Genomic DNA, 55,483 nt, shown 5'->3' on the forward strand with positions numbered 1-55,483 from the left:
TGCCCCGGCCAAGGCGGGCATTCCTCGGCCGCCGCGGTGTCGCAAACGGTGAAGACGAAATCCATCACCGGAGCGCCGGGCTCCTGAAACTCGGAAATATGCTTTGATCGCAGCCGCGAGATGTCGTGACCGTTGCGGGTCAGCACCTCCAAGGCGAAGGGATTGAGCTGGCTTCCCGGCCGCGTTCCGGCCGAACAGGCGTTAAACCTGCTCTTGCCGAGATCGCGCAAGAGCGCCTCGGCAAAGATCGAGCGGGCGGAGTTGCCCGAACAGATGAACAACACGTTGTAGCCGGTATCGCGCATGGGCGGGGTCTCCTTGCGGGCAGGAAGAAGCGGCGGCATGAGGTCCGGCCGGGCGCGCCCCACGTGGAGGGCCAGGTAGCCGATCAGCCCCTCGGTCGCGTCGAGATCCACATAATAGAACAGCGATCGTCCTTGCCGCTCGACCTGCACCAGCCCCGAGGCCACAAGGTCAGAGAGATGGTGAGAGAGCGTGTTCGGCTTCAGCTTCAGTGCCTGCGCGATCTCGGTCGGACGCACGCCGCGCGGGGCGAAGCGCATCAGCAGCCGAAAGACGGCTAGGCGCCCGGGATGGCCGAGGGTAGAAAAGGCGAGCGTGGCGCGATTAGATTCCATTATTCCTATATCTAGGAATCATAATTCTCTGTCCAGTGTTTTCCTGTTATTCGTTGGCGATAATCCTGTTGATTTCCACCCGGAACTGACCCGGGTAGGGGCGTAATTTCCACTGAGAACTGACCCATGTGAACCTTCCCCAAAGCGGAGCGCGGCGGGGGTAATGGAGTGATCCACATGGGACTTTTGAACATCATCCGACGCATGGCGTTGCGGGAGAAGCTGCCGATCCGGGAGATCGCACGGCGGACCGGCCTGTCGCGCAACACCATCAGGAAGTATCTGAGCGCTGGGACCATCGAGCCGAGGTTCGCGACGCCTGATCGGCCGAGCAAGCTCGATCCGTTTTCCGAGAAGCTGGCGGCGTGGCTGAAGACGGAAGCCGGCAAGTCACGCAAGCAGCGCCGGACGCTGAAGCAACTCCATGCCGACCTCGTGGCGCTCGGCTTCACCGGCTCCTACGGCCGGGTCGCGGCCTTGTCGCGGCCTTCGCCCGGCAATGGCGGATGGACCGGCAGCGCGAGCAGCAGACGACGGGCCGCGGCACCTTCGTCCCCTTGGTCTTTCGTCCGGGCGAGGCGTTCCAGTTCGATTGGAGCGAGGACTACGCGGTTCTGGGCGGGGAGCGCACGAAGCTTCAGGTCGCCCACATCAAGCTGGCACACAGCCGGGCCTTCCTGGTTCGGGCCTATCTGCTGCAAACCCACGAGATGCTGTTCGATGCCCATTGGCACGGGTTCCGCGTCTTTGGCGGCGTGCCGGGTCGCGGCATCTACGATAACATGAAGACAGCGGTTGACCGCGTTGGCCGCGGCAAGGAACGGCAGGTCAACATCCGCTTCCTCGCCATGACCAACCACTATGTCTTCGAGCCGGAGTTCTGCAATCCTGCCGCGGGATGGGAGAAGGGACAGGTCGAGAAGAACGTTCAGGATGCCCGGCCTCGTTTGTGGCAGCCGATGCCGAACTTTCCTGACCTGGCGGCGCTGAACGCCTGGCTGGAACGGCGCTGCCTGGAGTTGTGGCGCGAGATCCCGCACGGGGTTCTGCCCGGAACCGTCGCCGACGCCTGGGCCGAAGAACAGGCCGCGCTGATGCCGCTGCCGCCTGCCTTCGACGGCTTCGTCGAGCGGAGCAAGCGTGTCTCACCCACCTGCCTGATCAGCTTCGAGCGCAACCGCTACAGCGTGCCGGCGTCCTTTGCCAACCGTCCTGTCAGCCTCAGGGTCTACCCGGATCGGCTGGTGGTTGCCGCCGAGGGACAGATCCTGTGCGAACATGGGCGGGTGATCCAGCGGTCCCATCACCTGCCGCCTCGCACGATCTATGACTGGCGGCATTATCTGGCCGTCATCCAGCGCAAGCCGGGTGCCCTCAGGAACGGTGCGCCCTTCGCGGAACTGCCCGCGGCCTTCCGACAGTTGCAGGACCAGATGCTGCGACGACCCGGTGGCGATCGCGAGATGGTCGATATCCTGGCGCTGGTCCTGCAGCATGATGAACAGGCTGTGCTGGTTGCTGTGGAAATGGCCCTGGCCGAAGGCGTCGCGACCAAGACCCATGTGTTGAATCTCCTGCACAGGCTGATCGATGGCAAGACGACCGGCGGCCCGAACATCGACACACCGGAGGCGCTGATCCTGCGCCATGAGCCGAAGGCCAATGTCGAACGCTATGACGACCTGCGGGCGCAGATCGGAGACCGCCATGCGTCATGATCCCGCCAGCGGCGCCATCGTCATCATGCTCCGCAGCCTGAAGATGCACGGCATGGCCCAGGCCGTCACCGACCTGATCGAACAGGGGGCGCCGGCATTCGAGACAGCCGTGCCGATCCTGTCCCAGCTGCTGAAGGCCGAACTGGCGGAACGCGAAGTGCGCTCCATTGCCTATCACATGAAGGCCGCGCGCTTCCCGGCCTACAAGGATCTCTCGGGCTTCGACTTCGCTGCCAGCGAGATCAACGAGGTCACGGTGCGCCAGCTCCACCGCTGCGAGTTCATCGACGGCGCGCAGAATGTCGTGCTGATCGGCGGGCCGGGCACCGGCAAGACCCATGTCGCAACCGCCCTGGGCATCCAGGCCATCGAACACCACCGCCGGAAGGTCCGCTTCTTCTCCACCATCGAACTCGTCAATGCCCTCGAGCAGGAGAAAACCAAGGGCAAGGCGGGCCAGATCGCGGAGGGATTGACCCGGCTCGATCTCGTGATCCTGGACGAACTGGGCTACTTGCCGTTCAGCGCTTCAGGCGGTGCGCTGCTCTTCCACCTTCTGAGCAAGCTCTATGAGCGCACCAGCGTTGTCATCACCACCAACCTGAGCTTCAGCGAATGGGCCACCGTCTTCGGCGATGCCAAAATGACCACCGCGCTGCTCGATCGCCTCACCCACCGCTGCCACATCCTGGAGACCGGAAACGACAGCTTCCGCTTCAAGGCAAGCTCAGCCGCAGCAGCCAGGAAAACCAAGGAGGCCGGCCATGCCTTGACCCAAGCCTAACCCACGAAACATAACCTGAGGGTGGGTCAGTTCTCGATGGAAAACCCGGGTCAGTTCCGAGTGGAAATCAACATCTCAGCGACAAAGAAGGTCCGCATCACCCGGCGTCCAGCGCGTCGAGGCACCGACGCGCCCTGTCTGTCTGAGCGGAAAGGAAGGGCGGCCGGTGCCGCCCCCCAAAGAGCCTCACAGCCCCATACAGTTCGCGTAATAGGTCACGGTCGCCGGCCAGTCCGAGAAGATGCCCTTGACGCCCACTTCCTGCGCCAGCGTGTCCACCATCTCGTAGATCGCGCCGTCGTCCTGCGCCACCGAGGCGACCGAGCCGTAATACCAACCGCCGCCGTTCTCCGGGGTGATCGGGCCGGACCGTTCCAGCGACCAGCCGATCAGGTCCATGCCGGCGGCCTTGACCGCCTTGGCGAACTCGGAGGCGACCATGTCGCCGTTCGGGCCCGGCACGATCATCATCGTCAATGCGGGTGCGATTGTCCTGATGCCCTTGTCGGCCAGCGGCTGCGGCGCATACATGCCCCAGGTCTCGGGGTTCTGGTTATCGAAGCCCTCGACCAGATCGGGATCCACCAGATAGGCGGCAGTCGCGGCGAACTCCGGCTCGTTGGCCAACCAGTAATCGATGTGCCCGATCTCGAAGCTTTGCAGGATCACGTCCTCGGGCGGGATGCCGGCGGCCTTGTATTCATCGACGATGGCCTGCGCGTAGTCGTCGTTGCCATAGCCCTCGAAGGGCATCTCTTCCACCGCCGCCTTCAGTTCAGGCGTGAACTTCGCACCGAGTGCCTTGAACAGCTGAATCGACTCGGCATGCGTCATCAGATGCGCACCGTTCGTGTAGAGGTCGGTGCGCCAGGTGGCGTTGCCGCCCATGTAGTCCTCAACGGTGGTGGCGGTTGGGTCCGACGAATCCATCTTGGGCTTCAGCGTGCGGAACTCGGCCAAGGTGATGTCCGAGGTGCGGCACTCTGCATTGGCCGGTTGGCCGTTCGCGGCGGGGGTGAAGGGCACGGTGCATTTGTCGGCCAAGGGCGTCGCGAGGATGTTCGTCGTGGTGTGCAGATCGTTCTGCGCGTGACGGCAGACCAACTGCTTGTCGCCGGTGAAGGCCACGTCGCATTCCAGCACGCCCGCACCCATCACGGCGGCGGCGAGGTTGGATTCCACCGTGTGTTCGGGAAACTGCAGTGGCGCCCCCCGGTGGCCGATCGAGAACTCGGACACCGTGGGCGTCTGGCCCACGCAGGACATCAGCTTGTCCTTCAGCGCGCCCGCTGGAAGCTTGTCGATCAGGTAGAAGGGACGGGGCCCGTAGGTGACGGCCGGCCGGGTCGCGCCCGCGAAGTCATAGGCGGCCGCCCCGGCGGCCGCTGGGGCGGGCGCGGCCTGTGCCGCCGCCATGGCCGGAGCCAGTGCGACCAGCGCGACGCTGCGAAGAAGGGAAAGGGACATCGGATGCTCCGTCATGAGGTGGACCGGCGGCTGTCAGGCGAGGCGCATGATGAACCTTTCACGGGTCCGCGAAAGGCTGATGACATCGCATGTGTTCGGGAAGTGGTTCGAAGGCGGGTTGCTTTCCGCATGACTCCTCCGTGTCGCCCAGCCGATCGGACGGTGACATCCTGGGCATCGAATGTCCGCTTCCTGTCGCTATGCCGGCGCGGTCTGACTGGTGAGATCGGGGCCAACCCGCCGCTGAGCGGCAGCGGCAGGTCCGTGATCTCTTGAGCGTCTCTATCGCACGCCCTGATGGAGTCGGCTCCTGACCGTTTGGAACCGGCGCCGGCAGGGGCACCGCGGCGGCACGCGCTGGATGGCGAAGCCGGGCAAATCCCGGCTACGCCCTCTGTCTCCGGCGTCATGCGTCGCCGATGCGGCCGCCGCCTCGGCGGGTGATTGCGACGACGGCCGGACGAACCGGCATCGCGTCGTCGAAGTCGGGCCAGCGGGTCGAGAGATCCTCGTAGTAGGATGGGCGCCCGTGGCCCTTCCAGTCCTCGCCGCCGTCGCCCGGATGCTGGACCGCGACGAAGAAAGTCGTCATGTCCTCGGTCGGGCAAGGCCCGCAAAGCTCGGCCCCGACCGGGACGCGGTAGAACAGCCGCGAGGTGCCGCGGGCGTCGCCTTCGGTGTCCACGGCCCACAGCCCGTCCGTGCGACCGGTGTCGGAGGGCGAGTTCCCGTCGGTCGAGACCCACAGGCGGCCCTGAGCGTCGATCGCGGCGTTGTCGGGCATGCCGAACCACCCGTTCTCGGTTGTTTCGGTCGAGAACGTCGCACCGACCTCGGCGATCGAGGGGTCGCCGCACTGTAGCAGGACCTCCCACCGGCCAGTGGTGGCGGTGAAGTCCTGCCCCTCCTCGATGATCTCGATGATATGGCCGAAGGCGTTCTTCACGCGCGGGTTGGCGGCGTTCGGCTCCTCGCGCTTCGTGTTGTTGGTCAGCATCACATAAGCGCGGCCATTGGCGGGGTTCGGCTGGATGTCCTCGGGACGGTCCATCGGCGTCGCTTCCAGCAGGTCGGCGGCGCGGCGGGTCTCGATCAGCACGTCGGCCTGGGACTCGAAACCGTTCGCGGCCGTCAGCGGGCCCTGGCCGTGGACCAGCGGCAGCCATTCCATCGAGCCGTCTTCGGTAAAGCGCGCGACATAGAGCGTGCCCTCGTCCAGCAGGTCCATGTTGGCGGCGCGGTCGTCGGGGTTGTATTGGCCCGCGGTCACGAACTTGTAGACGTAGTCGAAACGCTCGTCGTCGCCCAGGTAGAAGACTACGCGGCCATCCTCGGCCACGACGCTCTCGGCGCCCTCGTGCTTGAAGCGGCCCAGAGCGGTGCGCTTCTTCGGCACCGAGTTCGGGTCCATCACATCGACCTCGACGATCCAGCCGAAGCGGTTGGGCTCGCTCGGCTGCTTCGAGACGTCGAAGCGGTCGTGGAACCTGCCCCAGGCATAGGTGGCCTCGGGGATGCCCAGGCGCTCGTAGTTGGCGGCCTCGCGGTGGCCTTCGGGCAGTTCGCCCAGGAAATAGCCGTGGATGTTCTCCTCGGCCATGATGTAGGTGCCCCAGGGCGTGATGCCGCCGGCGCAGTTGTTGATGGTGCCGAGGACCTTGGTGCCGGTCGGATCGTCCGGCGTCTGCATGCGGGCATGGCCGGCTGCTGGGCCGCGGATCTCCATCGGCGTCTCGGCGGTGATGCGGCGGTTCATCGCGCCGTCCAGGACAACCTCCCACTTGCCGGCGTCGTTCCTGCGGATCTCGACGATGGTGCCTCCATGGGCAGCCATGTCGATGTCGACGCGCGCCTCGTCCGCCTCGGAGACGGTGATCTCGCCCTCCTTCACCGTGACGATGCCGGGGAACATCAGGTGTTCGTTGGTGTACTCGTGGTTGACGCAGAGCAGGCCATGGTCGGTGCTGCCTTCCAGCGGCACGAAGCCCACGAAGTCGTTGTTGTAGCCAAACTGCCGGCGCTGCGCCTCGGCCGTCTGGGCCTTGGGGTCGAATTCCGGCGCATCGGCGAACAGCCTGTCGCCCCAGCGCAGCAGGACGTCGGCATTGTAGCCCTCGGCCACGTGGTGGTTCGCGTCTACACCAGCCTCGACCTCGGGGAAGGCGAAGGCCGACGCGCTCTGCGCCTTCGCTTCCGACGCAGCCATCATCGCCATCGGGCTGACGGTGGCGGCGATTGCTGCCGTCGCCAGCGAGCCCTTCAGGAACCCGCGCCGGGAAAAGCGGGCGGCGATGATCTCGCCCATGGTGCGGTTCGCGGTCGGGTTGGTGCCCGGGCCGTCGGCGTCCTCAAGCTGTGTGGTGCGGAAGGGGGTCTGGTTCGTCATCGCTGTCTCCTGCGTGAGCGCCTGCGGGCGCACTCCGTGGCATCATGCGGGGCTCCGCGTGCGGACGGCTTAGGAGCCGATCCTGACGATTACGTGACAGGTCCTGCGGAGAGCGGCATCAAATCGTGGGATCAAACACCTTGTGTGTCTCGACCCTGCTATAGATGCCCCATCACCGGTCCCGGCCAGGACCGGTGATGGGGTGGGATACAGCGCCAAACACCTTGTGGCATGACCACGCTCTCTAGCGGGCTGATCTCGCCTCTCTTCACCGTCTCGAACAGTTGACGGCGGCCCGTTCCCCCGGGACCGCGAAGCATAAGGAAGAGAGAGCGAGATGACAGCAGCGGCGACGCTGGTCGGGATGGCTGTCTCCCGCGACTGGCTCGATGGCTTCTGTCTGCCGTGTGGCCGCCGGTTCAGGCTCCCGAACTCGCCGGAAGGCCATACGCACTTGGCCGAGATCATCCAGGATCTGCCCGCGCCTTCAAGGATCGGCTTCGAGGGCTGTGAGAATCGGAAATCGATCCAGTGAGTCGATTTCCCGAACAGCGGTGGTCAGGAATGGGCACTCTGGACGCGGCTTGTCACGGCCGGGAAAGACGCCGTGCAGTCGTCCCCGGCCCAGATCAAGGCTTTCGCTTTTTCCAGAGGGAAGCGTGCAAAAACCGACCCGATCGATGCCGAGCTCATTGCCCGGTTCATGGCCTTCCGCCCCGAGGCCGGGCGAAGCCTGCCAGGCGAGAAGCTGCGGGTTCTCAGAGCCTTGACGACACGCAGGGCCCAGATCGGCGCACGAGCAAGACAGGGTATCGCCGCAGACCTGGAGGCCATGGACGCCGATCTCAGGACCATGCTCGAGGCCCAGATCCGTGAGCTTGAGCTGCGGATCGCCGGCATCCTCGCGCAGGAGAAGGATCTTGCGGCCAAGGCGGATCTGCTCCGCCCCATTCCCGGAATCGGACCGGTTTCCGCGGCCATGCTGCTGGCCGAGATGCCGGAACTCGGTCGCATGACGGCAGGCGAGGCGGCCTCGATGACCGGCCTAGCCCCCGTGCCCCATGACAGCGGCGCAATGCGTGGCCGCCGCATGATCGCGGGAGGGCGGCGCGCCTTGCGGCACGTGCTGTTCCAGGCCGCACTCGCGGCCGCATGCCACAACCCGCTTCTGAAGTCCGCCGCCAAACGCCTCAAGGAAAAGGGCAAGCCGCACAAGCTGGTCATCATCGCGATCGCCCGGCGGCTGGTCACCTGGTCTTGCCCCCGTTTCGCCGGACACTCAGGCGGTTGCGGTTTGAGCTGCGATGAACTCGCGTGGCGAGCGCATCTTCAACCCTGAGTGCGGGTGGTTGTTGTTGTAGTCCTCGATCCAGCCTCCGATCAATCCGAGGACGGTCTGGGCATCGGGCAGCGGCGTCACCTGGACGTAGTCGCGCTTCAGCGTCTTTACGAAAGCCTCCGAGATGCCGTTGCTTTGCGGGCTCTGGATTGGGGTGAAGCAGGGTTTCAGCCCGAGCTGGCGGGCGAATACCTGCGTGTCCCTGGCGATGTAAGGGGAGCCGTTGTCGGACAGCATCTCAATCACCGAGGGCGCGCGGTATGTGCCGAAGCGGCGTTCGACGGCTTCGAGCATGATGTCACGGATGTCGGACCCGCTGATCCCGGCATTCACGACGGCGCGCCAGGCGATGACCTCACGGTCGTGGGCGTCGATGATGAAGGCGCCGCGGAGGATGTCGCCGTTCCAGCAGGTGAACTCGAACCCGTCCGAGCACCAGCGCAGGTTCGAGCGCATCACGATGACCTTGCCGTCGTGAACATGTTCGGGCCGCTCGGAATACTTCCGCGCCAGCAGCAGCTTGTGAGCCTTCATGATCCGGTAGATCCGCTTGTGATTGGCTGGTGCCAGCCCCTCCGATCGAAGCTGCCGGTTCAGGATCGCGGTGATCCGCCGGTAGCCATAGGTCGGCCGCGCCGCAACCAGCGCCGTGATCTTCGGCACCACCGCCGCGTCCTGCGCCTTGTGATAGCGCCGACGCGGCTTCGTCCTGCCTTGCAGCCGGTCGACCAGGTTGGAACGGGCCACATCCAGGGTGTCGGCCACGACCTTCACTGGAAATCGTCCCTGAGCGGCGACCGCGCCAGCAAGGTCGGTTTTTTTGAGCGTGCCTTGTCCAGGGCCTCGCGCAGGATCTCGGCCTCCAGGGTCTTGCGGCCAAGCTGGCGTTCAAGCTCCCGGATACGGTCCTCCAACTGCCGGACGACCCTGTTGCTGGTGACGTCATCATCCTCGGCCACAGCGACACTCCCTCCTTCGAGCATCAGGCGACGCCAACGATAGAGCAGGTTCGGCGCAACGCCATTGCGGCGGGCCACCACCGAGATGCTGGCTCTTTCGTCCAGCGTCTCCTCGACAATGCGGAGCTTCTCGGCCGCGCTCCAGCGGCGACGGCGACCGCCGTCGGTGATGATCTCGATCTCAGACATAAGCACGTGCTCAGGCATATGCCTAAGCCTCCATGGTCATGCCTGAGTGTCCGGTCGAAACGGGGGCCAGTTCATCACCATCGCGAATGCAGTCCTGAAAAGCGGCACGCCATGGCAGCATCAGCCCTGCGCATAGACACAGTTGCTAGCGGGCGACGAGTTCCTCTTGGCCGTCACTGCTCAAAACCTGCGACGGCTCCACTCGCAGCCTGGCTGCGCCGCCCCCGACGAGTGCTCCAGCCCCAGCCTGACCGAGCCGGAAGCCTTGGAACGGCAGCCTGACCCGCCAGCGGCGGGGCTGCGGGCAACCCCACCCCTCCAAGGCCCGTCAAAGCCCCTGGCCCGAGCCCCGAACCCCGCTTCGACCGGCCTTTTTCAACAGAACTTGGAGATCATGCAGCGGTCCAGTCTTCGAGGCTCAGCCCGGCGACGCGAGAGAATTCGCCGGTGTTGTTCGTCACCAGAGTCAGGCTTCGCGCCTTGGCCTGTCCGGCGATCAGCACATCATAGGGCCCGATGGGCGTGCCCTGCCGCGCAAGCTCTGCCCGGATCTCCCCTGCGGCTCGCGCGTCCTCAGGGTCGAGATCGACGATAGCCAGGTCGGCGAAGAGAAGCCGCAGGGTTTCCAGGTTGAACGCGACCTTCTGACTGCGATAGGCGCCGTACCAGAGTTCATGCGCCACGATGGAGGAAATGGCGAGCGAGCCCGGCTCGGAGGCTTCAACCCGCCTGAACAGTTCGGCGGAGCGTCGCCCGACAAGTGCAATCACAACGTTGGTGTCGAGAAGGCGTCGGATCATGAAAAGAGCTGGTCAAGGTCGGGACGCTGCTGTTCGGCGGGCTGTTCCCGGCCGCTGGTCAGGAAATCCTCGCTGAAGCCTCGCTCGACTGCTGCGTGCAGCGACGCCCAAGGCCTGTCTGTCGCCAGTTTCGGGCGCAGGATCAGGGCATCGCCCTCCCGCGAGATCTCGACCTCGCTGGCCTCAAGGCGGAAGTCCTTCGGCAGCCGGACAGCCTGGGAGTTGCCCGAGCGGAACACCTTGGCAATATGGGGCATGACCGCCTCCTGTGAGTACATCATAGTATATACACAGGAGAGATCGCCGGAACAAGGTCAGGGCTTCAGGACGCATAACCCCGCTTGCGCTTCAACTGCAGCAGAGTCTGGAAGGCGCTCTCCGCCTCACCGGGCTCCTCGTACCAGTCTGTACGGCTGCGACCTGCGGTTCCGATCCGCCCCCAGTGGCGCACCACCCCATGCTCGCCAAAAAGGCTGGTGACAAGTTCCAGGCTGTAGAAGCGTTGCATATTGCAGGCGGGGTCGATGCGGGTGAGCCGGACAGGCCCAGCAGGAGCATCGTCGGAAGCTTGTACTTCGGCGGAACCCGACGGATGCGCGGCCAGTCCCTCCAAAAGGTCGAACTGTTCTTCGCTCACGACAGGCTCCGCGCCCTTGCTCGGGGGAAGTAGGCGTAGAAGGTGGCCCGGCTCACGTTCAGCCGCTTGGCGATTTGCGCCACTGGAATGTTGGTGTCCTTGAGGAGGGCCCGTGCCATCGCAAGGTCCTCCTCGGAAAGCTTGCGGCGTCGTCCGCCCTTGCGGCCCCGAGCAGCCGCGGCCTTCAGCCCCTCGATTGTCCGCTCGCGGTTGAGATCGAGGAAGTACTCGGCGATGGTGCCCAGGAAGTTGAACATCAGCCGCCCCGTCGGGGTTTCGGTGTCCACGGCCTCGGTCAGGGATCGGAGCCTCACCCCCTGCCCTTGCAGCTTGTGGGCCGTGTCCAGCATCTCGCGCAAGCTGCGCCCCAGCCGGTCCACCTTCCAGACCACGAGCTGGTCTTCGGGCCTCAGGAACGCGAGCGCGGCCTCCAAGGCCGGACGCTTCGTGCCGGCGCGACCCGACTCCTTTTCTTCGAAGATGCGCTCGCAGCCGGCGCGCTGCAGGGCGTCTCGCTGCAGGTCCAGGTTCTGGTCGTCCGTTGACACGCGGGCGTAGCCGATCAGCATGTCAGGATAGTAGTTCAGACGGGTATGTCGGACAACTGATTTCCTGACACGGTTTTTGGACAGAAAAGAGGTACAAGGATGGGGTCTGGCCCTGCCTCCGTCGAGGTGTCCAGAATACGAGCGTTTGCTGGGCACCAATATCGTGAGGATCGGACCGGCGACGTGAAGCCCAATGTAGAGTTCCGTCCCTCACCGGACATCCGTGGCTGGTTCAGTGGATAACCGGACGCAGCTTGAAGCGACGAACATAACGTCTCACATCTACATTCAATGCTACCTTTAGGAGCGTCCCCCTAAAAGAGGGGCGCTCGAAGCATCACCCCCAAGCGGCAGAAGATTGCGCCGTTGAAGTCGGGCGCAGAAGCGGACAGAGTGGATGTAACACAGCGTGCTTCAAAGGATTAGGCCCTAATGGTTGCTACACTTGAACAGCGGAGATTTACCTCGAAGATTGAGGCAGATTTTGGCGCATTATTTTCGGCGGAAGGAATATCTGCCGACATTCGGCGCGCACGTTGCTTTACCGGCCTTGTCCTTACAACTAAGTGCGGCGCATCCTTTCTAGAGCTACCTAACTTTGTGGTAGATGGTTCTGGAGATTTGGGACTTGACGGCATCTACTACAATAAAGCCACGCGAGTTCTCTACTTCGTACAAACAAAACTACGAACAAATGCCAAGGGATTCAGTGAAGGTGAGGCCCATAAGTTTACTCAGGGCGTTAGGAAGCTATTGGCCAGCGATCTGAAGGGCGCCAACAAAAAAATCATCGGATTGAATTCGGAAATCCAGTTAGCGCTAGACGATATTAATACAAGAGTGCAGCTTTTGGTTGCATGCAGCTCAGATGCCGACTTGAGTGCATCCGTAGAAGAGATTTTGAAAGAATACTGTGAGGAGATAAACGATTTCGATGAAGTTTTCTCCTATAAATATCTTGGATTGAAGGATGTATACTCCCCAGCAAGGCTTTTCAATCGTGATGCAAGTGTAACGGCCACTATCGTATTTGATGAGGTTTGCCGCATAAAGAAGCCACAAGAATGTTTGCTAGGAATTGTCAGCGGTGAACAAATATCTGCAATGGTCGAAGCCCATGGCGATCGTCTCTTCGATCAAAATGTTCGGCTAACCCTACAGTCGAGCGAAATAAATGAAGGCATACTTGAGACTTCTAAGTCAAACCCGACCTCTTTCTTTTACTTTAATAACGGAATTACAGCTATCTGCTCTAGCATTAAGGCGCCGCCAAACGTGGCGGAACGCAAATCCTTTGAGGCTTCTGATCTTAGCATCGTAAACGGAGCGCAAACTGCGGGAATGCTCGCACGGGCAAAATTTGAAAAGACCGATTTATCTGATTTAAAAGTTACGTTTAGGCTTATTTCACTATCCGATGCCCCCGCTGGCTTTGATGAAAGCGTAACGCGTGCAAATAATTCTCAGAACTCCCTGTCCTCGCTTGATTTTGTTTCACTTGATCCAAGGCAAGAATTAATCCGAAACGAGCTTGTTTCTCGTGGGTACAATTACAACGTCAAGCGAGGAGGAGTGCGGAACCAAGGGCTGGAAACCATCGAAGTCAAGGACGCGGCAGTTGCTCTGGCGTGCAAGCGGAGCGTTAGCCTCACTGCCCAAGCTAAACGCTATGTTTCAGGACTTTGGCAGGATACTGCGTCCTCTGCATACCAGGAGATCTTTCCTGAAAACATTACTGGCGAAGAGGTTTTATCCGCTTGGCAGCTATATAGCGCATGCCAGCAAGAGATTTCCAAGAGCGGAACAACCCGAGGCTCAACGACTTCTACTGTATTGACACATGGAGAAAAATTTATTGCCCACATAGCTTTTCGAATGGCATCGAAAGTTGGAGAAGAAAAAAAAGCTGCTTGGCTGGCCAAAAATGCAGTGAAGGCGACCGTGAAAGCTTATGAACGACGTAAGCTCTCAAATCCAGCTTATGACTTTAGGAACGTAAAGCTCCTAGAAGATATGGCCGCCGAAATTCTTGCGCCGTAAGTTTTCTTTACGCGCAGCGAGGACTGAGCACGTGTGTCGAACGGGAGAAAGGTTTGCACAGGCATTTGTACAAAGTGCGGCGAACAACCGCTCTCCGTCCTTTGTGCTGACCACCACCATCCCTTGGGTGTCAGGCCACCCAAGGGCGTTTCTACTGAATGTCCAGAAAACGGTGGAAATCTGGGCATTTGCAGGTTTGAGCGGATAGCGCAACCGATGATGGACGTTCGATGGACGGCGCCTCAGTCACTTTGGCGCTGTCCTCCTGTCGCAGGACTGCTGCGACACCTTTCCGGTTGAGAGGTCGAGTCCTTGCAAGCTTACCTGCAGATGCCTGCGCAACCATTCTGGTCGCTATCGTGTTTCCGGGGATGACACGGAACGGCGTCGTGACGAACACCCGCGCAGCCACCCCGGACGTCGAGCTGCCGGACGACGAGGCCGCGCAGCTGGCCGCCCGCCCGCACGGCTACTTGCGCGACCGGGAGGACGAGGACGCGGCCCGGGTGAGCTTCGTCGAACTATTCTTCGATCTCGTCTTCGTCTTCGGCATCACGCAGCTTGCCGCCTATCTTGCGGACAACATCACCCCCGAGGGGATCGTCCGCGTAAGCGTCATGTTCGTGGCCGTATGGTGGCTGTGGATCAACACCGCTTGGGCGACGAACCGCCTCGATCCTGACCGCGCGCTCGTGCGCCTCGTGATCTTCGTGCTTCTGGGCGCGGGGCTTGTGTTCTCCACGGGCATTCCTGTGGCCTTCGAAGAACGGGCGATGGCCTTCGCCACCGCTTATGTCGGCATCCAGGTCGCGCGATCCCTGTTCATGGTCTGGGCGCTCCGTACGCATGAGGAGCACGGCGAAGCGCGCCATTTCCTTCGCGTCGGCATCTGGTTTGCGCTGTCCGGCGTGTTGTGGATCGCCGGGGCCCTTGCGGTTGCCGACGCACGCGTGGTTCTGTGGTTGCTCGCGGCGGCCACCGACCTGCTCGTGCCGTGGATAGGGTTCAGGCTGCCGGGCCTGGGCCGGTCCTCGACCCACGAATGGGACATCGAGGGCGAGCACCTGGCCGAGCGCTGCGCCCTGTTCATCATCATCGCCCTGGGCGAGTCGCTCCTCGTCACCGGGGGGCGACTCGGCGAGGCCGAGTGGAACGCGGCGGTCTGGGCCGCCTTCGGCGTGGCTGTGATGGGGTCGCTGGCGATGTGGTGGATCTACTTCGACACCGGCGCCAAGCGCGGCACCCGGGCCTTCGAGGAGGCACACGACTCCGGTCGTCTCGCCCGCTTTGCCTACACCTATGTCCACATGCCCATCGTCGCCGGGATCGTGGTGGCGGCCGTGGGCGACAAGTTCCTGCTCGCCCATCCGGGCGACCCGGCAGACTGGCCCGCAGCCTTGGCGCTGCTCGGCGGCCCGGCGCTGTTTCTGCTGGGGAACTTCCTGTTCAAGAACGCCACGAGCCGCCGCTGGCCGATCAGCCACGTCATAGGTCTGGTGCTGCTTGGCGCCGGGCTCTTTCTCGCGGGCTCAATGACGATCCTGGGCGTGGCGGCCTACGGGTTTGCGGCACTTCTCGTCGTGGCCGCGCTTGAACGGGCGCTGCTGTACTCGCGCACGGCGGACCGGCAGGGTTTGAAGTGAGGACTTGCCGGTCCGCCGTGCGCGAGACCAGCAGATCAGCGCTCTATACAATTGCGCAGGATGTTCCCTACCATTACCCGCTCGCGCTCGTCCATGCCGAGGGACCAGCGGGCCTTCACGGCAACCCAGTCAGCGACATAGCGGCAGCGCGATGCGGGCAGGGGCGGCAGCCACTCCTCCGGTCCCTTGTCGCCCTTGGCGCGGTTGGTCGCGGCGCCCACCGCGATCAAGGTCCGATTGTCCTCCAGATCGTTGGCAAAGGCCGCGCGCCGTCCTTGGCTCCAGGCATGCCCTCCCGACCGGTGCGCCTCGGCCAAGGGCACAAGATGGTCGATGTCCAGGTCGCGCGGGTTGCGCCGGATCTGCCCTGTATACGCGTCCCGCCACGCTCCACTCTGCACCGAACAGCCGCTCGCGCCCCACTTGACCGCCTTCAAGCTCTCGCTGGCCAGCACCTCATGGCGGGCACTCCGGCAGTCGCCATCAAGATCCAGCCAGTGCGGCCAGTCGTCACGCACATAGCCCGCGCGTCGTTCGGGTTCCGTGGTGATCCGATCAAGCAGTGAGAGAGCCTGAACCGCGGCGACCTGATCATTGGCCGTCGGCGGCAGCGCCTTTGCAGGACCCTCAGGTGCCCGCCAGCCGGGGAGCCTGATCCCGAAGTCGTCGAGAGTCTGTTCAAGCCAGCGCTCAACACGGAACACTACCTCCTCGGCTGACCCCGGCAGCCCCTCCCGTCGCAGGAGCGCCAAAGCTGCGACGCCCAAGAGCAGAAGGAGAAACAGGACGGCGGCGCGCCGGAGCACGTTCCTCAAGAAGCCATGACCTCGCCCCTGACGCCTCGATCGCCGCCCCGGATTGTGTCGTCTTGGCTTCACGGTCTGCTCCATCCTGAGCTGCAGGCGATGCGCTATTGCGGCTCCCTGCGCCAGAGGCTTGACCTTGCCAGGGCAGTGCGGGTGGATGGAGGTCGGCTGCCCCGATACCAGGACAGATGAGAGGCCAGGTCCAAGAAGATGCGTCCGAACAAGGCTGTTCTGCTTGTGGCCCTTTATGGGGCCACGCTGACCGAGGTGGCGGCACAAGACGAATGCCATCCGAGCTACGAGGGCGCTTGCGTCCCTATCGCAAGCGATGCCGACTGCGCCGGCGGCTCAGGCAACGGACCTGCCTATGTCACTGGCCCGGTTCGGGTCGTCGGGCCTGACGTGTATGATCTGGACCGCGACGGGGACGGTGTGGCCTGCGAGTGAACCAGGGACTGCCGGGGAGTGCTGAGCCATTCCGCCGGTGCAAAGCACATCCATCAGCCAGTCGGTCCAGGAGACGAGTTTGGCCGGACTCCTGGGTGCGAACAAATCACGGAAGAGCAGTTGAAGAACTACGATCATTGCGTCTCGTGCGGATCAAGTATCGGGCTGGATGAAATCCAGCGCGGCCTCTGCCCCCGATGCGTCACTCGGTAAGCGCGAGGCCGACGCCCTCCTGCCATTGCTGATCTGAACCGGCCATTCTCCGCGTATGCGGGTGGTGGAGGAGACCGATTTGGCAAGAGACGGCAAATTGGGCGTCTGTTTGGACGGCTCATCCGGTGGCTTGGTTTCCCGACTGGATGTGATCGAGGGGCCAAGCGGACGGCGGCAGCGCACCGAGGCGGAGCGGGCGCGGATTGCGGCTGAAAGCCTGATCTCGGGTATGCGGGTGGCGGAACTCGCCCGCAGGCACGGCACCACGCGTTGGCAGATCTACAATTGGCGCAAGAAGCTGCGGACGGGACAGTTGGTGGTGCCCGAGAGCATGGCGGGCCTGCCGATGTTTGCGGAACTGGTGGTCGAGGGCGGCGCGGCGGTTGTGCCGCAGGCCGAGGCCGCGTCCGAGTTGGAGATCGTCGTCGGCGATGTCGTGATCCGCGCCGGTGCTGACGCCAATGAGGGCCAGCTGACGCGGGCGATCCGCGCGGCTCGGGCGGCAATGTCATGATGCTCGGCCAGGGCGGACCCGTGAAGGTCTTCGTGGCGATGCGGCCGGTGGACTTCCGCAAGGGGATCGATGGCCTGGCGCTGGCGGTGCAGGAGATGTTCGGGCTCGACCCGTTCTGCGGGGCGATCTTTGTGTTCCGATCGAAACGCGCCGACCGGATCAAGCTGCTGGCCTGGGATCAGACCGGGATGGTGCTGGTTCACAAGCGGCTGGAGGGCGGGAAATTCGTCTGGCCGCAGGTGCGGGACGGGGTGATGCGGATGTCCTCCGCGCAACTCGCCGCCTTGTTCGAGGGGCTGGACTGGCGACTGGTCCGGCCGGAGCGGGCGCGTCGTCCGCTGGCAGCAGGGTGAGCGTGATGGTGCGGGAAAGCCCTGTTTTTACTGGTCATATACCGCGCTCCATGATTCACTTCACCCCATGGATGCTGCCGCTCTCGCCCGCGAAAACGCCCTGCTGAAGGCTCGCCTTGCCGAGGTTGAGGCGGTGCTCACCGAGGTGCAGGAGGCCAATCGCCGGCTGGAAGACATCGTGCGCACGGCGCAACGCGAGAAGTTCGGCAAAAGCTCCGAGAAGCTGTCGCCCGACCAGTTCAACCTGCCGCTGGAAGATGCCGAACTGGCCCAGGGCGTGCTCGAGGCGGCACAGGAAAAGGCGGAGGCCGCCCTGAGGGCTGCCAAGGGCACGCATGCGCCCCGCAAGCCCCGGCGCAACCGGGGGCATCTGCCGCCGCATCTGCCGCGGGTCGAGCGGGTGGTCGAGCCTGCCAGCATCCTGTGCCCCTGCGGCTGCGGCGAGATGGCCCGGATCGGCGAGGACGTGTCCGAGCGACTGGACGTCATCCCGGCCCGGTTCCGGGTGCTGGTGACGCGGCGCCCGAAATACGCCTGCCGGCGCTGCTCGCAGGGCATGGCGCAAGCCCATGCCCCCGAGCATGTCGTGCCCGGCGGGTTGCCCACGGAGCAGCTCATCGCCTGGATCATGGTCTCGAAGTTCGGCGACCATCTGCCGTTCTATCGCCAAGCCGGGATCTTCAAGCGGCAGGGCATCGATCTTGACCGCGGGACGCTCGGCAACTGGGTTGGCCGTGCCTGCTTCCACCTGCTGCCGATCATCCGGCACATGCAGGCCCATCTGCGCCGGGCCGATCGCATCTTCGTCGACGAGACCCGCGCGCCGGTGCTGGATCCGGGGCGCAAAACCACGAAGAGCGGCTATTTCTGGGCCGTGGTGTCCGATGATCGCGGCCATGGCGGTGTCGGTCCGCCCATCGTGCTGTTCCATTACGCCCCCGGTCGGGGCAAGGAGCATCCGCTGAACTTCCTCGCCGGGTATCGGGGCCGGTTCCTGCAATGCGATGCCTACCAGGCCTACAACGCGATGACCGAGATCGCGCGCGACAATGGTCCCTGGCGGCTGGTCTACTGCTGGACCCATGTCCGCCGCCGCTTCGTGAAACGCTTCGAGAGCGACCGCTCGCCCATCGCCGAGGAGATGTTGCGCCAGATCGCGCTGCTCTATCAGGTCGAGAAGACCGTGCGCGGCAAGGATGCGGCTGCGCGTCTCGCTGCAAGGCGCGAACATGCGGCCCCCATCATCGCCGCGCTCAAACCTTGGCTGGAGATGCAGCTGCCGCGCATCCCGCAGAAATCCCAAATGGCCGAGGACATCCGCTACGCCCTCGCGCACTGGCCCGGCCTGATCCGCTTCCTCGACGACGGCACACTCGAACTCGACACCAACCCGGTCGAGAACCAGATCCGCCCGATCGCACTTACGAGAAAAAACGCGCTATTTGCCGGCAATGAGGTCGGTGCAGAGAACTGGGCCATGCTCGCCTCGCTGGTCGCAACCTGCAAGATGTCCGGCGTGAACCCGGTCGACTACATCGCCGACACCCTTCGCGCCATCCTCGACGGTCACCCAAAAAGCGCCATCGAGGACCTCATGCCTTGGCGCATCAACCAGCCGTCAAGCATCGCCGCATAGGGCAACGATCTCGCGCTTACGTCACTCGGCAGGAGCAGCGCCGATCTCCTGGCCTCTGGACCCGGCTTTTTCTGCTTCTCCGAGGCTGATCTCACATCTCGCCAAGCCAGGACGATGGAAACGCATTTCGGCCCGTGTCACTATGACAGGAGAGGAACTCCTCGGAAATCGTCTCCTGATCAGCGAGACGACCCATCACACAGCGCGCGCGGCCGCGGCCGCAATGTGCCCGGCAAAGGCACTGACGAAGGATCGCAGGCTCGTCAGCTCCGACATGTCCGCATAGGCTCCGCTGTCTTTCGCCTCGCGCGGTGAGGCGAGGGTACAGGCAGCCGTGTACAGGTTCTCCCGCACGAGCTTCTGGCACAGCAGGTCGTAGCGCTGGAGGTAGGACGCGCCACGGAACTCCGGGAAGATCGGGTAATGCAGCGAGGTTTCCCGCTTGGCGGGACTGCGTGAAGCGGGCGCATCCTCCACCATCATGAGCCAGCCGAGAAAGGGGCGCGGGGTGTCCGCCCCGAACGCACCCTCGCGGTAGGCGGTCCAGAAATCATGGGCGCTGCCGATTGCTTCTTCGGCACGGTTGTTGGCATTGTTCCCGAACGAGGGCCCGACTTGGCTCTTCATCTCCAGGGCAGCGATGAGCCGGCCCTGGTGGATGACAAGGACGTCCCAGAGCTTGGTCGGCCGGAAATAGCCGGGCAAGGTGAGGACATGGCGCTTCTGGTGGATGTCGGCGTGACCGAGCCCGTTTGCCTTGACGAGGTCGATCAGCAGGGCCGTGAAACCATCCATGGTGGTGCCGGCCGTGACCGCGCCGCGCTCGCCGGTGTCCAGGGTCCCGGCCTCGATCTTGGCCTGGAGCGCCTTGGCCCGGTTGCCCCAGAAGGCCATGACAGCTTCACGCGCCTTGCGCTCGTAATCCGCGAGATCGAGAGCCATGCTAGGTTTTGGTGCCCCCGAGGGCGGCCTGTTCGGCGTCCGAGAGCCCATAGAGAGCAAAGACCGCCCGGTTGCAGGCCTCCGGGTCTCCCCGTTCCCCCGCAACCTTCAGCTCAGCCCTCAGGCCCTCCGGCACGTCGCTCCACAGCGGCAGGCGGATGCGCCGCAGATACTGGGCCTGAAACCGCAGGTATCCACCCCGCATCCTGGTCGAGTAAGCGGCGACGAAGAGGCGCGCGATGCCCGACAGGAGCACGGCCTGAAGGGCGCGCACGTCCCAGCTGTCGGAGGTGATGTAATAGAGGTTGTGGTGCGGGTAGAGCCGACCGTCCTCATAGACGACATGCGCCTCGCCCTTGATGTCCGGGATCAGGAGCTTGGGCGTCCAGGCGATTGAGGGCGTGATGCGGTCGATCGTGCGGTACCAGTTGGCCGGCGTCTTCTGCGCGACATGCCGGCGGGCGATCGGCTCACGCCGAGCCTCAAGGTAGCGCCTGAGCCGCGGATAGCGGGCGAGATCCACCAGCCGGCCGTCATCCTCGAACGGGTTGATGACGCCAAGACCCTGCCATTCGACGGTGCCGCCCTGAATGTCGCGGGTCATCACAAGGGGGAGCTTGCGATCCTCTTCCACGTCCAGCTCGTCATGGCGGCCGATGAAGGCGTTGTCGGCCCCGGTCGCCACGCCGATCCCGACCTTGCAGCCGGCCTCCTCAAGGGTCGGAAAGCTGGCCTCCAGCCGGCGGACAAGCGCGAGCTGGTCGGAGTCGTCCAGGATCCAAGGCTCCGCGCCGGCGGTGACGCGGGCGATCTCGCGCACCCCACGCGCAGGATCGGGGGCGGCGCCCGTCAGCTCGGCCGCGAGGTCCCCGAGGCTCTCCCGGTCGATCTCGGGACGGTGCGCGATGCGGGTGGGACCGGGCGCTTCGCGGGCAATGATCGTGATGGCCGGATAGGCCACCACGTCTGTGTGGAAGGCGGGCGTGTTCACCATGTCCACATAGGTGCGCAGGTGGAAACCATTGGCTACAAAGGCGCGCAAGGGACCGCCGTAGCGGTTTTTAATCCATCGGTCCGAGCAGATGAAGCCGCAGCGTCCGCCAGGGGACAGAAGGCTCAGCGAGCGCTCGATGAAGGGCACGTAGATGTCGGCACGGTCGTAGATGGTGCCGTAGCGCGCCCGGTACTCGGCCATGAGCGCGTCCGCGATCAGCTCCTGACGCACGTAGGGGGGATTGCCGATCACCACGTCGAAGGCGCCGTCCAGCTCGGTCAGCAGGAAGTCACCCTGCACGAGCCAGGTGCGAGTGAGGGTTTCGGCATCGGCCGCCGAGATGCCTTCCTGGCGCAGCCGCGCGGTCACGAGTTCGCGGGCATGGCTCCAGGAAGCCCGGTGCAGCTCGACACCTTGGATAGCGCGCGCGAGAGCCGGCACGGGCTCCGGCCGGCCTTGGGCAACCCAGGACGCCAGGAGCCGGTCGATCACCGGAAGAAGGAAGTCGCCATGCCCGAACGAGGGCTCCAGGAGTCGCAGCCGCGTGAGGTCCTGGTCGGCCGTGTAGCCGGCGAGATCCAGGATGAAGTCCACCACCTCGCGGCGCGTGAAGACAGCACCACGCATTTCAACGCCAGCCTCGGCCATAGCTTCTACTGCCTCCTTGACGGGACAGAAGCTTTCAAATGAGAGCTGGCGGGGTGCTAAAGCGAAGGTAGGGATGGTCATAAGGCCTCATCTAGCACTCAGCGCGCGCTAAGTCATAGGACGCTTACGAGATAGGCGGTTCCCTACCGGTTCAGCACCATCAGCGCATCCACCATCGGGATGAAATCGTCCGTCGCGAGGCCACGCCAGCGTTCGCCCTCGTCATGGGCGTTCTCGATCCACTGCCGTTCGGCTTTCTCCAGAAGCGGGACCGAGGCGTTCATGCTGGCGATCTCGCGCTCGCGATAGCTGATCGCCGTTGCCAGCAGTTCAGTCAGCGCTGCCCTGTCGTTGACCCCGGTCATTCGTGCCCGGCCTCATTCTGCCTGGTGACGGACCAGGGCAGGAAAAGGGCACGGCTGGCGCTGCGCCCCTCTTTGTCTCACGCCGCGAATTCCTCGAGCGTGCGGCCCGACTCCAGCGCCTCATTGATCCACTGCGGACGACGGCCACGACCGCTCCAGGTCTGCTCCGAATTGTCGGGGTTGACGTATTTCGCAGCGCTTTCCGTGCTGCCGGCCTCGGATTTCCGCCCCCTGCCCGCTTTTCCGTTGCCAAGCAGATCCGCCAGCTTGAAGCCATGCTCCCGGGCTGCCTGTTCGACTGCGGAAATGGCCTCCTGCCGCTTTCGCGTCTCATAGCTCGCAATGGCACGATCCACGGTCTTCCGCAGATCCTTGAGTTCGTCGACGTCGAGGCTTTCCAGCTTGCCGGACAATTCAGTCTTCTGATTTTCTGCGTCCATCCGTTCGGTCTCCTTTTTCTTATTGGGAACAGCGACAGCTTTGCGAAGGCATCGCTCACCATATATTTTCCCAGGATTCAAGAATTCAATGCGTGCAGTTCAACTAAAAGATGGTGTGGCTCCCGATATCGGGCCGGGCCTTTGTTCCGCCCGCATTGCGCTCCTCTGTCCGACTCCCGTTGCTGCTGTGGGCGCCCTGCCCGATCAGCGGCGGATCGCACTTCCCGAGCGCCTGTGCTGGAACCATCGGTCGGGATCGGCAACATCATACGGGCGGCGCTGGTTTGTGGCGCTCACACGATGGCGTCGGGATCCATTCCGTCGCGGTGTCCGGATCTGCGCCTCCCACCGAGAGGACCGCCTGAGGGTCGCGGGTCCGCTTCTGGTCGGTCCAGGCCTTCTTCGATCATACCTGCCCCCTCCCCCACTTGATAGGCCGTGGCACGCCTGCACGCGCTTTGTTCTCTCGGCCTGCTGGGATACAGGCACAATGCGATCTACCGGAACCTTCATGACAAGCTTGCGTCCGACGAACCCTGACCGCGTCCCCCACGGCCTCTGTCTTTTGCCTCCGAGGCCAGCAACAGATCATGGAGCCTTGTGCGGGGACTGATTGCCGGGCCGTGGAATTTCGACGTAAACGGTAACGGACATCGGCTCGGGGGTGGCGGCGCTTGCCGCCTCAGGGCGTCGCCCGGAGCGGAGTTGTTCAGAGATCATGTTCGGCAATGACGGTGGGATGCTTGACCGTGAACGTTGAAAACGGATGCAGTCAGGCGGGCATCGGAGCCCCGCCGGGCTGGATCGAAGCCGACCGGCTTGCCGCGCTTCTGCGCTATGGCATCCTCGACACTTCACCCGAACCCGAGTTCGACAACATCACCCGCGTTGCGGCACTGATCTGCAAGGCGCCCATGGCGGTGGTCAACCTGGTCGCGGACACCCGCCAGTTCTTCAAGTCCGAGATCGGCCTGGGCGTCCGCGAGATGCCGCTCGACGTGTCGATCTGCGCCCGCGCGATCCTCGAGCCGGAAATCCTTGTCGTCCCGGATCTGGCGGACGACCGGCGGTTCGACTGCAATCCGCTGGTGACCGGGTCCCCGCACCTGCGGTTCTATGCCGGCGCCCGGCTGGATACACCTGAAGGGCTGCCGCTCGGCACTGTCTGCGTACTGGACTACCAACCCCGGCCAGAAGGGCTGACAAGCGAGCAGCAGGAGGTGCTGCGCGCCCTCGCCCGCCAGACGATGGCGCATCTGGAATTGAAGGGGACGATCGAGGCACGCGACCTGCTGACGCGCGAGCTGTCCCACCGCATCAAGAACGTCTTCAGTGTCGTCAGCGGTCTGGCGTCTGCCTCGGCCCGCGACAGAGACGCACGCGCGTTCGTCACGGCGTTCCGGGGACGCATCGGTGCGCTTGCACGGGCGCACGACTATGTTCTTCCCGGCAGCTTCTCGGCCCGGAACGAGCGCGAAAGCACGGTAAGGGGCCTGCTGAAGGTGTTGCTGCATCCCTACGACGAGGATCGCAGGCGGATCCGGATCACGGGCGATGACCTGCCGCTGGGGCAGTCCGCCGCGACGACACTGGCGCTGATCCTGCACGAGCAGGCGACGAATGCCATCAAGTACGGGGCTCTCTCGAACGCAGAGGGCCGGGTGCTTGTCGACTGCCGAAACGGGGGAGAAAGCTTCGAGATCGCGTGGGAAGAACAGGGCGGTCCGCCGACGGCGGGTCCTCCGCTCGCGACAGGCTTCGGCACGACGATGGTGTCGAGCGCCATCGACAGTCTGGGCGGCACCATCACTGCTGAATGGGCAGCGCAGGGCCTGCAGGTGACGCTTTCAGTGCCCGTGAGATGCCTGGCAGGATGAGCCTGCCTGTCTGCTCATGGCATTCCCTCAGCAGCCGGGTCGTCACCGCCACGAGATCGCGTTCGGCAGATGCAGGCTGCGCGCAGCCTGACCCGGCCACCGCAATACTCTTCCGATCCTTGCTGGGAACCGGGTCGCCACCGCGATCTTGACCTTCGCAGATCTGCCGCGTAGACGTCTGATCTTCCCTCCTGTGTGACAAGGGAAAACTCGGCCCCGTCTCGCGCGGGGCTTCTTGTTGCAAGGTATCACCTGCGGCCTGCCTGTGCCTCTGCCAGAAGATCGGCAATCCTTTGCAACTCGGCCATCCGCAGTCCCGGATGGGTGAGCGCCGCGCCCCTGTTCCACGCGGCCTCCATCAGCACCCCTTTCGGGTGGCCGTCACAGGCCAGCATCAGCGCCTCGATCACCGCCGGATCGCGGCGCGGATCATGCGCCTGCGCCCGTGCCGCCGCGCGACGCAGGACATCGAGCGCCGCAGAGCTTTGCCGAGGTCGGCACCCGCATCGCCACCGTGATCTTGACCCTTCGCAAGACCACTGTATGATTGAAAATCCGCCTTCTGTGACGGAGGAAACATGCAAACCCCGACTTATATCCAGAACGGCAATGTCTTTCAGGCTGCGATCGCTTACCCGGACGGGCGAGTGGAAGCGATCAAGAGTGACCAGGACCAACCGGCCCTTTTCCAGAATGCACAAGCAGCCGAGCAATATGCTGCCCACCAGATTGTGGATGCACCCAGAGAGCGCAAGAAGTACGCCGCGTTTATGCTGGTTCTCACCATCATCAGCAGTGGCTTCACCCTGTATCTTGTTGGTGTCAGCAGCCCCACTCTCGTTGTCTGTGGTCTTGCCATTGCATATGTGGGCCTGGTCGTCGGAATGGTGTGGCGTCAGGCCAATGCCGATCTGCGAACGCTATCCGCCCATCCTTTCGCATAGCCACTGGACTGGTCTCCGATTTTCCTTCCTGCAACGGAGGAAAACTTGGCCTCGCTTCGGCGGGGCTTTCTTTTGCGATCATCACAGGTCTTGACGAACAGCAGGCGGTAGGAACTATGCTCGTGTTCACGTCTTGTTCTCAGGCCATGTCATTTGATCTTCAACTTCTGACCGTCACGCTGATCGACCGCGATATGCCTCTGGCCGCCATATGGGTGCCAGCGGGCTTTCCTTCGCCTGCGGCGGACGATCTTGAGGAAACCGTTGATCCGATGAAATGGGTTGTCCGCCACGAACACGCGACCTTCTGGTGGCGCGTCTCCGGCGACAGCCTTGAGGCCGAAGGTATTCTGGACGGCGACCTGATCGCCGTTGACCGGGCAGGACGGCGGCGCAGCGGGCGGATTGTGCTGGCCCTGGTCGATGGGCAGATCACCGTCAAGAAGCTCGCTAGGCGGGAGGGCGTCTGGTTCCTGGACCCGCGCGCCCGCAGCGATGGATACGAGACGATCCCGGTCTCCGAGACGACCGAGATCTGGGGCGTGGTGGCAGGTGTAGTGCGCCGCCTGCCCGTCGAATAGGGCCATGCTTAAGGCATCCGACAAGCCGATAGCCCTGATCGACTGCAACAATTTCTATGTGTCCTGCGAGCGGCTGTTCGACACTTCGCTGCACGGCATCCCCGTGATCGTCCTCTCGAATAATGACGGCTGCGCCGTTGCGAGGTCTGACGAGGCGAAGGCTCTCGGGATCAAAATGGGGGCGCCTGCCTTCAAGATGCGCGACTTCATGGAGCGCCACGGCGTCAAGGCCCTTTCCTCCAACTACACGCTTTACGGGGATCTATCGGCACGCGTGACGCAAGTGCTGCACGGCTATTCGCCACGCCTCGACGTGTATTCGATCGACGAGACGTTTGTTGACCTGTCCGGCTTTGGCGACCGGATGGAGCCGCACGCGGCCCGGATGCGCCAGGCGGTCCGCACGCAAGTGGGCATCCCGACCTGCGTTGGCATCGCGCCCACAAAGACCCTCGCCAAGCTGGCGAACTTTGCTGCCAAGAAGAACCCAATCTTCGGCGGGGTTTGCAATCTCATGAACACCCAGGTGCGGGACTATGTGATGCAGCGTGTCCCCATAGGAGAGATATGGGGCGTCGGCCCGGCGACCGAGGCCAGGCTGACAGCCCAGGGCGTCAGAACCGCGGCCGCGTTGCGCGACCTGCCGATGGCGCTGTCCCGCAAGATTGGCACGGTCGTTCTCGAAAGGCTGGTGGCGGAGCTGCGCGGCATCGCCTGTATCGACTTCGAGGACGTGCCGCCGCAGCGCAAGGGTATGGCCGTGACGCGATCCTCGGGCACGCCCATGACGACATTCGATGTGCTGGCGCAGGCCGTCACAGCTCATGCCACCCGCGCGGCCGAGAAGTTGCGCCAGCATGGCCTTGTCGCGGGAACGCTAACCGTCTTTTTTCACACCAATCCGCACAAGCCGGACCGGCCGCAGCACTCCGCCTCGCGCAGCATGCGCCTGCGGCCCATGTCCAACCATACCTTCGACCTGGTGGACGCCGCCGTATCAGCCGCGCGCCGAGGCTGGCGCGGCGATCCGTCCGGCAACGGCTGCGGCTATACCAAGGCAGGCGTCATCCTCGATGACCTGCTGCCCGAGGCCGACAAGCCGGTCCTGCTGTTCCAGCCTGACCGACCGCGTGATGCGCGCCTGACGGACGCGCTCGATGCGATCAACGACCGCTTCGGCAAAAAGACGATGGTGCTGGCGCGCGAAGGCTTCGCTGGTGAATGGCGCTTGCGCGCCGATCACCGCTCACCCCGATACACCACCAGGATCAGTGAATTGCCGACCGTGCGGGTCTAGCCCCGCGCGTCGGCAGCGGTTCATAAAACCTGAGCAGGTAGCCATCGGGATCGGCAACCACGAACTGCAGAACACCGGTTTCGCCGTCACCGACGCGATACCATTTCTCTTCCAGATCAAGAAACAGCGGTATCCTTGCTGCTATAAGCCTCGCATAGAGATGGAGCAGGTTTAGGCTGCGGATCTGGATGTTCATGCCGCGGCCGAGTGGGCGCTGCCAGGGTCCATTCCCGTTATCAAAGGTGCGACCCAAGCCGTCTGGTCCAGCATCAGCTGACCTTGTGATCTTTGTGGACCTCCGGAAGCAGATCCGGCTCCTGGCGATGCGGGAAACCAGATAGAACTGTATGAGCAGGCCGTGCTTGGCGCAGTCGAATGTCTGGAACGCGAAGGGTTGTCGTTGCCGCTCAGGAAGATGCTGGTGATCGCACGACGGGCTTTTGAACCGGCGTTGGCAAAGGGCACAAAACCTGAGGATGAACTGCCAAAGCTGGTGCAGGACGCAAGATATTTGCTGGCGTCTTGAAACCATCGAGAGCCGCCAGTCCCGATTTGGAAAGGTGACAGGGAATGGGATTTGATTGCGTTTCATGCGGGAGAGACAGCTACCTCAGGGGGGGTGTCCCTGCTGCGGAGGGGCAACCGTGCCAAGCGAAGATGGATCGAAGAAGGGTGAGCAGTCAGGCGGGAGCGGCTTGGCTACTTTGTTCATCCTTACCACTGGCCTTGGACTTCTGATGCAGGTTTCAGTCCTTTTCATCGAATAAACAGGGCGTCCCCCTTCGGGTCGCGTCCCCGGTTCCGGCCGGCAAGCCGGCCTCCACCCGAGTTGGTCAGGGCGATGCTCCCGGCTGCGCCGTGCGGATGCCTGTCTCATCCCGAGCCAGTCCCTCGCCCGCCGGTCCTGGTCGCCCTGCCCTGCCCATCTCGTCCCTTTGGGCGGGACCGCTGACGCGGGCCGTGAGCCCGGTTGTCCAGCCTTGTGCTGGAACGACCTTGGGAGTGGAGGCGCAAGGTCGCGAGCCAGGCTGTAAGCGAGACCACAGGGATCGAGCGTCAGCCTGTGGTCAACCGGGCGGGCAGTTGCAGGCTGCCGGTGATGCACAGAGCTAGCTGCCTTCCCTTCTGACCTCCCCTGCCGTCGCGGTGCGGCAGGAAGAAGATACCGGAGAGGCCCGCGCAAGGCGCGGGCCAAGATGATCCGTTTGCCGTTCCGGGGGATCGACGGGCTCACGCCCGCTCACCCCCGTCCGCAGCCTCTCTGTTTGTGGGTCCGCCACGCATCCCCGGCCGAGCCGGTCAAGGGGCAAGCGCCGCCCGTTGCCGGGCGTCGTCGTCCAGGCGGGCCGTGTCCTCGCCCGTTGCCGGGCTGCGGGCCGCACCACCCCGCCTTCCCGACCCCGTGACAGTCCCGGCCGGGGCCACGGGCAGGGCTGCGCCCTCCCCGCTCTGCTTTCCGAAAGGCATGGGCCTTTCAGAAATCAGAACAGGAAGGCTCGCCCATCGGCGGAACGGGCAGATGACCCCGCCGCCCCGTTGCTAAAGGAGAGCGCCATGAATGGCATGTCCCATATCGCCTATGTCTGTGGTTCCTGCGGATCCGAGCAGTTGGCCCAGGTTCCCCCCTGCACCTGTCCGCACTGTGACCACTTCGGCCCGGCACGGGACTTTCCGAGCCGCGAAACCCTGATCCTCCGCCAGCAGAACGACGCCTTCCGCGCAGGCTTGATCGACAGCGGGTGCCCCTTTCCCGGCACCGTTGTCGTGACGGCGGGTGTCAATCACCGGGGCCGGGATTTTCAGACCGAGGCCTGCCTGGCCGTCGCTCGCGACTGCGACTTCGGCTTGGACAACGACCCCCGGGGCGATCACGGCTTCGGCGTCGTCACCGTAGAGGGCGAACGGCTTTACTGGAAAATCGACTATTACGACCCGGCCCGCGAATACGGATCCGACGACCCGAGCGATCCGGCCAAGACGCACCGCGTCCTGACCATCCTGTTCCCCTCTGAATACTGACCCGAACAGCTTGGCCCATGCCCCCGGAGGGGCGGGGCACCCCTGTCAAAAACCATCCGTCGCAAAAGGATCATTCCCATGAAACGCGAAACCATCGCCCCCGCGTCCATCCAGTTTTTTTCCTTGGCCCAACTCTACCTGTCCGACCTGAACCCGCGTCAGGACGCCGACCCGGAGGGGATCGACCTGCTGGCCGACAGCCTTGCCATGATCGGCCTGATCCAGAACCTGTCCGGCATCCTCGATGCAGAGGGCCGCGTGGGCATTGTCGCCGGAGGCCGCAGGCTGCGCGCCATCGCCCGCGCCATCGAGCGTGACGCCACGGTCACCGAACGGCACCCGGAACTGGCCTCCATCCCGGTTCGCATTGCGCCCGACGAGGCCACCGCCCGCGCATGGGCCAGTGCTGAGAACGCGGCGCGGGAGGATCTGGCCCCCGCTGACGAAATCCGCGCCTATGGCCGGATGAAGGAGGCAGGCGCAGACGTGTCAGCCATTGCCCGCAGCTTCGGCAAGACCGAGGCCCATGTGTATCGCCGCCTTGCCTTGGCAGCCCTGCCCGCCCCGGTTCTGGACGCGCTGAAAGAGGGCCAGATCAGCCTTGGCATGGCGAAAGCCTTTACCGTGTCGCAGGATGAGGCATTGACCCTGACCATTCTGGCCGAGGTGAAGGGCCGCGACGTGTCGGAACACCGCATCAAGCAGGCATTGCAGCCCGCAGCCGTCAGCGCCACCGATCGCCGCGCCCGCTTTGTCGGACTGGATGCCTATGAGGCCGCAGGCGGCAGCGTGAGCCGCGATCTGTTCAGCGAGACCGTGACGCTGCACGATGCCGACCTGTTGCAGGACCTGTTCACCGAGCGGCTGAACGCCGAGGCCGAGAGGCTGACCGCCGTCTGGAAGTGGGCCGAGGTCATGGCCGACGACTATGTCTCCTATTCCGTCACCGAGAAGCTGGCCCGCCTTTATCCGGTCGAGGGGGTTCTGACGGAGGAACAGGCCGAGCGGTATGACGAACTGGCCGAACTGGCGAACGCCGATGCTCTGGACGAGGCCGGGCAGGCCGAACTTGATGCTCTGGACGCGATCATCAAGGGCGACTTCACCGACGCGCAACGCGCCGCGGCGGGCTACCATGTCTATGTCAGCCACAGCGGCACGGTACAGTTGAGCGGCCCGTGGGTGCGGGCCGAGGACCGGGCCGAGGCCATCGAGGCCGGGGCTCTCACCGGTCATGCCGCCCATGCGACCGGCGGCGATGCCGCGCCCGCGCCAAGATCGCCCTATACCGGCGCACTGGTTGAGGACATGAAGGCGATCCGGCTGGCCGCGATCCAGACCGCCCTGCTGGACAAGCCGGACATGGTGTTCGACCTGCTGGCCTTCGGTTTGTCGCTGGCCTCTGGCGTCAGCACGAGCGTTTTTGACCTGTCGCCGGGACGCCCCATGAACTGCCCGAGCAAGACGGACTGTCTCGAATGGTCCGACCGGCTGGCCCATCCCCCGGCAGGACATGAGGCATGGAGCCGCCCGGAGTTGCGGGTTGAGGATCTGGCCCAAGCCTTCCGCGACTTCACGGCGGCAGGCAAGAAGGCCCGCAATGCCGCACTGGTGGAAGGCGTGGCGCGCGCCCTGCCCTATGGCGCGGGCAATGCCGATTTCTTTGCCCTGATCGAGGCCGACAGCGGAGCCAGCATCCGCAAGGTCTGGACCCCGACCGCCGAGAACTTCTTCAACCGCGTCAGCGCCGACACTCTGGACAGCCTGCATCTGGACCTGACCGGCTGCGATCCCGAGGGCCGCGGCTTCAAGGCCCACACGGCGCAGAAGAAAGCGGAAAAGGCCCGCTGCATGGAACGGCTGTTCAGCGATGCCGAGTATCAGAAGGCATGGCGCCTCACAGCGGAGGCAAAGGCCCGGATCGACGCTTGGGTGCCGGATTGCTTCTGACGTGATGAAATCCGGGGGCGGCAGACGACCAGGACCACGCTCCCGGATCACACAACAAACAGGGGAGGCAGAGACATGCCACAACGACCTATTGAGGAGCAAGGTCTGAGCACCGAACAGATCGACGCCTTGCGGGCCTATCGCGACCAACATGGCAGACGCTGGAAAAGCCGCCTGCTGGCCGAATGGCTATCCTCGACGGGCCGCGCGGAGCCGGAGCTTCGCCAGGTGCGCAACACCTTCGGCCCGTCCTGGCTGCTGACGTATCGCCTGCCCGACTGACATTCCCATTCCTTCAGCGACGAAGGTTCACTTGGCCCTGCCCCGCGCGAGGCTTCTTTTTGTCTCTGCTGGCTCTGGTTCCCCTGTCCTGTCACCGGCAGGCCAGCGCCAGGACAAGGGCGGCGCTCAGGCTGCGCCGGGCCGCCGCTGCGCGGCCACGCCATTGCGCTGCTGTTCTATGCCAGATCAGTCTGGGAAAAATCATTACCCTTGTAGAGCAACGGAACATGGAAGGCTTTGGCGCAGGCATAGGAGAGTGCATCGCCCATGTTCAGTTGCGCCGGATGCCCGACCACCTTGCCATAGACAGACAGCGCGCGGATCGCCTCGGCGCCCATGCTGCCCGTGATGTGCATTTCCTTGGCTTCAAGCGCCTTCAGCAGCTCATCGACAAGATCGGTCGCGGCGGCAAAGTCCTCGGCTGTCGCCGGGCCTTTGCCGCGACGCTCGACCCGCTTGCGCACAAGGGCAAGAGCCGCCTCCAGGCGCACAATGGGCGAATAGCGCAACGTGCCTCGCGCGGCTTCCATCCCCTTCAGGAACGCAGGGCCATCCTCTTCCTGCAACAGGACGGCGGCGACAACGCTGGCGTCGAGAAACATCAGTCCTCGCCCCACTGTTCGTCCATGAACGCCTTGTCTGCCGCAATGTCGCTGCCGGGGGACACAAACCCGGCCTCCGCTGCCCGGCGCTGTATCCGCGCAACCCGGTCCGTCAGGGTTTCCTTGTCAGCCAGAGCCTGCAACTGGTCGGACAGGGCACGGCGAACAGCCTCCGTCTTGTTCGTCATGCCGGTTGCCGCGAGATACTGATCGACAAGTGTATCCACCGCAGGGTCTTTGATGTAGAGTGGCATGGTATATCCTCGCTTCCTTAAAAGTATATCCTTCTAGGATATATAGGCAACCTTGAACGGGATATACCAGCGGGCGTCCCCCTTCGGGTCGCGTCCCCGGTTCCGGCCGGCAAGCCGGCCTCCACCCGAGTTGGTCAGGGCGATGCTCCCGGCTGCGCCGTGCGGATGCCTGTCTCATCCCGAGCCAGTCCCTCGCCCGCCGGTCCTGGTCGCCCTGCCCTGCCCATCTCGTCCCTTTGGGCGGGACCGCTGACGCGGGCCGTGAGCCCGGTTGTCCAGCCTTGTGCTGGAACGACCTTGGGAGTGGAGGCGCAAGGTCGCGAGCCAGGCTGTAAGCGAGACCACAGGGATCGAGCGTCAGCCTGTGGTCAACCGGGCGGGCAGTTGCAGGCTGCCGGTGATGCACAGAGCTAGCTGCCTTCCCTTCTGACCTCCCCTGCCGTCGCGGTGCGGCAGGAAGAAGATACCGGAGAGGCCCGCGCAAGGCGCGGGCCAAGATGATCCGTTTGCCGTTCCGGGGGATCGACGGGCTCACGCCCGCTCACCCCCGTCCGACGCCTCTCTGTTTGTGGGTCCGCCACGCATCCCCGGCCGAGCCGGTCAAGGGGCAAGCGCCGCCCGTTGCCGGGCGTCGTCGTCCAGGCGGGCCGTGTCCTCGCCCGTTGCCGGGCTGCGGGCCGCACCACCCCGCCTTCCCGACCCCGTGACAGTCCCGGCCGGGGCCACGGGCAGGGCTGCGCCCTCCCCGCTCTGCTTTCCGAAAGGCATGGGCCTTTCGAGACAGCAGATCAGGAAGGCTCGCCCATCGGCGGAACGGGCAAAAGACCCCGCTGCCACCGTCGCTAAAGGAGAGCCACACATGGCTGACAAGTTCGACCTCTACGCCCATGTCACCGACAGCATCATTGCCAGCATCGAGGCAGGCACCCCGGCATGGCGCAAGCCGTGGACCGGCGACAAGGGCGGCGCACCCTTCCCGCTCAGGAACAACGGCGAACCCTATTCCGGCATCAATGTCCTGATTTTGTGGCTGGCCGCCCACGCCAAAGGCTACCGCGCCGCCCGCTGGTTCACCTACAAGCAGGCGCAAGAGGCAGGCGGGCAGGTGCGCAAGGGCGAGAAATCGTCAACCGTTGTCAAGTACGGCACCTTTGAGCGCGAGGACGCGGAGACAGGCGAGGAACGCCGCCTGCCCTACCTGAAAGCCTACCGGGTGTTTAACGCCGAGCAGATCGACGGCCTGCCCGCCGAATTCTACGGCACCCCCGCCGAGCCTGCCCGCGACCTTGGCACCGAGACCGACCCCGCCCTTGAGGCATTCTTTGCAGGAACCGGCATCGAGATCCGCACCAGCGACGACCCCCGCGCCTTCTATGACATCGGCTCCGACTTCATTCACATGCCGCCGATTGCGACCTTTCACAGCGCCGCTGGATTTTACGGCACCCTTGCACACGAGGCTTGCCATGCGACAGGGCACAAGAGCCGCCTTGACCGCTTTTCCCGCTTCACCGACCGCAAGGCTTATGCGTTCGAAGAATTGGTGGCTGAGATTGGCAGCTGCATGACCTGTGCCCGGCTTGGCCTGACCCCCGATTTTGACCAGTCCGGCGCCTATGTCCAAAGCTGGCTGCGCGCCTTGAAGGACGACAAGCGCCTGATCTTCAAAGCCGCCAGCGAGGCGCAGAAGGCCGCCGAATGGCTGATGAAGGGTCAGCAGATCGAGGCAGAAGAAAAGAGGGCCGCATGAGCGGCCCTACCCCCCCTGCCCCGCCTGGCCTGCCGCAAATGCGGCAGGCTGAACCTTTGGGTCTATCTCGCCCCGGTCGTGGTCGAGGGCACGGGCACCTGCATCTGCATGGATTGCGCCGCCGCGCGCGGCTGGCTGGACTTTTACGGCAATCTCAAGCCGGGGATCGCGGTATGATCCATGGGGGCCGCGACGATCCCGACGACCTGCCGATCATCTGCGCCAGCGAGGCCGAGGCCCGCCCTGATCTATGAAATGGGCGACCGCCACGGCAAACGCTTTATTGGGAGCGTCGAGTAGCCCCTGCTCCGCGTCCAGCATCGAGCAGGGCGCAACCCTTCGTCCAAGTAGGCGGCACTTGCCCCCGGCCAAGGCCAGGCCAAGCGCCGCCATGCGCCTGTGCGGCGCCCGCAGCCGCTTGCGCGGCACGGAGGCTGCATGTCCCGTCGTCGCCACGCGGGGGGACCGGCGGTTCCCATGCGGGCGCGCTTGCGCCCTTCCAGGCCAAGGGGTTCGGCTTGTCCTAATCCCCCGAAGACGCGCGCATCGCGCCTTTATCGCGATCCCTGCCCTGTGCGGGGATCACTCCATCAGTAACCTGCGTTCGCCATCAGCTCATCGAGGTAGGATGAGAAGCGCGCGCGGGCATGGTGGTTCAGCATCGAGGGCAGGATGCCGAACCCTGCGGGATCAAGACGGGCCTGCATGTCGGCATAATCGGCGGCGCTGAACCGCAACAGCGATTGAATCCGAGGTCCGACACTCTCGGCACGTTCCATGTGAATGTCGCCAGCCTTGACCGTTTTCATCTCTGCCATGAGTTCGAGTTTCAGCCTGGAGAACGACTGCCGCAGTACGGTCACGCCGGACAGTCCCATCGACTTGCCCCACTTTTCGGCGCGCTTGGCAAGATCCGTGGGGACCAGCATGGACACGCGCACTTCGACAAGGGCACCCGCCTTCCCTACCCCAGCCGCTTTGGTCCGTCTTTCCTCTGTGGATCGCCGAGTGGCGTCCTTGCGCTCATCAGCCGGCCCGGCTTGGCCGCCATTCTGCGCGGCAGTTTCCTGCGATGCGTCGGCAGCCACGTCGGGCTCCGCTGCGGGTGCGGGCCGGGGCGCCTCGGGGAGATTGGGCTCGATGGCCTCGCCCTGGATTGCTTCTCGGCTTGGCGGGGCGGTCTGCATGTCCGCCTCGGCAGTTGGGAGCGGTGTGGAAGCAGGGTTGCCGACTGCCGGCGGTTCGCCGGGCTGCGGCTTGGAGTCAGGATACTCCGCCTTGATCCGGCGGCTCGCTTCGGCAACTGCCAGGCTCAAGGGGTCGGGCTTGTCACTCGTTACCGATCCGATGGTTTTAGCAAAGGCCGAATCGCGTTCGATGATGAAGGTGCGCCTTTTTCGGGGAGCCATCAGAGTGCCTCCATCCGGACTGCAACGGCCTTGTCGAGCAGTTCGAGAACGGCATGCATTTCCTCTAGGGCGTTCGTCAGGTGGTTCTGGATGATGCCCTTGCGGGTGTTATCGCGGATTTCCCCGAGCAGCCCTTCCCCATCGACCTGCTTGTAGGCTTTGCGCTCCATGATCGGCTCCTCAATCACCGGCATCGAGCGGATGATCTTTTCGACCGCCTGTTTTTCGATGGCGCTTGGCTCCGGTGGCATGGCGTTCACGACGACCCGGTATTCCGGCACGGCGGACGGATCGGAGACACGCTTCGTCAGGCGCTCGCGCCAGAGAAGGGTCTGCATGGTTTCCAGGTAATCGCCCCGGCCGGGCCGGATCGGTGCAACGATCAGATCGGCTTGCAGTACCACATCGTCCAAGGCTTCGCTTGATCCGCCGAAGGTGTCGACCAAGACTAGGTGATCGTGCGGAGGTTCGGCATAGATCGCATCGAGCTTGGCGGTGATCTCGGCCGGGTCGTAGGTGTGGATCACTTCGGCCCGATCATTCCAGTTGCCGAGTTCCTTGGCGACGTTCATCCAGCCGACGATGCTTTCGCTGCTGTCGGTGTCGAACATCGTCACCCTTTCGCCTCGTGCGACGGCGGCGCTTGCCAGTCCGCGCACCAGCGTTGACTTCCCGCACCCTCCCTTGCGGCTGATAACCGCGATCACTCGAACGCCCTTGTTCATGTCGCCCTGCCCTCTGTGAACCAGCCTTGTTGTGCCGCGGAGCATCGGAGCCGTGGAGACGCGGCGCACAAGAGCGGCAAAGCCAGTAAGATCAAGCTACGTGAAGCCGGTCAACCTAAGAGCAAAAGCACAGAGAATCTCTGAAGCATTTGAGCAACAAAGCAGTTCAGTTGCGAAGCGCCACAGCGTCAACGCTTGGGCTATGTGCAGTGTGAAAGATTTAGAGCCGCAGAGCATAGAGCAAGAGAAGTGTAAAAGGGCAGAACCAACTTCACATCGAGCCCTTAAACAAGTAAAGCTTAGGAGATATAGAGCATAAAACTGTAAGAGGCTATAAGATGAGAAGCCTCTCAGCCTCTCAGCCTCTCAGCCTCTCAGCCTCTCAGCCTCTCAGCCTCTCAGCCTCTCAGCCTCTCAGCCTTACAGCCTCGCAGCTTTAACAGGCCGCTGAAGAAGTCTCTGGGCCGGAACGATCTCCCGCTTGGACGACGTGCGCCCTTCAGCGTCGGCGGTGTGGCCGCGGCAGGCATGCGTGGCTGATGCAGGTTCGCATCGTCATGCGGCCAGCAGCCTCGGCAACCGGGCGAGGTTGTTGGCGGCCATCGTCAGGATGAAGCGGGAGCGGACCCGCTCGACGCCGCGATAGACGGTCTGTGCCATGCCGCCGACGGTCTTGGCCCAGCCGAAGGCCTCCTCGATCCGTTTGCGGTTCCTGATCGACAAGGCATAGCCCTCGTGCCGGGTCGTTCGGCCGTCGATCGCCGAATATCTCGACCTCTCCGCGACATGCGGGGTAACGCAGGCCTGGCGCAGGTCGGCGACGAACCCGGCCGCGTCGAAGCCCTTGTCGGCGCCCAGTGTCAGCTGTCGGGTCGATCTAGGAGAGTGGCGGTGGATCACGTCCAATGCCGCGCGCCGTTCGGCATGGCCGTCGGCCTGCGTCAGGTCACCCTGCACGATCAGGCCCGAGCGGTTCTCCATCAGCGCATGGCCCATGAAGCACAGCATCGCCCCGGTGCCGGGGGATTTCTTGTAAAGCCGCGCCTCAGGGTCGGTCCTAGACACATGGGTGGCGTTGGACCGTTTCTCGCCCCGGAAATCGACTTCGGCGTTGCGGTTCTGGCTTCGGTCGCGGGGCATGGGGTCGGTCTCGGGTTCAGTTGGTGCGGGATGATCTTCGGTGGTGGCCTCGGGTCCGGGCGGGCTGCCCGGGTCGTCGTCGGGCGGTGTGTCTCCTGCCCTTGGCTGGAAGCTCTTCATCGACGCCCAGGCCTTCACCAGCGTCCCGTCGACCGAGAAATGATCGTCTGACAACAGCGGCGCGACCGCGCGATGCGCCAGGATCGCGGCCATCACCTTGCGTGACATCTCGGTCGTCACCAGCCGGTCGCGGTTCTTCGTGAACACCGTGGGGACCCAGACAGCATCATCAATGCCAAGGCCGACGAACCAGCGGAACAGCAGGTTATACTGCATCTGCTCCATCAACTGCCGTTCGGAGCGGACCGAGAACAGGATCTGGATCAGGCTTGCCCGGATCAGCCGCTCCGGTGCAATCGAGGGGCGGCCGAAGTCGGTGTAAAGCGCCTCGAACTCACCATCCAGGTTGGTCAGCGCCTCGTTCACCACCTGCCGGATCTTGCGACGCGGATGCCGCGCCGGGATGCGCGCCTCAAGGTCCACATAGCTGAACAGCGACCCGCTCGCCTCATCCGTCCCGCGCATCCTCACCCCCGCCGTTGCCGTGCAAAAGGTGAATCATGTTCCTTAAATCGCGTCGAGGGCCGACTATTTCAGCAGCCTGTTAAGGCTTAGGAAGCATTTGGGCCGTGGAGAGCGCTACAGGCGGCTATTTAGTGCTTATGGCACCCTCTTCTTCCCCCTCCTGCCTACTAGTACCCCGAGGGGGGCTCGGCGGAGGCCTGCAGGACCCAGCCAGTTACGGAAGCGCATGAGGGTGCGGGCATATCCTGACAAGCACCGGAATACGGGAGCGCGATGATGTCGCTTCGGTTTGAGACCGGGCCCTTGCGAGTGACGATGTAGTGATTCTGTGGGGACGGGCGCTGAAGGAGCGGTGTGCCGCTCATCTGCTTGACTTGGGTGGAAGTTGAAAGCTTAGGTTATCTGGCAGGAAATGCAAAATGTTTACAAACTTTGATTGGAGCCGCTGTGGGCCGTCGGAACCTCACCCAATCCGAACGCGACGAGGCGATCAGGCGCCTGCGGCAGGGCGGTGACGTTCGCACCGTCGCTGACGCCGTGGGGGCTGCGCCCGCAGCGGTAAAAGGGATCAAGCACAATGCTGTCCGGCCCCGCGATGGCGCCACCACTAACGGCAAGCCGGTATCCGCACGGCTGACGCCCACCGAGATCGAGCAGTTGGAATGGCTGAAAGCCCGCTTCGGGTTCGGGTCCAACTCCGACGCGATCCGCGCCCTGGTGCGTGCGTCAACGGGAATGCTGGAGTTCGACCCGGTGACGGCCGAGAAGCTGACCGAGGTGAAGGCCGAGCTGCACAAGATCGGCGTGAACGTGAACCAGATAGCCCTGGCGGCAAACCAAGGCCGGATCGAGCTGGCCCGGCAGGAGTGGAAGGCGCTCGACGCGGTGCGGCACGCGTTGCCTGGGGTGCGGATCTACCTGCAAGCGGTTGTGGACGAGCAGCGGCGGCGCGGCACTCGGTTGTTCCAGAAGTTCATTGAGGCCGGGCGTGGCTGATCTTGCCGACGACCTGATCGGAGACATCCGCCTCCGCCGAGGCGGACGCGGGCGTTTTAGGAATACGAACTTCGGCAAAGGGCGGAGGGCAGGGGGGTCGCTGTTTTCCGCGCGGGCACGCAACCTGTGGCGAGTGGGGCAGGGGTCGAACGCCGCCGTATTCAAGAAGATCACGCGCGGCGGCACCCACACCGGCCCGCGTCTGGCCGCGCAGTTCGACTACCTGTTCAGCAAGTCAGAGGCGGTGTTTGGCAATATGATCGAACTGGAGCCGGGCGCGCGCAGCCTTTCGGCCGAGCAACGGCGCGACATGGCGCAGGAATGGTCCGACGCCTGGTCGGGCGAACCGAAGAACGGCCACACCACCCATCTGCTGCTGTCGTTCCCGGCCGACCTGTCGCCCAAGAAGGCGCTGCGAATTGCGGAAGCCTGGGCCTTCGAGATGTTTCAGTCCGGCACGCACGTCGAGGACGAATGGGCCTATGTCGCGGCGCTGCATACTGACCGGGCGCATCCGCATGTCCACATCGTCGTGAACAATCGAGGGCTGGAGCAGGGCCAGTGGTTCCACATGGCGAAGGAGCATGACTTCAACATAGCCATGATGAAGGAGCGCCTGGTCGAGATCGCCGCCGACATGGGGGTGGAGCTAGATGCGTCCTCTCGCCTTGAGCGTGGCATCCTGACCTATGGCCGCACCCGCGCCGAAATCGAAGGCGGCGAGCCGGAACGGCGGCGTTTCGGCAAGGCGCTGGAGGACGGGCTCGCGGTGGTGAGCCGCAGCGCCGATACCCTGCGCCTGCTGGCCTCGATTGCCTCGCTGTCCCGCCTCAAGGACGTGGCGGTTCGCATGGAGCGGGCCGCGCATATCCTTGAGGCGGGAGGCATCCTGACCTCGAAATCCCTGGAGATTGCAACAATGGACCTTGAGAAAGTCGAGAACCGGAAAGACCTGGACCGCGCCTTCACAAGCTGGCTCGACAATGCCGAGCGCCAGATTGCCACGCTGGACCCTGCCGACCGGCGCGAGATGCGCCACGAGTTGGCCGAGGTCACGACCGAGATCATGCGTGGCCTGGGTGATGCGCGCGGGGCCGAGCTGGTGGAGCGCGCGCCGCGCTCGGAGCTTTACAGGACCCAGGTGCTGGACGACGAAATCCGGCGCGGCAAGCTGTCGGTCGATCTGACCGAGGACGCCGCCCTTGAGGTCAAGGCCGCCGTGTTCGAGGCCGCCGAAGCCATCGGGATCGACCGCGACACAATGGAGCGTCGCCTGGAGCATCCGGCTGCGAACGCCTGGCAGGAACGCGAATGGGTGAAGCAGGACCTTCACGCCGTCTCGGAGGCCCGGGGGCTCGATCTGGACCGCGAGGACCAGCGCCATGCCGCTGCCGATTTGGTGGACCGCTTCTACGCCACCGCTGCCAAGGCGCTGAACACCGCCCTTGAAATCGACCACAGCCGCGAGAACGACCGGCTGACGCGGACACTGGAATCCCTGGCCGAGGTCCATCGCGAGCACGGCCGGGTCGAGTTCGAGCATGAGGATCATGCCGAACGCTTCGCCAACGACCTGAAAGAGCGTTACGGCGAGAAGGTGATCGAGCAGATCGCCGCCGGCGACGACCGGGCGCTGGCGCTCGATTTCCCCGAGCCGGGGCAGCGGCGCGAAATCTCGAAGGCGCTCATCGCCGCCGCAGAGTCGCACGAAAGCATCGGGCTGACCACGCGGCAGGCGCAGCTTGCCAGGGAGCGGCTGCACGAGCGCGAGACGCCGGAGCATGAACTGCGCCGCAAGGATCACGACCTGGAACTGTAAGGGCAGGGCCAATGAATCGCATGAGCGTCGCCATTCCGGCGGGACTGATCGCGGGGGCCTTTGTCGGCCTGATGATCGGGGGCCTCTGGCTGCAATGGCAACTGGGGGCCAACCTGAATGCAGGCAACCCGTTTGTCCTAGTGACGGAGTTCCCCGGCTTCCGGTTGCTGCGGCAGGACCCGTGGCGCACCGCCTACCTGATCGTCCTGGCCGGGGCGCTTCTTCTGGCCCTTGTCGGGCTTGTGTTCAGTTTCACCCACCGGCTGACCACCTACGGCAAGGCTCATTTCCAGACCAAGCGCGAGGTCAGGAAGAACCGTCTTCTGATGCCCCTCGGGTCGGGTCTGGTGTTCGGCAAGTTCGGCAAACCGACCAGGAAGAAAGCGAGCTTCGTTTCCGGCAGCTACGACCAGTTCCCGCACGCCCTGATCGCGGCACCAACCCGTTCGGGCAAGGGCGTGGGCTATGTCATTCCCAACACGCTGCTGTTTCCGGGTTCATGCGTCGTCATGGATGTGAAGGGCGAAATCTTCGAGGCCACATCCCGGCACCGCCAGGCCGAAGGCGACAAGGTGTTCCGCTTCGCCCCCTTCGACTTCGAGACTCCGACGCACCGCTACAACCCGCTGGAACGGATCGCCCGGATCACCGACACCGACCAGCGGTTCACGGAACTGTCCAAGCTCGCCAGCTACTTCCTGACGCCCAAGAACGAGAAGGGCGGGGCCTCCGACTTCATTGTGGGCGCGCGCCAGCTTTTCGTCGCGGCCGGGATGCTCGCCATCGAGCGCAAGACCCCGACCATCGCCGCGATCAGCCGCATCCTGTTCGGAAGCGGCGACAAGGAGAAGGCTTACCAGAAGTTCGCGGTTGAGACGCAGCACGAGCAGTCTGCCACGATCTTTCTAAACTTCTCGGGTTATTCCGACCGCACCCTGTCGTCCTACGCTTCCGTGCTGGACGGGGCCGGGCTTGGGTTGTGGCTGAACCCGCGCATCGACAAGGTGACGAGCGCCAACGACTTTTCCTGGGACGACATTCGGCGCGCACCGCACTCGATCTACATTGTTGCCAACTCCGACGACATTCCGACGCTCGCGCCGCTCCTGCGGCTGATGTTCGGGGAGCTGATCGCCACCATGCGCGCCCGCATCCCCGATCCCCGGCTTGAGCCATGGCCGGTGCAGATCATCCTCGACGAGTTCGACCAGCTCGGTCACATGCCGATCATCGTGCAGTCCTTGAAGCAGCTTGCCGGGCATGGCGTGCGCGCGTCGATCATCACGCAGTCCATTCCAGGGCTTGAAAGCATCTACACCGAGAACGAGCGGCTTTCGATCGAGTCCGCGGCGGGCATGAAGCTCTACATCGCCCCCAATGAGAAAAAGACTGCCGCGGAAGTGTCCGAGGCGCTCGGCAAGACCACCCGCCTGTCCGTCAGCGACAGCTATTCGCAGGACGCCCAAGGGATTTTGAAACGCTCGATCTCGCGGCGCAACGAGGAACGGGCGCTGCTGACCCCGGACGAGATCCGCAAGCTCGACCCGAACAAGATCATCCTGATCCCCGAGCGGCAGAACCCGATCCTGGTGGACCGGATCGTGTATTATCAGGACGCCTATTTCAAACTGATCTTCGAGGCGCAGAAAGGCCCGCTGCCCTATCCCTCTGCAATGCAGGCCGAGCTGGACGAGTTGAAGGCCAAGGTCACATCGCTGCAAGAGGCGCGGGTCGCCTACCCTCCGGCCGAGGCGGCGGGCGAGGGCAAGGGCAAGAAGGGCAAGGCGACAAAGCAGCCCGAACCACTGGCACGCGAAGTTGCCGACGAGGAACATGCAGAGAAGGTCAAGAAGGTGGAAGCTCGCGCAGACTCGGCACCATCCGACACGTCCACCCCCGATGCACCTGTGCCGGACGATCAGCCTGTGAAGGCAGACGTTGCGCCGGTCAAGAAACTGACGCTCGCGCGCGAAGTCGCGCATGAAGAACATGGCGGCGGCGAGGGGGACGAGGATTGGGAAGCCATGAAGCCCAACGTCGAAGCGGCGAACGCCATGATGATCGCCTTCACCGGGCGGCTGAAAACCAAGATCAAGGCGGCCTAGCCGCCTTCCCCTTCGAGCGCGGGAAAGTAGGTTTCCAGAATCCCGCGTTCGTCCCCGATCCGGCCGGTCTGCACGATCACGTCGATGGACTCGCGCACGTAGTCCCTGATTTCTGCAAGCGTCAGCGGCATCCCGGCCCGCATCACCAGGAAGGCCAGCCGGTTGACCGCCTTGCGCGCGGTTGTGGCATGAACGGTCGTGAAGCTGCCCTCATGGCCAGTGTTGATCGCCTCCAGAAAGGTCACCGCCTCGACGCCGCGCAGCTCGCCCAGGATGATCCGGTCGGGGCGCAGCCGCAGGGTCATTTCCAGGAGCTTGTCGGCCGAGCGTGCCGAGGCTTCGGCGCGCTCGGCAATCAGGCTGACCGCGTTCTCCTGCGCGGGCAGCAGTTCGGCTGAGTCCTCGATCAGCACCAGCCGATGCCATTCCTCGACCATCCAGAGCAGGCGGCGGGCCAGCTCGGTCTTGCCCGAGGACGTGCCCCCGGAGATCACGATGTTCATGCGCGCTTTGACACAGGCCCGCAGGAAGTCGTCGGGATCGCCGCCCTCGGTCGCCATCCTGCGGATCGCGCGCAGCTTGTCCAGCCGCTCGGCTTCGAGCGATACCCTTTGGTCGCGCAGGAAGCGGAAGTGCCGAGGCGCCTCGCCTGCGGGCCTGCGGCGGAACACCCGGAAGGAGATCGTCGTGCCACCCGCCGAGGCCGGGGGGATGATGGCCTGGCAGCGCAGGGTGGCCCCGGCATAGTCCACGGTGGTCGAGATCGCGGGCAGGGCGTCGGTCAACGTCAGGTGCTGCTTGTTGGCGATAAGGCCGGCCAGATCCTTGACCTCGACCGGCGAGAGCGTCACGTCCGCCAGCGACATCTGACTGTCGCCCGCGCGCTCGACCCACACCCGGCCGTCGCCATTGATGGCAATTTCAATCGTGCTGTCCGCCTGGACCAGCTGGCGCAGGATGGCCAGCTTGCTTTCGAGGTGCCCGAGCGCCGCCATCAGAGCATTTCCAGATCGGCGTTCACCATGACCATGACGACCGCGCCCTGGTCCACGCTGATCGTCGTCGGAATGTCGATGTAGTCCTTCATGATCGAGCCGACGGTATCGCTGGCGTTGGTGCCGATGTTCTCGGCGGTGTCCTGAGAAATCTCGTCATCGCTGTCCTTCTCGACGGCAGCCGCCAGTACCGCCGGCGCGGCGCCGATGATCGACACCGCCGCGGCAGCCGCGAAGCGGGGCAGGGTGCGCGTGTTTACGCGCCCCGTCACCCCCGAGCGGCCGACGCGATCGGTCCCAAAGGCGTCGAGTTCGACCGACTGGCCGTCCGGCGTCACCACCCGGTCCCAGGCGACCAGGATCCGCCGCTGGCCCTTGTCGATGGACGAGCTGTAGCGCCCGAACAGACGCGAGCCGCGCGGGATCAGGACATTCGCCATGTCCATCGACCACACGTCATAGCTGACCGTGGCGGCCACATTGCCTTCGAGCTGGCTGGAAATGGCGTTCGCCAGGGTGGCCTCGATCAAGGTGCCCTGGACGACCGTGCGCGAGGGTTCCCCGATCACCTGGGCCTGCACCGCTTCCGCCCGGCCCGCGCGGCGGAACCGCTCGGCGGCGTCAAGCTGTTCATCCGGCCCGGCTGCGTCCCCTTCGCCGCTGCCCCTACCGCCGCCCGCCCGGTAGGCTACCATCGCGGACTCGGTTCGGGCCTGGAGCAAGGCTTCTTCTTCCGCGCGCTGCGCCTCCAACTCGGCCCGGCGCTGTTCGAGTTCGGCAAGGCGCCGCGCTTCCAGGTCAGCCTGCTCCTGTGCTCGGCCGCCCATCTGTGCCGCCGTGTCGAGTTCCGTCTGGAGCCGCATGTTGTCGCGGGTCAGCTCGTCGAGCGCCTGATCCTTGGCAGTCATGTCGTCGCGCAACTGCTGCATTTCCTGGCGCAGCGCATCGAGTTCGGCCGGGTCCGTCCCGGGCGCAGCCCTGGCGGCGTCGAGTGCCGCCCGCGCCGCGTCCAGTTCGGCGCGTACCTGCGCCAGTTCCGCCCGTGCAGCCGTCGCATCCGCCTGCGCCTGCGGGTCCGCGACCGTGCGGACTTCGGGGCGGGTCACGACGGGTTCGGGGACAGGTGCCGGCTCGGGTTCGTTTTCCGTCAGCGTGAAGCCCGCAAGGCCGGTGTCGTCCTGAAACTCGCGGACTTCGGAGGTCTGCATGGGGGGCGGCGCTTCCGTCCCGGTTGGCTCCACCGTCGCCACATAGGCCCCACCGGCGAGGCCCGTGGCAAGCATCCCGGCCGGCAGCGCGAACCGCCGCCACCAGGGCGCAGCCGCCACCGGCTTCTGCATCCGTTGCAATCGTGCCTGGAGTTGATCGGTGTCAGCCATCAGCGTGCCCTCCGCCCTTCGCCGGGCTTCGTGCCTTCGACGCAGACATGTTCATCGCCGAAGCGCAGCACCCATCGCTCCGAGCGCGCGCCCACGGTGATGATCGTGCCGTTCACACTGCTGTTGACGCTGGTTTCCCGTCCCCGCGCATCGGCCCGGAAGATCGACGGGATCGGGGCGCCGGGCGGAATCTGAAACAGCGTTCTCTTGCCATCGTCGGAAATTCCGACCGGCGCGAACTCCGCCGCTCCTTTACGGTTGAGGACTCGGTAGGTCATGGGGGGTTCGGCCGGGATCGCCGCCGCATTGGCCGCGCGGGAGCGCGTCCCGCCGCTGCCCGGCACCGTGAACTTCACCGACCAGTTGGGCGTGACCCTGGAGGATTCCACGACATTGATAAAGTAGAAGCGGCGGTTGGTCTCGACCGTCAGGTTGGTGCTGGCGCCATCGAGGACCGGCTTGATCGTAAACACATTCGGGCCTTCGAGCTTGTCCACTTGGAAGGCTTCGCTGTCCCCAATGGCAATCGAACGGATCGTCTCGCCATCGCCCAACTCGACCAGGGTGACGTTCCGCACCCGCGTATGGACTGTATAGACCTGCCCCTCCTGGAAGGTGGCATAGGTCACGCGGCTGTCGTTGCCGCCCGCGCGCGGGCGCGCTTCCGCCAGGACGGCGGCCGGGACGGTGAGCGCGATCAGCGCCGCAATCGTGGTCAGACGGATCATTGCTGGCCCTCCATGTTCTGCGCTTCAAGGCTTTCAGCGGTCACGCGGTAGTCGGTGACGGTGAAGCCGAAGGGGTTTTCCCACACGAGCTGCACCGCGCTCGCGGCCGTGGGCTGAAACTCATAGGTGATCGTGGCGTAGAACTTGCCGATCCGGTCCGGCTCGCCCGCCTTCTCCAGCCGCTTGGTGAAGCGGACCTGCGCCGTCCTGGGCGCAACCGGCGTGATCGAGAGAACATCCACGATCACCTTGCCGCTCGCGCCATAGATCAGGGGCGGATAGTTGGGGTTCGACTTGTCCCATTGTGCCTTCAGCGCTGCCTGCATCCGGGGCGCGGACATGCGGTAAACCTGGAGGATGCGGGCCTCGTTGTCGGCCGCGTCATAGGTTTCGCGGTTCTTGACATAGGAATAGAGCAGCGATTGCTCGACCGCTGCACCTTGCTCGATCCCTGCCGCTTCGACGCGCACGGCGCGTTCGGCGAGGCCCGTATCCTTGTCCACGATGGTCACGAAGGCCTGCGTTTCCTTCAAGGGCAGCGTCATCCCGGCCAAGGCGATGCCTCCCAGACCGGCCAGCACGCCGCCGATGGCAACCGCCCAGGCCATCCGCTCGCGCCGACGGACGCCGAAGATCAGCTCGCTTTCCAGAATCGTCCTGCTGTCAGACTCGCGGTCCGCCATTGCATCCTCCAGGTCTTGGTAGGGGCAGGCGCGCTACGGGCGCTTGCCCTGCATGATTTCGATGCCCCGCAGCTTCTGCCGCAGATCGGCGCCTTTCTCGGCCCATGATCGGTCCCGGGCACGGGCGGCCAGCGCCGGGGTCTTGCCAGTGAGGGCGCCGGAGGCAAATGCCTCGACGTTGGACTTGAGCCTGTCGGCTGCGATGCCGCCCGGAACCGTCATTGGCTTCGATGCCACGCGCAGCGCCTCGGGGGCGAAGTTGGCAAGGTTGAAACTGCCGGTGATGTGCGCCGCCGCGGTCGGAATCGCCAGAAGTGCAAAGATGCCGACGAAGGTGACGCACAGGAAGCCGAGGATCATCGAGAGATCCTCGATTTCATTTTCTGGCTTAAACTGCGCATCGGCCATCGACACCACCGCACCAATCACCGCTGCCGCCGCGATGGGGTAAAGCAGATAGCCGACGAAGGCGGTCAGCCAGGCTTCAAAGACCGTCTTGGTCCGCTCGAAGATGGTGGCGATCATGGCAAGCGGCGCCACCCCGAGCAGGAAGGCGATCATGATCTTGGAGAAGCCGACGATCAGGACATAAGCCGCCATCAGGATCGACAGGATAATAAACAGAAGCCCGGCAATCAGTCCGCGGGTAATGGAGCTGAGTGCGCGAGCTACGCCACCCGACACATCGGACATTTGCACGGCAAACTGGTCCATCGCGGCGGCCGGGTTCGGGGTGTCGCCACCGAAAAAGCTCAAGGCGAGGCTGCCCGCCCCCGAGGACAGGGCATCATAAAGCACGCCGAAGTTCGCCCAGGAACGCGCGAAGATGAACACCAGCACAATCCGCGAGACGAGCTGCCAAGCATCGCGCGTGGACATGCGATTAACGCCAAGCGCCATCTGCACCCCGATCAGCACGATGAGCAACGTCGTCACGATGGTCAGCATCGGATCAAGCGCCTCAGCCGTGGAGGTGAAATACTTTTCACCCACGTCCTGCACGGCCGCGTCCAGATCACCGATGATCTTCTCGATCACAGCCATCAGTATTTACCGCACATGGCATCAACGATTTGGATTTGGCGATCATATTCCTTGTAAAGATCGCGGGTATGCTTCGGCTCCAGAACCGTCACCCCGAGCTTTTCGCGCAGCCGGTCCTCGAACAGGGCAACCGTTTCATGCGGAATGATCTTGCCCGCGCAGGTGCAATCCTTGGCCGCAATGACATTCGTAACTGATAGATAGCCAGCAATATCACGGTATGCTCTGTCTCCGGGATCTCCATGACGGCGCAGGTTCGCCCGCATTTCCGGCGTCTTTTCGCAGGTCCGGTAAGGCTGGTTCTCGGCCGCGCTCGGCAACCGCTCAATGCCGGACACGTCCACATCGGGGCCAAGGTCGAAGTTGAGAAAATCTTCTTCCGCCTTCCGCTCGGCCTCGCTCATCCCCGCCTGCATGTCCTGCAGCTCCTTGAGTTCAGCATCAGCCGCGTCGATGGGATCAGTGGTGGCGCTCTGCGTCGCCGGGGCAGGGGTGGACGGCAGCGCGCCGGACGCCGCGCCGCCGTCTGGCGGAAGTATCTGCGCCATAGCCAGCGTGCCCAGGCCCAGGCCCAGGAGCATCAGCCCGCCTGCGAGAACCGTGCGCTTCATGCTCATTCCTCCAGCCTCATCCGCAGGTATTTTTCCTCATCCGCGGCGGTTGCGGCATCCATCACGCCCATGTTGCCCTGACCGACCGTCTGGATCGCTTCCATCGACCACACATTGGCGAGCGCGATACCAAGCTCGGCCGTGACCCGCGTGTTGAGGTCGATCGCCTCCTTCAACCCTGCCGTGTCGGGGATCTTCTGCACGAGGCCATCAAGGCGGGTCAGGCTGTCCTTCGCCGCCTCCGACGAGCTTTCCGCCGCCACGCTCATGAAGGCGTTGACGTTGGCCGACTGGCCGATGCGGGAGGCGGTCTGGTCCTCGCTGCTCGCCAGCGTGTCCACGCGGTCGCGCGACAGGCCCGACTTCGCGAAGGTGCTGTCCACATGGCCGGTGACAGTTCCGCCGCCCCGGAAGGCGTCGCCTGAAGCCAGCACCCGGCCCCAATCGCCCGATCGTGCCGCCTCGACCGAGGTGGTCAGGTCCGCAAAATCGGGCAGGATGTCTTCCAGGAAGCTGTCGGGATCAACGCCGAGGTCCGCCAGCGTCAACCCGTTCCGCAGCGCGTCGATCTGGTTCTGTAGAAGCAGGATCTGTTCCAGAAGTTGCCGGGTCTGCTCATCGAGCTTCACGTTCTGCGCGATCTCCTCCTTGAGTTGCAGCTTTGCCTCCACGAGCTGATCGGTCAGCTTGGCAAGGCTGGTCACGTCGATGGTGGGCACGCCCTGGCCACCCACTGGCACCGCGAGGGCGCAGACAACGGCGCCGAGGGTCAGAACTTTCGTCGTCAGTTTCATCCGTCCAACCTCACTCGCAGGTAGTCCTCATCACGCGCATAGGCTTCGAGAAGCAGCGCGATGCGCGCGGCCTCGACCTTGCGCTGCACCGCTTGCAGCCGGGCCAGGATCACTGCCATCCGCGCCACTTCGGCCCGCGTGTAGGTGTTCAGGTCCATCGCGGTTTTCACGGATCCGGTGGCCTCGACTTGCAGCAGGATTTGCCAGAGCCGCGTCATGGAGCCGTGCATGGTGTTCATGCTGACGGCCGCATAGCCCATCGCCGCATCTGACAGGTTCGAGGCTTCGGCAATCACCATGTCGCGCGGATCGAGCGTGCCGACCGCTTCCGCGTTGCCGTCCATCCGGGCCGCGTAGCGGTTGTAGTAGCCCGTGATCTTCACGACATAGTTCTGCGTTTCCTTGTAGGGCGGAATGCCATTGTGCCTCGAGACCGCGCCCGGCCCCGCGTTGTAGGCGGCGAGCGCCAGCGGCATCGAGCCGAACATCCCCAGGCCCTTGAGCAGATAGCGCGCGCCGCCGTCGAGCTGGACCCGAGGGTCCTGGCGGCTGCCATCGTCGGGGATGCCGAGTTCGGTGAAGGTGCCCGGCATGATCTGCGTCAGGCCGAACGCCCCCACATGGCTGCGCGCGCCGATGGAGAAATTCGACTCCTGCTTGACGAGCGCCTGGAGCCAGCAGCGGAACTCGACCGGATTGATGCCCGCCTTTGCCAAGGCAGGATGCCCTGCGTATTTCTTCGCGGTGTCCGAGATCATCTTTTCGATCGTGACCGGCGCATCCCCCATGATCCGGGCGGCATAGGGGTTATTGTCTTCGATGGCGTAGATTTCCGCGGCACCCGTGAAGGCGTCGCCGCCGCCCGAGACGCCGGCGCCTTCGAGATCGGGCACGAAGCGTGAGGTTTCGGTGAGCAGGTCCAGCGTGTCCTGCGCCGCCGCCAGTTGATCGGTGCGGGCCTCGACCTGACGGAGCCGTTCTTCGTTCCTGGCCTGTGCTTCCTTGGTCTTGGCGGCTTCTTCGCGCAGCCCGAGGACTTCGAGCGCGATCCGCTTGAAGTCGCCCACCGGTACGCCTTGCCCGGCCACCGCCGCAGGAAGAACCACGGCCGCAACCAGCACAGAGGCGAGAGCAGATTTGCGGCCACGCACCACGAGCCCCCTACCGGCAGTTGGCCGAAGTCACGAAAGACATGCTCGACCAGCAGTTGGTCTTGCGGATCGGCTGTTCGCCGCAGCCCGCGAGCGATGCGGCCAGCGCCGCGAGGATCACCACCTTACGCATCATCGGTCCTCCAGAAGTGTTTGCGGCTGGCATAGTCCGGGCCGAAGGCCTGGATGCCCGCCTCGCCGCCCCCGAGCGCCGTCAGCAGGGGGCCGAGTGGCGAGAGATCGACGTTCAGAATCGTGGAGCTGTCATGGCTCCGCAGAAGCGCCTGACGCTGCCCGGTCCGACCGGTCAGCACGAAATGCAGCTCGTTGTCGATGAGGTTGAAGCCCTCGTAGTCGGGCACATCGGCCGCGCGGTTTGGGAAGATCACCTGGTTCGGCATCCCCTGGATGATCGAGCCGGACCGGCTTTCCCTGATCTGCGAGGGGAACTGCGTCAGCAGCACCACCACCACGTTGAGCTTGCGCACCGTCACCAGCCACTTCGGCAGCCAGCGGGCAAAGAACTCGTCATCGAACACCGTGGAGGCTTCGTCGATCACCAGCAGCGTCGGGCGCTTTTCCTCGAACAGCAGCTCCAGGCGGCGGAAGATGTAGGACAGCACCGCCGTCCGCTCCGTCGCCATCGACAGGATTTCCGTGAGATCAATGCCGGTCACGTCCGAGGACAGGTCGATCACCGGCTGATCGGCTTCCCCGAACACCCAGTTGTAGCGACCTTCCGGTCCCCATTCCGCGAGTTTCATGGCAAGGGCGCGGTTGTCGCCCACGTCCCCGATCAGATCCCCGAAATGGGCGAAGGTCCGCAACTCGTCCGGTGCCTGCCCGTTCTGGCGCACCGCGCTTTTCAGGGCCTCGGCCTGGTGCGGGGTCAGCTTCTCCTCGCCCCGCTCCACCAGCCGGGCCAGCCAGTCCATGAGCCATGCCTCGCCGCGCGGGCCGCGCTCGGTCAGGAGCGGGTTCAGCCCGGTCGGGTGCCCCGCGCGGATCGCCGTGTAGCGGCCCCCCATCGCGGTGATCGCCATGCTAAGCGCCTGGTCCTTGTCGAACAGGACCACGCGGGCGCGCGCTCGTTGCGACTGTGCCGCCAGGAAGGCCACCGTCGAGGACTTGCCGCCGCCCGAAGGCCCGAGGAACAGCGTGTGCCCGATGGTGGGTTCCGCGTTCGGATCGCCCGGCGCATGGAAGCTGAACCGATGCGCCGCCCCCGTCACCGTCTGCAACACCGTGATCGGCGTCCGCCAGGGCAGGGCGTCGGCTACGGCTCCGGCCCTCGTCATGTGAAACGAGGCCATGTCGGCGAAGTTGACCGACTTGATGAGCGGGTTCCAGATTTGGTAGTCCTGGTTGCCCGGATGGGTGGCAAAATAGGTCGCGGCCAACGTGTCGTTGCAGCGCACGAGCTTGATCTTGGCCTGTTCCGCCACGCTGCGGACCTGCGAGACACGGTCCTCAAGGGCAGCTTCGCTGTCCGCGAACACCGTGATCGTCAGTTGATGCTCGCCAAAGCCGATCCGGCCCGACTCCACATCATCATAGGTCTGACGCAGGTCGTCCGCGATGGAGCCGACCAGATCGCCGGCCGCTTCCATCTGCTGGATGCGGCGCTTCGCCAGCTCGCTCACCTTGTTCATGGCGACGGGCGTGTAGGCGTGCGAGATCACCGTGTCGGTGCCGGTGTCGAGGGCGTCGAGCATCCCCGGCCAGGTCTGGTTGCCATTGCGCCAGATCGAGAGAACGGCCGCGAGGCGGGGCGTGTCGAAGCCGTCGCGGAACTCGGCCACCGGTCCCTTGAAGCGCACCGACAAGAGCGACACGTCCTCGGCAATCAGCGTGTGCTGGCCGCGATATTCGGGGCGATACAGGCCGGTGCTGATCGCGCTGTAGAAGCCGAGCAGGGTTCCATCGCTGATCTTTAGCCGCTTCGTCCCCACCCCGAGACTGGTTTCGAGGATCGAGACGACCTCGCGCAGCTCGCCCAGGCGTTCCTCGGTATTGCGGTCCAGAAGCCGCTTCGCCGCCCTGGTGAACAGCGGCACCTTGAGCGGCACGCGCTTGTTGCGCACCACCGTCAGAACCAGCATGAACTCGCGCAGGTTGCGACCCGACAGGTGGCTGCGCCAGGCCGTTTCCACGTCATGCGCGAAGTTGTCGCCGTAGATCGGCTTCAACCCGAAGGCGGCCGGGCGCATCAGCCGGTGGACGTAGAAGGTGAACCGATCATCGAGGCCGTCCATGATGGCCGCGAAGCTCTTGGCCAGATCGAGGATGTCCCGATCGGATGCGGTGATCCCGTCGATGCCCTGGATTTCCAGGCTCATCATCAGCGCGTTGTCGCGGGTGCGGATTGTGTGATCGTCCACTTCAAGCGCATAGGGCATTTCCGCATAGAACTGCGGCGACTTCGGCACACGGGCCTGCGCCCGCTCGCTGATCGGACCGATCCTGGCGTTAAACATAGTGCCGGCCTGCCTTCCTTTTCCGGCGGGAAAGTGCAGGCGGGGTTTTCCTGAACACCACCGCCACGGCCTTGTGGCCGTTCGGGTTGATCGCGACGATCGCGCGGGCGATCCCATACCAGAGCGGCGCCGTGAGCAGCCACGCGATCGCCTTGATCCAGATGAACGGCAGCATGGTGAGCGCACCCACCGCCATCGTGTAGGGCATTGGCAGACCAAGCAGCTTGGCCTGGCGCGACAGCCCGAGAATGACGGCGTGCCGCTCCATCAACTGAACACCGACCGCAGGTCCGCAACGAAGGACGGTGCGCCGAACACCAGGAAGGCGCCGACCGCGATCATCAGCACCCACATCCAGCTGATCTTGTTGAACGCGGCCGCGAACCCGGCCAGGACAATGGCCACCGTGAAGAACACGGTGGAGATGTTGCCCCTGATCCAGGTGGTGAAGCCGGTGCCCACCGTGTCCGCCTTCGAGAAATCGACGGCCGACTGCGCCAGGGCCTCGCCCACACCACCGACCACCAGGGCCGCGCTTGCGAGCGCCAGCATCGGGAAACGTTTTTTCGTCACGGAAAGTCCCTTCCTTATTGTCGGAGGATGCGGTCGCGCTCCGCGAGGACGCGGATCACGTAGTCACGGGTTTCCCGATAGGGCGGGACGCTGTTGCGGTATTTCTGAACCGCGCCCGGCCCGGCGTTGTAGGCGGCAAGCGCCAGCATCGGGGATCGGAAGGTCTGGAGCTGCATGAGCAGGTAGCGCGCGCCCCCGTCGAGGTTCTGCACGGGATCATGCGGATTGACGCCGAGCTTCGCCGCCGTGCCCGGCATCAGCTGCGCGTAGCCGATGGCGCCCTTGTGGCTGCGGGCGCGCGGGTTGAAGCGCGATTCCTGCCAGACCAGGGCCTGGAACAGCGCCGTCCATTCGTTTGGCGCGATGTTGTTGAGCTTGAGGGCCGGATGGTGCTGATAGCGCAGCGCTACGCTTCGCACGGCGGCAATGCCCGCCGCGCGGCCTGTATTCGCAGGGGCCGAAAGCCGAGACGCGGCACTCGGTTCGAGAAGCATCATCGCCTCGGCCGCGAGATCAGCCCCGTTTAGGTCGATAGCGGCGGCCTCGGGCATTGACGGGACGACGAGCCGGCCTGCGGCGTCATAACGCTGCACCGAACTGACCCGTGCTTCGCCGATTTGCTTTCCGCTTGCGTCGAAGCGGATCACATCAGCCGCTACCGGCGTACTCCCCAAGAGCAGGGCGATGAACGCCCCTAACCACGCCTTAGAACTATTGCCTTTCCTGCAGGGCGCGCTGACCTTCAGACATCGGCACGCACGGGCAGGTGATGCCACATTCTGACAAGAATGAGATGAGGCCGTTGATCGTCCGGAACAGTCTCTGGTCCATGTCTTTCCGGTAAGTGACCAGCGTTCGTTCGAGCTTGCCGTCAGGCGAGACAATCCTGATACCCCAGGCGCCATGCCAGTTGGCCTGCCGCTTTTCCGCGGGTTTCTTGCAAATGACCTCGATATGCCAGCCGCGGGTGAGTTCTTCCTTGAGTCCGTCTTCACTGACCACATTCGGAGCCGAGTTTGTGATTGGTGTGGACACAGACAGAACCTCGTGGGGTATCAGCCTGCGAACCGCCACGCGGTTACAAGCTCGATACAAGTTTACAATATTGCGTGCAAGTGGTAATATTGCACACACCGCCACTTTTGACGGCAACCCTTGGGATACTGGTTTGAAGCAAATCTGCAAGGAAAACACCGGGTCACAGCACCCCGTTTGCAGGCGCGCAACCTTCTCCCTAGTTACAATCTTGCTCTGGTTGACAATATTCTGTGGTGACGCACGGGCCTTTGGTGCCTGCACGCCCCCTGTGCCTCCGGCCGTGCCTCAGAACGATGCCTTACTGAAGGAGTATGCCGACCTGATCGAACAGGACTTCCAAGCCTATTTCGATGCCCTGACAGACTTCTCGATCTGTCATGACCAGCTCTTTGCCCGCACGATGGATGAAGCTCGCAGCGTTAGTGCAGACTACCATTCATTTCTTGCGCGGGCTGCTGCCGCAGGCGCAACTCTTGTGCCGCGACATGAACCGGGTTCACGACCGGACATTCAAAGGCCAGAAATCGACCGTCATGGTTTCCGCTAAGGGGACCAAGCCTACTGACAGGCCATCCCGCTCGTTGCGCCATCCGCATGAACGCCGGCGAGCCAAGAGCAAGACAACGCGTCGCCCCCTCCCCGAAAAGATACTCGTTCACACGCCGCAGGATCGCGGTGGCCACGCCTGGTGCTTGTGCGGCAAAGCGCGTCAACTCCCACACGTCCGGATCGACCGGGGGCTCGCTATAGCAGAGATCGACCGGCATCCCGGGTAACAGGTCGAGACAAGCATCGCGGATCATGTAGCTGTAAACGATCTTGCCTGTTCCCAAGGTCGTATCAGTCCGCTTCAGTCGAGCGCCCCCAATTACTTCCCTATGAACATGGGCGATAACGTAAACTGTATCAAACGTGTCGTATTGCTCGAACTCACTTTCTTCTGCGACATGGAGCGCCCATTCTTTCCGGTCAACAAAGACCTCTTTCCGGTAGTGCAGGAACTTGGAGACGAGATCCCACTCCGAAACTGCCGCCGGCAGCTTGAGGACGGACACCTTCATGTCTTGAAGCTTCATATCCATCCTCATCAGTGACGCAACTTGTTTGGCAAACGCGCAAGGCCCAGGAACTGCCGGGTGCCTGTGGCCGGGTGTTGGAGCCAAAGCCCT

General features: G+C 64.0%; 56 protein-coding genes and 2 pseudogenes (2 of these 58 only partly in view). 22 read left to right on the forward strand and 36 right to left on the reverse strand.

Annotated elements, in window-relative coordinates; genetic code table 11:
* On the reverse strand, window positions 1–638 hold the 5' portion of the coding sequence (locus JGR78_RS16615) for a helix-turn-helix domain-containing protein (RefSeq protein WP_182805652.1). It extends 211 nt beyond the left edge of the window; only the first 638 of its 849 coding nucleotides appear in the window; the start codon lies at window positions 636–638; its stop codon lies beyond the left edge, outside the window.
* A 177-nt stretch (window positions 639–815) separates the two neighbouring features.
* On the opposite strand from JGR78_RS16615, the pseudogene istA reads away from it, so the two are divergent.
* Window positions 816–2,356: pseudogene (istA, locus tag JGR78_RS16620) on the forward strand (IS21 family transposase).
* Window positions 2,346–3,140: an IS21-like element helper ATPase IstB gene (istB, locus tag JGR78_RS16625; RefSeq protein ID WP_200559304.1), complete on the forward strand. Its 795-nt coding sequence runs from the start codon at window positions 2,346–2,348 to the stop codon at window positions 3,138–3,140. The pseudogene istA and the gene istB overlap by 11 nt, the downstream one beginning before the upstream one ends.
* Window positions 3,141–3,326: 186 nt before the next feature.
* On the opposite strand, the gene JGR78_RS16630 is transcribed toward istB, so the two are convergent.
* Both JGR78_RS16630 and JGR78_RS16635 read right to left on the reverse strand, forming a co-directional pair.
* On the reverse strand, window positions 3,327–4,607 hold the full coding sequence (locus JGR78_RS16630) for a glycerophosphodiester phosphodiesterase family protein (protein ID WP_182806160.1): 1,281 nt from the start codon (window positions 4,605–4,607) through the stop codon (window positions 3,327–3,329).
* A 406-nt stretch (window positions 4,608–5,013) separates the two neighbouring features.
* Window positions 5,014–6,993, reverse strand: a complete 1,980-nt coding sequence (locus JGR78_RS16635; protein WP_182806162.1) for a PhoX family phosphatase — start codon at window positions 6,991–6,993, stop codon at window positions 5,014–5,016.
* 337 nt (window positions 6,994–7,330) lie between these two features.
* On the opposite strand from JGR78_RS16635, the gene JGR78_RS18290 reads away from it, so the two are divergent.
* From JGR78_RS18290 to JGR78_RS16640, 3 genes and pseudogenes are all read left to right on the forward strand, one after another.
* The gene (locus tag JGR78_RS18290) at window positions 7,331–7,528 is read left to right on the forward strand and encodes a hypothetical protein (protein WP_220495437.1); all 198 of its coding nucleotides are present in this window, start codon (window positions 7,331–7,333) and stop codon (window positions 7,526–7,528) included.
* Window positions 7,529–7,564: 36 nt separating this feature from the next.
* Window positions 7,565–7,774 (forward strand): annotated as a pseudogene (locus tag JGR78_RS18470) (transposase); the annotation flags it as partial.
* Window positions 7,760–8,332 (forward strand): transposase, encoded by a 573-nt coding sequence (locus tag JGR78_RS16640; protein ID WP_371816678.1) that lies wholly within the window; start codon window positions 7,760–7,762, stop codon window positions 8,330–8,332. The pseudogene JGR78_RS18470 and the gene JGR78_RS16640, both read left to right, overlap by 15 nt.
* On the opposite strand, the gene JGR78_RS16645 is transcribed toward JGR78_RS16640, so the two are convergent.
* The 5 genes from JGR78_RS16645 to JGR78_RS16665 all read right to left on the reverse strand — a co-directional run bounded on the left by JGR78_RS16645 (window position 8,273) and on the right by JGR78_RS16665 (window position 11,486).
* Window positions 8,273–9,498, reverse strand: a protein-coding gene (locus tag JGR78_RS16645) for an IS3 family transposase (RefSeq protein WP_182806273.1) whose coding sequence is annotated in 2 segments (ribosomal slippage) — window positions 8,273–9,156 and window positions 9,156–9,498 — 1,227 coding nt in all. Because the reading frame shifts where the segments join, the coding sequence is not laid out codon by codon here. The genes JGR78_RS16640 and JGR78_RS16645 overlap by 60 nt on opposite strands.
* A gap of 374 nt (window positions 9,499–9,872) precedes the next feature.
* Complete coding sequence (locus JGR78_RS16650) at window positions 9,873–10,280, reverse strand: type II toxin-antitoxin system VapC family toxin (RefSeq protein WP_182806289.1); 408 nt, start codon at window positions 10,278–10,280, stop codon at window positions 9,873–9,875.
* A complete protein-coding gene (locus JGR78_RS16655; RefSeq protein ID WP_182806073.1) occupies window positions 10,277–10,537 on the reverse strand; it encodes an antitoxin in 261 nt (86 codons plus the stop codon). The genes JGR78_RS16650 and JGR78_RS16655 overlap by 4 nt, the downstream gene beginning before the upstream one ends.
* A 65-nt stretch (window positions 10,538–10,602) precedes the next feature.
* A complete protein-coding gene (locus tag JGR78_RS18295) occupies window positions 10,603–10,917 on the reverse strand; it encodes a WGR domain-containing protein (protein ID WP_234450974.1) in 315 nt (104 codons plus the stop codon).
* Entirely contained in the window at window positions 10,914–11,486 is a 573-nt protein-coding gene (locus tag JGR78_RS16665) for a recombinase family protein (protein WP_200559529.1), read from the reverse strand. Before JGR78_RS16665 ends, JGR78_RS18295 begins: the two co-directional genes overlap by 4 nt.
* A gap of 411 nt (window positions 11,487–11,897) precedes the next feature.
* Between JGR78_RS16665 and JGR78_RS16670 the strand changes: the two genes are divergently transcribed.
* Together JGR78_RS16670 and JGR78_RS16675 are read left to right on the forward strand one after the other, a co-directional pair.
* Window positions 11,898–13,505, forward strand: coding sequence for an AIPR family protein (locus JGR78_RS16670; protein WP_182806134.1), 1,608 nt, complete (start codon window positions 11,898–11,900; stop codon window positions 13,503–13,505).
* Window positions 13,506–13,894: 389 nt separating this feature from the next.
* Window positions 13,895–15,148 (forward strand): low temperature requirement protein A, encoded by a 1,254-nt coding sequence (locus JGR78_RS16675; RefSeq protein WP_220495434.1) that lies wholly within the window; start codon window positions 13,895–13,897, stop codon window positions 15,146–15,148.
* Window positions 15,149–15,183: 35 nt separating this feature from the next.
* Here the strand turns inward: JGR78_RS16675 and JGR78_RS16680 are convergent, their stop codons facing one another.
* Entirely contained in the window at window positions 15,184–15,963 is a 780-nt protein-coding gene (locus JGR78_RS16680; protein ID WP_200559530.1) for an HNH endonuclease, read from the reverse strand.
* 201 nt (window positions 15,964–16,164) lie between these two features.
* Here JGR78_RS16680 and JGR78_RS16685 point away from each other — a divergent pair, with 201 nt between their 5' ends.
* The 4 genes from JGR78_RS16685 (at window position 16,165) to JGR78_RS16700 (ending at window position 19,117) form a co-directional block, all read left to right on the forward strand.
* On the forward strand, window positions 16,165–16,401 hold the full coding sequence (locus JGR78_RS16685; protein ID WP_234450975.1) for an excalibur calcium-binding domain-containing protein: 237 nt from the start codon (window positions 16,165–16,167) through the stop codon (window positions 16,399–16,401).
* A 343-nt stretch (window positions 16,402–16,744) separates the two neighbouring features.
* Window positions 16,745–17,128 carry a transposase gene (locus tag JGR78_RS16690; protein ID WP_200559294.1) on the forward strand — a complete coding sequence of 128 codons (384 nt, stop codon included), beginning with the start codon at window positions 16,745–16,747 and terminating at the stop codon, window positions 17,126–17,128.
* Window positions 17,125–17,481: an IS66 family insertion sequence element accessory protein TnpB gene (tnpB, locus tag JGR78_RS16695; protein ID WP_200559292.1), complete on the forward strand. Its 357-nt coding sequence runs from the start codon at window positions 17,125–17,127 to the stop codon at window positions 17,479–17,481. Before JGR78_RS16690 ends, tnpB begins: the two co-directional genes overlap by 4 nt.
* 67 nt (window positions 17,482–17,548) lie before the next feature.
* Window positions 17,549–19,117: an IS66 family transposase gene (locus JGR78_RS16700; protein ID WP_182806247.1), complete on the forward strand. Its 1,569-nt coding sequence runs from the start codon at window positions 17,549–17,551 to the stop codon at window positions 19,115–19,117.
* Window positions 19,118–19,312: 195 nt separating this feature from the next.
* On the opposite strand, the gene JGR78_RS16705 is transcribed toward JGR78_RS16700, so the two are convergent.
* From JGR78_RS16705 to JGR78_RS16720, 4 genes are all read right to left on the reverse strand, one after another.
* The gene (locus tag JGR78_RS16705; protein WP_182806105.1) at window positions 19,313–20,059 is read right to left on the reverse strand and encodes a PaeR7I family type II restriction endonuclease; all 747 of its coding nucleotides are present in this window, start codon (window positions 20,057–20,059) and stop codon (window positions 19,313–19,315) included.
* A gap of 1 nt (window position 20,060) precedes the next feature.
* A complete protein-coding gene (locus JGR78_RS16710; RefSeq protein ID WP_234450976.1) occupies window positions 20,061–21,701 on the reverse strand; it encodes an Eco57I restriction-modification methylase domain-containing protein in 1,641 nt (546 codons plus the stop codon).
* Window positions 21,702–21,844: 143 nt separating this feature from the next.
* Window positions 21,845–22,066, reverse strand: a complete 222-nt coding sequence (locus JGR78_RS16715) for a hypothetical protein (RefSeq protein ID WP_182806101.1) — start codon at window positions 22,064–22,066, stop codon at window positions 21,845–21,847.
* Between the two features lie 77 nt (window positions 22,067–22,143).
* Window positions 22,144–22,506 (reverse strand): H-NS family nucleoid-associated regulatory protein, encoded by a 363-nt coding sequence (locus JGR78_RS16720; protein WP_182806098.1) that lies wholly within the window; start codon window positions 22,504–22,506, stop codon window positions 22,144–22,146.
* 674 nt (window positions 22,507–23,180) lie between these two features.
* On the opposite strand from JGR78_RS16720, the gene JGR78_RS16725 reads away from it, so the two are divergent.
* Window positions 23,181–24,383, forward strand: a complete 1,203-nt coding sequence (locus JGR78_RS16725) for a sensor histidine kinase (RefSeq protein WP_200559531.1) — start codon at window positions 23,181–23,183, stop codon at window positions 24,381–24,383.
* A 248-nt stretch (window positions 24,384–24,631) separates the two neighbouring features.
* On the opposite strand, the gene JGR78_RS16730 is transcribed toward JGR78_RS16725, so the two are convergent.
* On the reverse strand, window positions 24,632–24,793 hold the full coding sequence (locus JGR78_RS16730) for a hypothetical protein (protein ID WP_182806093.1): 162 nt from the start codon (window positions 24,791–24,793) through the stop codon (window positions 24,632–24,634).
* Between the two features lie 168 nt (window positions 24,794–24,961).
* Here JGR78_RS16730 and JGR78_RS16735 point away from each other — a divergent pair, with 168 nt between their 5' ends.
* The 3 genes from JGR78_RS16735 (at window position 24,962) to JGR78_RS16745 (ending at window position 27,205) form a co-directional block, all read left to right on the forward strand.
* Window positions 24,962–25,327, forward strand: a complete 366-nt coding sequence (locus JGR78_RS16735) for a hypothetical protein (protein ID WP_182793519.1) — start codon at window positions 24,962–24,964, stop codon at window positions 25,325–25,327.
* Window positions 25,328–25,473: 146 nt separating this feature from the next.
* Window positions 25,474–25,908, forward strand: a complete 435-nt coding sequence (locus JGR78_RS16740; RefSeq protein WP_182806091.1) for a LexA family transcriptional regulator — start codon at window positions 25,474–25,476, stop codon at window positions 25,906–25,908.
* Between the two features lie 4 nt (window positions 25,909–25,912).
* Entirely contained in the window at window positions 25,913–27,205 is a 1,293-nt protein-coding gene (locus JGR78_RS16745) for a Y-family DNA polymerase (protein WP_182806089.1), read from the forward strand.
* On the opposite strand, the gene JGR78_RS16750 is transcribed toward JGR78_RS16745, so the two are convergent.
* Complete coding sequence (locus tag JGR78_RS16750; RefSeq protein WP_182806087.1) at window positions 27,177–27,401, reverse strand: hypothetical protein; 225 nt, start codon at window positions 27,399–27,401, stop codon at window positions 27,177–27,179. The two genes, JGR78_RS16745 and JGR78_RS16750, sit on opposite strands and share 29 nt — an antisense overlap.
* 1,358 nt (window positions 27,402–28,759) lie before the next feature.
* Here JGR78_RS16750 and JGR78_RS16755 point away from each other — a divergent pair.
* From JGR78_RS16755 to JGR78_RS16765, 3 genes are all read left to right on the forward strand, one after another.
* A complete protein-coding gene (locus tag JGR78_RS16755) occupies window positions 28,760–29,224 on the forward strand; it encodes a DUF3768 domain-containing protein (RefSeq protein ID WP_220495412.1) in 465 nt (154 codons plus the stop codon).
* Between the two features lie 78 nt (window positions 29,225–29,302).
* Entirely contained in the window at window positions 29,303–31,174 is a 1,872-nt protein-coding gene (locus JGR78_RS16760) for a ParB N-terminal domain-containing protein (RefSeq protein ID WP_182805435.1), read from the forward strand.
* 75 nt (window positions 31,175–31,249) lie between these two features.
* Complete coding sequence (locus tag JGR78_RS16765; protein WP_182805433.1) at window positions 31,250–31,456, forward strand: hypothetical protein; 207 nt, start codon at window positions 31,250–31,252, stop codon at window positions 31,454–31,456.
* A 176-nt stretch (window positions 31,457–31,632) separates the two neighbouring features.
* Here JGR78_RS16765 and JGR78_RS16770 read toward each other — a convergent pair whose 3' ends face one another.
* A complete protein-coding gene (locus tag JGR78_RS16770) occupies window positions 31,633–32,058 on the reverse strand; it encodes a type II toxin-antitoxin system VapC family toxin (RefSeq protein ID WP_220495411.1) in 426 nt (141 codons plus the stop codon).
* A complete protein-coding gene (locus tag JGR78_RS16775; protein ID WP_182805428.1) occupies window positions 32,058–32,312 on the reverse strand; it encodes a type II toxin-antitoxin system VapB family antitoxin in 255 nt (84 codons plus the stop codon). Before JGR78_RS16775 ends, JGR78_RS16770 begins: the two co-directional genes overlap by 1 nt.
* A gap of 859 nt (window positions 32,313–33,171) precedes the next feature.
* On the opposite strand from JGR78_RS16775, the gene JGR78_RS16780 reads away from it, so the two are divergent.
* Entirely contained in the window at window positions 33,172–34,062 is an 891-nt protein-coding gene (locus JGR78_RS16780; protein WP_182805426.1) for an ArdC family protein, read from the forward strand.
* Window positions 34,063–34,652: 590 nt separating this feature from the next.
* Here the strand turns inward: JGR78_RS16780 and JGR78_RS16785 are convergent.
* From JGR78_RS16785 to JGR78_RS16795, 3 genes are all read right to left on the reverse strand, one after another.
* Entirely contained in the window at window positions 34,653–35,471 is an 819-nt protein-coding gene (locus JGR78_RS16785; RefSeq protein WP_182805424.1) for a hypothetical protein, read from the reverse strand.
* On the reverse strand, window positions 35,471–36,196 hold the full coding sequence (locus tag JGR78_RS16790) for a P-loop NTPase (protein ID WP_182805422.1): 726 nt from the start codon (window positions 36,194–36,196) through the stop codon (window positions 35,471–35,473). The genes JGR78_RS16785 and JGR78_RS16790 overlap by 1 nt, the downstream gene beginning before the upstream one ends.
* A 555-nt stretch (window positions 36,197–36,751) precedes the next feature.
* Window positions 36,752–37,921, reverse strand: a complete 1,170-nt coding sequence (locus JGR78_RS16795) for an IS5 family transposase (RefSeq protein WP_182805420.1) — start codon at window positions 37,919–37,921, stop codon at window positions 36,752–36,754.
* A gap of 354 nt (window positions 37,922–38,275) precedes the next feature.
* On the opposite strand from JGR78_RS16795, the gene JGR78_RS16800 reads away from it, so the two are divergent.
* From JGR78_RS16800 to JGR78_RS16810, 3 genes are read left to right on the forward strand one after another with little or no spacing between them, the layout of a single operon-like run.
* Window positions 38,276–38,917, forward strand: a complete 642-nt coding sequence (locus tag JGR78_RS16800; protein ID WP_182805417.1) for a DNA mobilization endonuclease VirD1/MobC family subunit — start codon at window positions 38,276–38,278, stop codon at window positions 38,915–38,917.
* Window positions 38,910–40,736 carry a relaxase/mobilization nuclease domain-containing protein gene (locus JGR78_RS16805; RefSeq protein WP_182805415.1) on the forward strand — a complete coding sequence of 609 codons (1,827 nt, stop codon included), beginning with the start codon at window positions 38,910–38,912 and terminating at the stop codon, window positions 40,734–40,736. Before JGR78_RS16800 ends, JGR78_RS16805 begins: the two co-directional genes overlap by 8 nt.
* 20 nt (window positions 40,737–40,756) lie before the next feature.
* A complete protein-coding gene (locus JGR78_RS16810; protein WP_182805413.1) occupies window positions 40,757–42,841 on the forward strand; it encodes a type IV secretory system conjugative DNA transfer family protein in 2,085 nt (694 codons plus the stop codon).
* On the opposite strand, the gene JGR78_RS16815 is transcribed toward JGR78_RS16810, so the two are convergent.
* The 16 genes from JGR78_RS16815 to JGR78_RS16885 form a co-directional block, all read right to left on the reverse strand.
* Window positions 42,838–43,836, reverse strand: a complete 999-nt coding sequence (locus tag JGR78_RS16815; RefSeq protein ID WP_182805411.1) for an ATPase, T2SS/T4P/T4SS family — start codon at window positions 43,834–43,836, stop codon at window positions 42,838–42,840. The genes JGR78_RS16810 and JGR78_RS16815 overlap by 4 nt on opposite strands.
* The gene (locus tag JGR78_RS16820) at window positions 43,836–45,215 is read right to left on the reverse strand and encodes a TrbI/VirB10 family protein (RefSeq protein ID WP_182805409.1); all 1,380 of its coding nucleotides are present in this window, start codon (window positions 45,213–45,215) and stop codon (window positions 43,836–43,838) included. Before JGR78_RS16820 ends, JGR78_RS16815 begins: the two co-directional genes overlap by 1 nt.
* Entirely contained in the window at window positions 45,215–45,943 is a 729-nt protein-coding gene (locus JGR78_RS16825; protein ID WP_182805407.1) for a TrbG/VirB9 family P-type conjugative transfer protein, read from the reverse strand. The genes JGR78_RS16820 and JGR78_RS16825 overlap by 1 nt, the downstream gene beginning before the upstream one ends.
* Complete coding sequence (locus tag JGR78_RS16830; protein WP_182805405.1) at window positions 45,940–46,626, reverse strand: virB8 family protein; 687 nt, start codon at window positions 46,624–46,626, stop codon at window positions 45,940–45,942. The genes JGR78_RS16825 and JGR78_RS16830 overlap by 4 nt, the downstream gene beginning before the upstream one ends.
* A 33-nt stretch (window positions 46,627–46,659) precedes the next feature.
* Complete coding sequence (locus tag JGR78_RS16835; protein WP_182805403.1) at window positions 46,660–47,670, reverse strand: type IV secretion system protein; 1,011 nt, start codon at window positions 47,668–47,670, stop codon at window positions 46,660–46,662.
* Window positions 47,670–48,281 carry a hypothetical protein gene (locus JGR78_RS16840; RefSeq protein ID WP_182805401.1) on the reverse strand — a complete coding sequence of 204 codons (612 nt, stop codon included), beginning with the start codon at window positions 48,279–48,281 and terminating at the stop codon, window positions 47,670–47,672. Before JGR78_RS16840 ends, JGR78_RS16835 begins: the two co-directional genes overlap by 1 nt.
* 2 nt (window positions 48,282–48,283) lie before the next feature.
* Window positions 48,284–49,075: a type IV secretion system protein gene (locus JGR78_RS16845; RefSeq protein WP_182805398.1), complete on the reverse strand. Its 792-nt coding sequence runs from the start codon at window positions 49,073–49,075 to the stop codon at window positions 48,284–48,286.
* Window positions 49,072–50,142, reverse strand: a complete 1,071-nt coding sequence (locus tag JGR78_RS16850; RefSeq protein WP_182805396.1) for a lytic transglycosylase domain-containing protein — start codon at window positions 50,140–50,142, stop codon at window positions 49,072–49,074. The genes JGR78_RS16845 and JGR78_RS16850 overlap by 4 nt, the downstream gene beginning before the upstream one ends.
* A gap of 94 nt (window positions 50,143–50,236) precedes the next feature.
* Entirely contained in the window at window positions 50,237–50,362 is a 126-nt protein-coding gene (locus JGR78_RS18475) for a hypothetical protein (RefSeq protein WP_255434934.1), read from the reverse strand.
* Entirely contained in the window at window positions 50,352–52,703 is a 2,352-nt protein-coding gene (locus tag JGR78_RS16855; RefSeq protein WP_182805394.1) for a type IV secretion system protein B4, read from the reverse strand. Before JGR78_RS16855 ends, JGR78_RS18475 begins: the two co-directional genes overlap by 11 nt.
* On the reverse strand, window positions 52,696–52,971 hold the full coding sequence (locus JGR78_RS16860) for a VirB3 family type IV secretion system protein (protein ID WP_182805392.1): 276 nt from the start codon (window positions 52,969–52,971) through the stop codon (window positions 52,696–52,698). The genes JGR78_RS16855 and JGR78_RS16860 overlap by 8 nt, the downstream gene beginning before the upstream one ends.
* Window positions 52,971–53,276 carry a TrbC/VirB2 family protein gene (locus JGR78_RS16865; RefSeq protein WP_182805390.1) on the reverse strand — a complete coding sequence of 102 codons (306 nt, stop codon included), beginning with the start codon at window positions 53,274–53,276 and terminating at the stop codon, window positions 52,971–52,973. The genes JGR78_RS16860 and JGR78_RS16865 overlap by 1 nt, the downstream gene beginning before the upstream one ends.
* Window positions 53,277–53,290: 14 nt before the next feature.
* The gene (locus JGR78_RS16870; RefSeq protein WP_234450977.1) at window positions 53,291–53,923 is read right to left on the reverse strand and encodes a lytic transglycosylase domain-containing protein; all 633 of its coding nucleotides are present in this window, start codon (window positions 53,921–53,923) and stop codon (window positions 53,291–53,293) included.
* 64 nt (window positions 53,924–53,987) lie between these two features.
* Window positions 53,988–54,311, reverse strand: a complete 324-nt coding sequence (locus tag JGR78_RS16875) for a hypothetical protein (protein ID WP_234450978.1) — start codon at window positions 54,309–54,311, stop codon at window positions 53,988–53,990.
* A gap of 422 nt (window positions 54,312–54,733) precedes the next feature.
* Window positions 54,734–55,396, reverse strand: a complete 663-nt coding sequence (locus tag JGR78_RS16880; protein WP_182793671.1) for an acyl-homoserine-lactone synthase — start codon at window positions 55,394–55,396, stop codon at window positions 54,734–54,736.
* 5 nt (window positions 55,397–55,401) lie between these two features.
* Window positions 55,402–55,483, reverse strand: the 3' portion of a protein-coding gene (locus tag JGR78_RS16885) for a hypothetical protein (RefSeq protein ID WP_182793672.1). Its footprint extends 128 nt past the window's final position; 82 of the gene's 210 nt are visible here — the last part of the coding sequence; the start codon falls outside the window, past its right edge; it ends in the stop codon at window positions 55,402–55,404.

This window comes from Paracoccus sp. MC1862 (assembly GCF_016617715.1).
Taxonomy (GTDB): Bacteria; Pseudomonadota; Alphaproteobacteria; order Rhodobacterales; family Rhodobacteraceae; genus Paracoccus.

Bases quoted from the DNA above. Each gene is read 5' to 3' on its own strand.
- istB (WP_200559304.1), top strand. From the start codon at position 2,346: ATGCGTCATGATCCCGCCAGCGGCGCCATCGTCATCATGCTCCGCAGC.
- JGR78_RS16630 (WP_182806160.1), bottom strand. From the start codon at position 4,607: ATGTCCCTTTCCCTTCTTCGCAGCGTCGCGCTGGTCGCACTGGCTCCG.
- JGR78_RS16635 (WP_182806162.1), bottom strand. From the start codon at position 6,993: ATGACGAACCAGACCCCCTTCCGCACCACACAGCTTGAGGACGCCGAC.
- JGR78_RS18290 (WP_220495437.1), top strand. From the start codon at position 7,331: ATGACAGCAGCGGCGACGCTGGTCGGGATGGCTGTCTCCCGCGACTGG.
- JGR78_RS16650 (WP_182806289.1), bottom strand. From the start codon at position 10,280: ATGATCCGACGCCTTCTCGACACCAACGTTGTGATTGCACTTGTCGGG.
- JGR78_RS16655 (WP_182806073.1), bottom strand. From the start codon at position 10,537: ATGCCCCATATTGCCAAGGTGTTCCGCTCGGGCAACTCCCAGGCTGTC.
- JGR78_RS16665 (WP_200559529.1), bottom strand. From the start codon at position 11,486: ATGCTGATCGGCTACGCCCGCGTGTCAACGGACGACCAGAACCTGGAC.
- JGR78_RS16670 (WP_182806134.1), top strand. From the start codon at position 11,898: ATGGTTGCTACACTTGAACAGCGGAGATTTACCTCGAAGATTGAGGCA.
- JGR78_RS16685 (WP_234450975.1), top strand. From the start codon at position 16,165: ATGCGTCCGAACAAGGCTGTTCTGCTTGTGGCCCTTTATGGGGCCACG.
- tnpB (WP_200559292.1), top strand. From the start codon at position 17,125: ATGATGCTCGGCCAGGGCGGACCCGTGAAGGTCTTCGTGGCGATGCGG.
- JGR78_RS16700 (WP_182806247.1), top strand. From the start codon at position 17,549: ATGGATGCTGCCGCTCTCGCCCGCGAAAACGCCCTGCTGAAGGCTCGC.
- JGR78_RS16705 (WP_182806105.1), bottom strand. From the start codon at position 20,059: ATGGCTCTCGATCTCGCGGATTACGAGCGCAAGGCGCGTGAAGCTGTC.
- JGR78_RS16710 (WP_234450976.1), bottom strand. From the start codon at position 21,701: ATGGCCGAGGCTGGCGTTGAAATGCGTGGTGCTGTCTTCACGCGCCGC.
- JGR78_RS16715 (WP_182806101.1), bottom strand. From the start codon at position 22,066: ATGACCGGGGTCAACGACAGGGCAGCGCTGACTGAACTGCTGGCAACG.
- JGR78_RS16720 (WP_182806098.1), bottom strand. From the start codon at position 22,506: ATGGACGCAGAAAATCAGAAGACTGAATTGTCCGGCAAGCTGGAAAGC.
- JGR78_RS16735 (WP_182793519.1), top strand. From the start codon at position 24,962: ATGCAAACCCCGACTTATATCCAGAACGGCAATGTCTTTCAGGCTGCG.
- JGR78_RS16740 (WP_182806091.1), top strand. From the start codon at position 25,474: ATGTCATTTGATCTTCAACTTCTGACCGTCACGCTGATCGACCGCGAT.
- JGR78_RS16745 (WP_182806089.1), top strand. From the start codon at position 25,913: ATGCTTAAGGCATCCGACAAGCCGATAGCCCTGATCGACTGCAACAAT.
- JGR78_RS16750 (WP_182806087.1), bottom strand. From the start codon at position 27,401: ATGAACATCCAGATCCGCAGCCTAAACCTGCTCCATCTCTATGCGAGG.
- JGR78_RS16755 (WP_220495412.1), top strand. From the start codon at position 28,760: ATGAATGGCATGTCCCATATCGCCTATGTCTGTGGTTCCTGCGGATCC.
- JGR78_RS16760 (WP_182805435.1), top strand. From the start codon at position 29,303: ATGAAACGCGAAACCATCGCCCCCGCGTCCATCCAGTTTTTTTCCTTG.
- JGR78_RS16765 (WP_182805433.1), top strand. From the start codon at position 31,250: ATGCCACAACGACCTATTGAGGAGCAAGGTCTGAGCACCGAACAGATC.
- JGR78_RS16770 (WP_220495411.1), bottom strand. From the start codon at position 32,058: ATGTTTCTCGACGCCAGCGTTGTCGCCGCCGTCCTGTTGCAGGAAGAG.
- JGR78_RS16775 (WP_182805428.1), bottom strand. From the start codon at position 32,312: ATGCCACTCTACATCAAAGACCCTGCGGTGGATACACTTGTCGATCAG.
- JGR78_RS16780 (WP_182805426.1), top strand. From the start codon at position 33,172: ATGGCTGACAAGTTCGACCTCTACGCCCATGTCACCGACAGCATCATT.
- JGR78_RS16785 (WP_182805424.1), bottom strand. From the start codon at position 35,471: ATGGCTCCCCGAAAAAGGCGCACCTTCATCATCGAACGCGATTCGGCC.
- JGR78_RS16790 (WP_182805422.1), bottom strand. From the start codon at position 36,196: ATGAACAAGGGCGTTCGAGTGATCGCGGTTATCAGCCGCAAGGGAGGG.
- JGR78_RS16795 (WP_182805420.1), bottom strand. From the start codon at position 37,921: ATGCGCGGGACGGATGAGGCGAGCGGGTCGCTGTTCAGCTATGTGGAC.
- JGR78_RS16810 (WP_182805413.1), top strand. From the start codon at position 40,757: ATGAGCGTCGCCATTCCGGCGGGACTGATCGCGGGGGCCTTTGTCGGC.
- JGR78_RS16815 (WP_182805411.1), bottom strand. From the start codon at position 43,836: ATGGCGGCGCTCGGGCACCTCGAAAGCAAGCTGGCCATCCTGCGCCAG.
- JGR78_RS16820 (WP_182805409.1), bottom strand. From the start codon at position 45,215: ATGGCTGACACCGATCAACTCCAGGCACGATTGCAACGGATGCAGAAG.
- JGR78_RS16825 (WP_182805407.1), bottom strand. From the start codon at position 45,943: ATGATCCGTCTGACCACGATTGCGGCGCTGATCGCGCTCACCGTCCCG.
- JGR78_RS16830 (WP_182805405.1), bottom strand. From the start codon at position 46,626: ATGGCGGACCGCGAGTCTGACAGCAGGACGATTCTGGAAAGCGAGCTG.
- JGR78_RS16835 (WP_182805403.1), bottom strand. From the start codon at position 47,670: ATGGCTGTGATCGAGAAGATCATCGGTGATCTGGACGCGGCCGTGCAG.
- JGR78_RS16840 (WP_182805401.1), bottom strand. From the start codon at position 48,281: ATGAAGCGCACGGTTCTCGCAGGCGGGCTGATGCTCCTGGGCCTGGGC.
- JGR78_RS16845 (WP_182805398.1), bottom strand. From the start codon at position 49,075: ATGAAACTGACGACGAAAGTTCTGACCCTCGGCGCCGTTGTCTGCGCC.
- JGR78_RS18475 (WP_255434934.1), bottom strand. From the start codon at position 50,362: ATGATGCGTAAGGTGGTGATCCTCGCGGCGCTGGCCGCATCGCTCGCG.
- JGR78_RS16855 (WP_182805394.1), bottom strand. From the start codon at position 52,703: ATGTTTAACGCCAGGATCGGTCCGATCAGCGAGCGGGCGCAGGCCCGT.
- JGR78_RS16860 (WP_182805392.1), bottom strand. From the start codon at position 52,971: ATGGAGCGGCACGCCGTCATTCTCGGGCTGTCGCGCCAGGCCAAGCTG.
- JGR78_RS16880 (WP_182793671.1), bottom strand. From the start codon at position 55,396: ATGGATATGAAGCTTCAAGACATGAAGGTGTCCGTCCTCAAGCTGCCG.